The organism is candidate division KSB1 bacterium (assembly GCA_034506255.1).
Lineage (GTDB): Bacteria > Zhuqueibacterota > Zhuqueibacteria > Zhuqueibacterales > Zhuqueibacteraceae > Coneutiohabitans > Coneutiohabitans thermophilus.
In genome coordinates this window covers 576,037-623,468 of the sequence record JAPDPX010000001.1, presented here as the reverse complement: position 1 = coordinate 623,468, position 47,432 = coordinate 576,037, and the positions used below count along the sequence as shown (strand labels likewise).

Below are 47,432 nucleotides of genomic sequence, written 5' to 3'. Positions count from 1 at the left end.
GGCAACGGCACCTACAGCTTTGCAATACTCAACGCCACCACGGCCAACGGCTACTTCAGCAGCCGCGAAGGCAGCCAGCCACCCCAGCTTGTGATCGAGTACAGCCCTGGCTCCGGCAATGCTGCGCCTGTGGCCAACAATGACTCGGCCAGCACAACCGCAGGCACCGCTGTCACCATCAATGTGCTGGCCAATGATTCCGACAGCGATGGCACGCTCGATCCCGCTTCGGTCACCATCACCACCGCCGCTGCCAACGGCACCACCAGCGTCAACTCCAGCTCCGGTGCCGTCACCTACACCCCCAATCCCGGTTTCGCCGGCAGCGACAGTTTCGCCTACACCGTGAGGGACAATGCCGGCGCCACCTCCAATGCCGCCACTGTGAGCATCACTGTCAACCCCGGCAATGCTGCGCCCGTGGCCAACAATGACTCGGCCAGCACAACCGCAGGCACCGCTGTCACCATCAACGTGCTGGCCAATGATTCCGACAGCGATGGCACGCTCGATCCCGCTTCGGTCACCATCACCACCGCCGCTGCCAACGGCACCACCAGCGTCAACTCCAGCTCCGGTGCCGTCACCTACACCCCCAATCCCGGCTTCGCCGGCAGCGACAGTTTCGCCTACACTGTCAGGGACAATGCCGGCGCCACCTCCAATGCCGCCACTGTGAGCATCACCGTCTCAAACAGCACGATCTCATCTCTCACGTTCACGCCAATTGCGGATGCCTACACTTCAGCGGAAAATCCGGACAACAACTACGGCAGCGAAGCAGGCTTGCGTTTCCGCTACAGCAACTTGACTTTCATTAGCTATCTCAAGTTCGAGGTTGCCGGCATCACCGGCAGCGTACAAAGCGCGAAACTACGGGTGTATGTGACCACCGGCAGCAATGACAACGCCACGGTCTACTCCGCTTCCAACTACTATGTCGGCACAACCACGCCATGGACCGAGTCCGGCCTCACCTGGAACAATGCCGACCGTAACGGCGGCGCGCTCGCCACCCAGGGCCCGTTGAGCAAGGACGCCTGGTACGAATGGGACGTTACTGCTGCCGTGAGCGGCAACGGCACGGTGAGTCTCGCGATCCTGAACAACACGACGGCGCTGGGTGTGTGCAGCAGCCGGGAGGGCGCGAATCCGCCGCAACTGGTGGTTGAATTCGGCAGCAGCGCGCTGCCGCGGCCCAACAGCAACACCACCACACAAACCCTGGCGTCAATCACGGCCAACCGGCTGCCCGCTGACCTGCAATTGCTGGGCAATCATCCCAATCCGTTTTATTCACACACCACCATCACGTATGCCCTGCCGGAGGCGGCGCCGGTCAGCTTGATCATCTACAATCTCACCGGTCAGGTGGTGCGCAAACTGGTGGATGGCGTGCAGCCGGCCGGCTATCGACAAACAAGCTGGAATGGCCGGGACAAGTTCGGCAATGAAGTGCCGACCGGGGTTTATTTCATGCGGTTGCAAAGCGGCGACCAGGTGAGAGTGAAACGCATGATTCTGCAGCGGTGAAGGCGTATGGCGGGGTGAGCGGCAGAGGAAAATTCGGCGGGGGCGGCAAGCCAGTACGGTTGGCTGAAAACTGCGACGCCGTTGCCCGGCGAGTATCATCCGCTGTAATGATTGCGATGTGAAGTGAACGAGTCGCAAGCGACACGCGCTTGCGACAAGCCGAAAGGGAAAAGGCCGATGCGTGCAGCACCGGCCTTTTTATTTGCCGGGCCAGAGCCTGCAATGCACAGGTCCGGCCGTGGCAGGATCGGCTTGATCCATAAACGATGATTTCGGGCGGTCAACAAAAAAGCCGCCTCCGTTGCCGGAGGCGGCTTTTACAATCCCGGGGTGATCTCAGTTGAAGCTGTACCGCAAGCTGAACTGAATCCGGAAAACGTCGTTCTCTGTGGCGGTCGGCTCGTAGGTCTTGGAGATCAACGAAGTCCCGATATTGCGCAGGCGATACCGCGCCTTGCCTTCGGCATCGGCGCCGCGGGCAATCAACGGCTGGGTGGTGACCAGGCGCTGGCCTACGCCCCAGTTCTTGTTGATCAAATTGCCGACATTGAGCAAATCGACGCGGAATTGCAGGCCGTTGCGTTTGCCGCTGACATTGGTGAACAAATCCTGCGTAATGCTGAGGTCGGCACGATAAACCATCGGCAGGTGAATGGCACCGCGCTCGGCGTATTGCCCGCGATGTTTGCTGAGGTAGGGATCCTGTTGAATGAAGGCTTCCCAGGCCTCCTGCTGCTCGAGGACCGTGAAGGTTTTGCCCGAAGAGGTGAACTCTTCAAAATTCATCTCCGACTTGTCGCGCGGAATGTAGATCAAGTCGTTGCTGGTGCCGCCGTCGCCGTTCAAATCACCGCTGTAGGTGTAACTCGCGGAGCGGGAGGCAAAGGCGAAGGGATCAGCCGGCCAGTTGCGCGCACCTTCCCAGACCAGCGAGATGGTGGTGGCACCGAAATTGAAATATTCCCTCCGGTAGGAGGCGACCGCCAGGATGCGGTGGCCGGGAGAGTTGGCGGAGAAGGCCACACCGGGATTGTTGGGATCACCAGCGTGCTGATTGTTGTTCCACGAGCCAAAGGCAATGGAACCGGGATCAACCGTGTTCTTGGAAACGCCGTAGCTGTAGGCCAGCTTGCCGTACAGGCCGTCCTGCATCGCTCTCTCCACAGAAGCGGAAAAGTTCCAGGAGTAGCCTTCGTTTTGATTTTTCAGAACGATCGCGCTGGTAATGTTGCTGTTGATGCGGTTGCCGGCGGTCCAGCGCGGCCGCTGATCCGGGCCGTTGAATTTGGTATCTGCCGGCTTGAGATTGGCATTGATGTAGTAGATGCCATTGACATCGCGGTTGTAGAGAAATTCCGCGGTTCCAATCAGGCCGAACCACGGCAGCTTGCGATCCACCGCCAGGTTGCTGCGCCAAAGCTGCGGGAACTTGAACTTGGGATCGGTGAAGGCCAGTTCATAGCTGGCGGCCGGAGCACCGGTTGCCGGCTTTTTGTAATGATTCGGATCCGGATGGAACGGCCGGGCCGTGGTGTTGTCCAACTGCTCAAAGCCGGTCAGGATGCCATTGTTGCCGATTTGGTTGGAGATCCAAACGTAGGCCGGACGGCCGGTGAAAATACCCGTTCCGCCACGCACCTGGGTGGAACGATCGCCACTGACATCCCAGTTGAAGCCCAGGCGCGGGGACCACAGCAGGTTGCTGTCGGGCAGTTTGTCCGTGCTGTACTTGACGGTGTTGCCCTTCTCATCCCGGAAGCTGAGGCCGTCCACTTGCGGGTTTTTGAAGCCGGTGTCGCCGAAGAAAGGCACATCTACGCGCAAGCCGAGCGTCAGACGCAGATTCTTGTTGACCTGCCATTCATCCTGGCCGTACACGCCGGCGAACAGGACTTCCAGCGGCTGGATGGGTTTGGTCTGGCCCGGGATGTTCGTCCAGCGCACCTGAAAACGGCGCAGCGTCACCGGCGAGGTGGTGCGGTTCGGGTTGGCCAGATAATCGTTGGCATCCCTGTAAAAATCCTCCAACGAGTTGTACACATAGATGCTTTGCGAACCCGGGAAGAACACGTTTTCAGACTCGTAGCGCTCGCCACTCAGCCCGAAGGTGAAGTTGTGATCGCCGCGGTAGTAGGTGAAGTTGTTTTGTACCTGGAAGCTCCAGTAACGCAGCTCATTGTTGGGCGTGAACGGCTCAAAGCCGAAGGTGGTGTAAGTGGAGCCGTCTTTGAGAATGTCCACCATCGGGAAGAACGATCCCACGTACTTGCGGCTCTCATCGTTGTGGGTGTAACCGATGAGCAGATTGTTGGACATGTTGGGGCCCAGAATCGAGTTCCACTCGCCGACGATCGAGCGGATGTTCTCCAGGATCTTGTAGTTCGAATTCTGGAAATTCAGGGCGTTGGTATTGGTTCTGCGGTTGCCGAAACCCAACGAAGAGGAATTGGAGACCAGCACGTCGGTTTCCGAGTCGAGGTGATTGTAGCGCAAACTCAGCTTGTTGTGTTCATTGAGATTGAAGTCCACCTTGCCGATGAAACGCAGCGCCGGGGTCTTAAAGTCATATCCCTGATAGCCGCCGGTTTCATAGCCGAACTTTTCCTTCAAAAAGCTGCTGAGCTGGTTCAAATCCGAGGCCAGCACGCGCGTCTTGTTGCCGCCCACCGTCTCTCCCCCCAGGTTGGCGGTGAAATCGGTTCCCGGGCGGGTCAGCTCGTCATCTTCGAAGCTGCCGAAGAAAAAGAGCTTGTTCTTGATCAACGGACCACCCAGCCGCAAGCCGATTTGCTTGTAATCAAAAGTGCCGGGCTGATATTTCAGATCACCAGCCTTCGTCCCATAAAGGCCGTCATTGCGGAACTGATAATAGGCCGAACCGGAAAATTCGTTGGTTCCGCTCTTGGTCACGGTGTTGACACCTGCCCCGACAAAATTGCCCTGCCGCACATCATACGGCGCAATGTTGACCTGAATTTGTTCGATGGCATCCAGGGAGATCGGCGCCACGCCGGTGCGTTCGCCCGGGCTGCCGGCGAGGCCGAAAGAATTGTTGAAGTAGGAGCCATCGACGGTGATGTTGTTGAAACGATTGTCCTGGCCAACGAAGGAGTTGCCCGAGGCCTGTGGCGTCAGACGGGTGAAGTCACTGATGTTGCGCGTAATGGTGGGCAGCATCTGGATGGCCGCGCTGCTCACTGCGGTGGCTGCGCCCGTGCGCGAGGCGCTCAGAATGGCATCCCGCTCCGCCACCACGGTCACCTCGGCCGCCTGCAGGGCTTCTTCAACCAGGGTGAACGTCAAGCGGCGGTCTTCACCAAGGCCCAGAAAAATATTCTCGACACTTTCCTTGCGATAACCAATCAAACTGGCCGTGATCGTGTAGGGGCCGCCGACCCGCACACCGGGAATGTTAAAGCGGCCGTCCGCACGCGTGGCCGCGCCGAAGATCGTGCCACTCGGCGTGTGAACGGCCATCACGCTGCAACCCACCAGCGGCTGGCCATTCTGATCGACCACCACGCCGTTCAAAGCCGCAGTCGTCACGCCCTGGCCGTTTACCGAGCCGGTAAGCCCGGAAATCAACAGCAAGAGCAGAGCAGAGAGACTGAGAGCCCGCATGAATCTGTTGCGATGCATCCTGAAACCCTCCGTTTTAAGTTGATTGAACATTGATTGGTGGCTGCTTGCCGATACCGACGACAGATACTTCACCATTTCCGAAAGATACTCAGGTCAAGTTACGGCAGGGTTAGCCCATTCCTAGCAAAAGATGAACTCTGCCTCCACACCTCTGTGCTCCGCAAATGAAAAAGGCGTCAGCAGCGCAAGCTGGGACGCCCGGGATTCCGCGGATCGCACACAATTCACAATTATTGAAAGGAAAGCGGCGCACAAGCATTTTTCCTCTCCTCAGCCTGGACTCAAATAGCGGGGCGAATATGAAGAAATTAATTCGAAAAGGCAACATTTTTTTCAGCTATGACATTTTCGTAGGTCGGCGTGTCTGGCTATTTTTTGAGACACAAAATTTTGCGCGTCAATCGAATTCCATTCATGCTCACCTTCACAAAATAAACTCCCGGAGCCAGCGTCGCATTCTCTGCCCCCTTCTCACCCGCCCACCCGCCCGCCACCGGCTGCATGGCCATCTCTGCCACCTGCGCACCCAGCACATTGAAAAGCACAACGCGCGGCGGTTCGCCTCCGGGATCGCGACTTCGCACCAGAATGTGCAAGTGTGTGTCAAAAGGGTTGGGATGAACCTGCAAGTCGAACGCGACCGGAGGGGTGGGTGCCTGTCTTTGGGCGCTGACAGTCGCACCCTGGTAGAGATTGAGGCCGCCGTCGCCCTCCCCCACCAACAAATCAACCGCACCGTCGCCATTGAGATCAGCCAGCACCGGCCTGGTGTAGGCGCCAATCTCCAGGCCGGCGAATTGCGTGTCAATCAAAATGAAGGAATCGATCACGGCGGTGCCCTGATAGTGCAGCATCGCTCCCTGCAGCGTGCCGACGATCAAATCGAGGAAGCCGTCGCCATTCACATCATGCAGGGCGGGTGCGGCATAGTCACGCGGCAGCGGCGGCCGGAGCTTCTTGCGCAATTGCATCACCGGCCGGCGCGCGTCACCGGTGTTTTCAAAAATCGCCACGGCAGCAGCGGCATACTCGCCCAGGAACAAATCAACATCCCCATCGAAATCCGCATCGGCGAAACAGGGCGAGCTGTAGCTGCCGAGATCGATTCCCTGAAAAGCCGGATCCGTGAGCACGAACGCCGGCGCGTGCGGCGTGCCGGTGTTGCGGAACAAAACCAGATCGCTGCCGGTGGCGCTGCCGATCACCAGATCCAGGTCCCCGTCACCATCGAGATCGGCAAATGCCGGCGCGGACACGGCAGTGAGTTTGATGTTCTGAAAGGCGTCGGTTACCCGGCGGAACGCGGGCGCGGCGGCCGAGCCGGTGTTTTCAAAAAAATTCAAGCGGCCGTTGAGATCGCCCGCAAACAAATCCAGATCACCATCACCGTCGATGTCGGCCAGCGCCGGCGCGCTGTTGCTGCCCACATCGATTTGCGTGAGAAAATTGTCGCTGCTGTATCCGAGCTGCGGGGAAACAGCCGTACCGGTGTTTTGATAAAAGATGAAATTGTCGCGATTCTGGTTCTGGCAGGCCGCGAAAAAATCCACCGCGCCGTTGCCATCGATATCCGCGAAACGTGGGATGTTGTAACCCAGGGTGTGCACCGGCCGGCCGGCTGGGAAGGCACTGTCGGCAATCACGATACTGGCGTTGTGCGGCGTGCCCCGGTTGTGCAGATAATAAACGCCGGGATGAAAAAAGTCGCCATAGAACAGATCCTGATCGCCATCACCATCGAGATCGATGAAAGCGATGCCGTTGGCACCGTGCCGCGCAAGTGCCAGACCCGGTGCCGGCGCCGCCGTTCCGCCCGAGATGATGCGCAGATTCTGCCAGGTGCTGGTTTCAAAGCGGAACGCGGGCACGGCGGGAGTGCCGGCGTTCTGATAGAATTCGAGATACCCCAGAATATTGCCGCTGAAGAAATCGTAGTCGCTGTCCGCATCAATGTCCGCAAAGGCGGGCGCGCTGGTGTAATCGATGCGCATCTCCTCGCCGCTGACCTGCGTCACCGCCCCGCTTTCGAGAGTGAAACGCGCGACCTGCGCCGAACCGGTGTTGCGATAAAACGCCAGGCCGCCCTGGTTGTTGTCCTGGTAGAAATCGCAATCGCCATCGGCATCGATATCGACGAAATAAAACCAACTGCGGATCGTGAAATCGCCGTAGTGCCCGTGCGCCAGGCGAAATTGCCACCTCTGCCCGCTGCCGATGTTTTCGAGAAAAATCAGACGCTTTTCCGCCGGCGTGAAATAGAAAAGATCGCAATCGCGATCGGCGTCGATGTCCACGAATTGTGGCAGAAAAAAATCCAGGCCGCCGAGAAAGGGAAATGCCAGGAGCTGACCATTCTCCTCCACCGGCAGCACCACCACACGCTCGAACCGCTGCGCCCGGCCCGCTGACGGGCCACCCAGCAGCGAAAACACAAGCAAGACGGCGGACACGCAAAATGCCGGCGAAAACACAACCCCACCAAACCCGCGAACATGGACACGCATGAGCACACTCACACAAATCTTGTCACCCTTGCCTCTTGCCCCTTGCTTTACTTTACATCACAAGCACCACCTTCCCAATATTCCTTCTCTCTTCGATGTAGCGATGCGCCTGCGCAGCTTGCTCCAGGGGAAAAGTCTTGCCCACAAACGGCCGTATCCAACCTTCCTCCACACCCGCCAGGATTTTCTGCATCCAGCCGGTGACCTTCCCGACCTCGTGCCACATGTGGCCGAGATTGATGCCGAACACAGCCTTGTTGCTGTTCATCAACGCCACGGGATTGAACCACGGCATTTGGGTGATCAGCCTGAGCAAGCCCAGCACACCCACGCGCGCTTCCGCCGCGGTCGAAATACCGCACATACCCAGACGGCCGGTGGCGCGCAGGGCCTTGTAGCTTTTTTTCCAGTTTTTGCCACCCAACGGATCGAGGATCAACTCCACGCCGCGACCGCCGGTCAGGCGCTGCAGTTCCTTCTGCCAATCCTGCGTGTGGTAGTCGATGGGATGATCGCAGCCGCGCTGTTTGAGAAACTCATGCTTGGCTGCACCCGCGGTGCCATAAACGGTCGCGCCGATCTTTTTGGCGAAATCCAGCGCCGCCAATCCCACGCCGCCGCCGGCGTTGTGAATGAGAATGGCTTCGCCGGGCTGCAGTGCGCCCATCACCACCACCGCTTGATAGGCGGTGAGATAAGCCACCGGCAGCGCCGCAGCTTCCACACTGCTCAACCGGCCGGGCTTCGCAAAGGTCTGCCTGTGAGGCACACTCACCTTCTCGGCGTAACCGCCGAAGCGCGTCAGCGCAATCACCTCTCTGCCCACCTCGCTGGCAGCGACCCCCTCGCCCACGGCTGCGATGGTGCCGCACACTTCATAGCCCACCACGCAGGGCGGCTTGGGCGCGTCGGGATAAATACCCTTGCGCGCCATCAAATCCGCGAAATTGATGCCCGCGGCCTTGACCCGAATCACCACTTCGCCGGACTTGGGCTTGGGGTCACTGCTTTCCCTGACTTGGAGTACCTCAACGCCGCCGGGTTTGGTGATGAAAACTTGCTTCACGCGGACTCCCTGGAAATTTACTTTTGGACTCGTGTCACCTCAGTGCCTGCAAGCATAGGAAAGTAGCGCTAAAAAGCAAGCAGTGATTGCACAGCGGGGAGCAGTTCAGCCCGCAAGACCGACAACGGTTTGGCCGTTGCATGAAACTTCACGGGGGCGATGGCAAGCCACAGTTTGCCGCGGCGTGATGATTACCCCGCTCCAACACAGGGTTTTGGCGGAAGCTGAAGGACCCGCCGTCGCAGGCCACTACACACAATTATAGAGTATCGCAAGCCGCGGGAGGGCCGTGGCGAAATGGTGATTGTGGCGGGAGTTCACAGCAGCACTGGCGGCCGGCGAGAGAACAGCAGCAACGGCAAAAGCAATGAAAATTGCAGAACAACCTGGCGGGCAGGCGAACCATCTTCGCCCGAAAAAAAAAGCGCAGCTTGTCAAGCATCTCACTCTTGTTCATCCAGTCAACTTTCTCATGATTTATGCCCTTGGGAGGGCGGGGTCATGCTATTGCCAACTGAACACTGTGAAGCTGGGTGCGAGTATTGGCCCTTCCAGTCCAATCCGGCGTGCACTCTCGAGCATTTCCACAATCGCCCGCTCACGGCCGGGATGACCGATTGCCGCCAGGTTGGACTCGACGATGGCACCCAGGACCGGTCCGAACTGCGAAGGTGCCAGCGAGCGATTCCGATAGATTAACTCCTCCACTTCTGCCACGGCATCGGGAATGTAGGCGATAGCCTGCTGGGTCGCCCTTTGAACGCTGTCCTCGTCCGGCATGAGCCCCTCGATCTCATCGGGATTCGGGGTTACACCCTTGCGCGCGGCAAAAACCTGCTGCCGTGACAAAAACACCGCGAGCGCGGCGACCCGCTGCGTCTCCTGCGCATTTTTCAGATAACTGTCCCCAAAAGTGCGCCAGCGCATGCCGCGGGCGTTGCCGACTGCAAAGCCTTCCCGGTTCATCCGGTCATGAATATTCTTGAGCACCAGTTGCGGTAACTTGCCGGCAAGGGCCACAATGCCAACATAGATTTGCATTTCTGGATTCCGTGTCAGAGCGGGGTGTGTGCGCAAGTGAAGCGTAATAGCGGCGAGCACCTCGGACTTGTCAAAAAGATGGCCGGCGGCGTAGGCATCGGTCAGAAAGTGACCGGCCGCAGCATCGATGAGCAGAGCACGCTGAAACCGCTCCTCGCCTTGCTCGCGTCCGGCGGCGAGGGTTCGATTGCGGGCAGTTTGATCGGCGCGATCATCATGACCATCATTCGCACCGGTTGCCAGTTGAACGGCTGGGCGCCGTGGATTACTCAGGCGGTCACCGGTTGCGTTATCGTGATTGCAGTCGCGGTGGATCGCCTGCGGCACAGCGCGGCGAATTGAGGCTGCGCTGCTTGGTGAATTGCGGTGAAAAGAATTGTCGGCGTGCAAACTGCATCCCATCAGCCCCACCATCAAATAAACCGCGGAGACGCGGAGAAATGCTTTTCTGCAAGCAGAGAACTCTGCGCGCTGCGCGACGCAGCGGTGAGTTACGCTTTTTCTTTCATTTTATTCCTTCTTGGCCTCACTGTTTGACCTCGACCAGCAAATCGAAGCGCAGGCCGCTGGCGCCTTCGCCGCGGCCGGTCTGCTTGCGTGCACCCAGCCAGGTGAAGACTCTGCCGCCGAGCCAGCGTGTGCGCTGATAGGCCTGGCTCACCAGCGTGCCGGCGCGCGGCACTTCCTCCTCGTACACGAAGTAGGCGCGCGGCAATCCGTGGCGCAGCAATGTGGTGCGCGGCCGCACTTTCTCCGGTTCCGGCGGATTCGGATCACCGGGCAGAAGGCGCGGCAGAGCGGCGCGCTGCAATTGCATCTCCCGCACACTGCCCTCGACATGCACCGGGATGAAGGGAATCCAGTGTTCGGGCACCGTGTTCATCACTTGATAACGCATCGGCGCTGCCGGCGGATTCGGCGGAGCCGGCGGCGGACCGGCCAGTTGCTCCAGCCATTGCCGCAACTCGCGCGCTGCTTCGCCGCCGGGCTTGGACGCACCGGAGGGCAGCGTAATGCGACGCTCGATGCCCCACACCATGTTCGCCATCTCATCACGAATGAGGGCCACCTCCTCGAGTGCGGGCCCCTCCTGCACCTTCGGCACGGTCGGCAGCAATGCCAGGCGCGCCGGCGCCGGCGGCTGCTCAACCGTTGCAGGCGTAAGCGTGAACATGCCCCACTTTTCCCAATTGGTCGCCGGTTGCTCGAGCACCGGCTCGATCCAAAAACGCTCGCCAAACACATTGGTCAGCGCAATGCCCTTGACCTCACTCACCGTTCCGAGCGGAAGCGTGTAGGGCAGGACGAACCAGTCATTCGCATAGACCAGGCCGAATTCGAGCAGCAGCAGTTTGCCGAGATCGGTGGTGTCCGGCCGCACCTCGCCGAAATTGGTTTGCCGGTCTTCAAAGGCCCACCAGCGGGTGTTGGGCATGCCTTCGAACATGATGGCGGTGGGAATGAAGGTGTGCACTTCCCGCCTGGGTGGCTGCGGCGTTGCCGGCGGTTCGCCGAGTGACTGCTCAGCGGGGCGGCGCTCGAGCGCATACCAATCAAGCGTGCCCTGGTAATACTCCTCGGCGCGCATGACCAGTTCGTGCGCGTCTTGCGGAGCGGCGCAGCCGAATTGATATTCAAAGCGGCTGGGCTGCCAGGCGGTATCTGCGCCCTGCTTTGGTTGCAGGATCAGCGCGGCGAACCAACTCTGCAGCCGTTCGGCAAGCGCCGTGAGCTTGGGCTCGTCAGCGGCATTCGCGCCGATGCCGTCGTACACATTGTGCGTCGGATCGGCGAGATATTCGAGCAGGGCGATGCCATCCATGGCCCGTTCCGCCGCTGCGCCCGCGTACTGCCAACCCTCGAGATGCGCACACACCAAGGCATCGGCCTTTTGTGCAGGATCAGGCACCGGCACGGCATAGGCAGTGCGATAGGCGGCGCGATAGTCTTTGGAAAGGCCGCCGGGAGCTGCCGCCTCCCGCGCCAACAATTTCAGCCAGCGGCGCCCTACTGCCACACGCAAATCGAGCGAGAGATATTGGGCACCGGCGCGCAACGGAACCGGCCGGCGCTCCACCATGGCTTCAAGCGGCTTGTCTGACGCAAGGTCTTCGACCGTTGCGCTGCCTGCTTGATAACGATTGATGTTCGCGATCTCGACGCACGCGCGCGCCAGCACCGGGGAGCCGGCATCGTCGCCCCGAAATTCGCCCATTTGCCATTGCCGCGAAAGCATCCACAGCGCATCGCGCACTTCGGCACGCAGGGCGCGGTCGAAATTGTGCGTGCGCGGCCGGCCTTCGAGGCGGTTCCAGCGCGTGGCGGCAGGGTGCAGCCGCGCCAACACGGCCTCTGCCATGTTTGGTACAATGTAAGGCAAACTCATGATGGTTCACTCCTTCGGCCGCTCGGCGTAGAGCTGCAGGTTGCGCAGCAGATTGTTCGAAATCGAAATCTCCGGAAATGTGTAGGCGGACATGGTCGCCGGCAGGAACCAACTGTAGACGGTGTCGTCGAGGTGCACCGGCTCGAGCGCACGGCGCTTGGCAACATCCAGCGCCTCGTTCACCGCGGCGAGCAATTCCTCCCAGGACCAGGCGCCGTCGCGCACCGCCGGCAGAACGAGCAGCCATGATTGCGGCGGCTCGCAATTGGGACGGTCATAATGAAAGGCAATGCCGGTGGTCTGGTTGGGGGTTGGAATCACTTCCGTCCATTCATCCAGCAGCAGGCCGGCGAGCGGCTGGGTTTTGTCGAACGGCTCGGCAAAATGTGCGGTATAGAGCAGCCGGTCGCTGTTGATCTGGTGGCTTTCGGGAAACTCCAATGCCAGCCAGGGCTCGCCGGCTTGAAACGGCAATTGCAGCGGTGTCAGCTCGGCGGCCGGGGAGTCGGTCAGGGCTTCGCCGAGCAGCGCGGCATTCTCCCAATGGCGCATTTTATCACGCACGCGGGCAATGCCATGCAGCCAGTCATCCACGGGAAAGTCGCGGCCGCCGGTATCGATGAGATGTCGTGTCAAATCGCCCGAGAGGCTGTGCTGCCAGGCATTCGCCAACTCCTCGGCAGCCGCTTCCGGCAGCGTGATTTGGGGCACCATTTGGAAATCCTCCCCCAACAGAATCTTCCCCGCTTCTTGCAGCAATTTTACCCGTGACGCAGAGGCAGCAGCATCATGCTGCACCAACAGTGCCTCCACCTGTGCCAGGCGTTGCTGGGTGTCTTCTTTCAAACCGATCACCGCCTCGCGCAATTGCGTGCGAAAGCGGGCGATCTCTCCCTCCTCACTGGAGAAGTCGGGAGCTTCCGGATCGAATTCAGCGAGCGGCAATTCCGCCCTGGCAGCGTCGAGCAGGGCGGTGAGTGTGGCGCGCGGCTGATCGACCAGTTGCTGCAAAGCATCACGCTTGGCAATGAACGCCAGCCGCAGGTTGTTCAGAGCAGCACGATAAGCAACCGAATCCGGTGCGGGGCTGGTGAGCATGGTTTTGAGAATGACCTCCAGGGCTTGCAGGCGGGTGACCCGTTCGCTCTCGGTCAATCCCGCAGCCTGGGCATCGTATTCTGCCAGCGCCGCCTCGAAGCGCGCCAGGCGTGCGTTCCACGCATTGACGCGGTCGGAAATCTTTGCGGCCAACGCACTGTAGGTAGCGGCGCGCCATTCGAACACAAAGCCGGTACCGGTCTGCGGCAGGCGATACGCGGCGAAACGTGCCACGGTGGAAGCAAATTGTGTCAGCGCATCATCGATGGACACCCCGGCGTTTTGCAGCGCCGCCGCGAGACTGTCGAGTGCGGGCAGCAAGTTGTCGCGCAGGTCGTCGTGGCGGTCAGCCACGCGCGTCCGCGGCAGGGCGGCCGCGGCTTGTTGCTCCTGCGTCGCGTCGTTGGCGCGCATCAAATCCGCTGGTTGCAGCGGCCGCGAGGCCGTCACCAGCGGCCGCAGGCTGCGCAGCAACGCCTGCAATTCAAACCAGGTGATCTTGCCGTTCACACGTTCGGTATGGCGAAGGCGGATTTCACGATCGTGGCGCGGCGCATGATGCGCGTGCAAGTAGCGGAGAATTTGATCATCCAGGTCGCCGAGCGCCTGGTCCTTGCCGGCTTCGAGGCGATAAACCAGATCGATCGGCTGCAGCGCGAGCTGCTCTTGCGTGATGAAGACAGTTTGCTCGCTGTTGCTGGTGCGATCGGTGAATGTGACCTGGCAGCCCACCCGCGCCGGCACTGGCAGCCGGTCTGCCAGCCAGGCATTGACTGCAGGCTCGGCCGAGGCCAGCGGCGTCAACGCGATCGTGGGCCGCGGATTCGCCGGCGGTGCAGGAGAGAAATGAATCGCCGTGCGCAGCGTCAGGGCGATGCCGCTGCGCGGGGTTCGGATCACTTCCGGTTCGGGGGGATAGTTGCCCCGGGCAAAGGCCTCGAGCGTACCCGCTGAACGCTCATAGTTGCCGAGCACGGCCTGATGCACGCCCTCGGCCAGCACAAGATCAGCCACCGCGTCGTTGATGTCCCGAATATGCGCCAACGCCGCCGTGAGCGCGGCCTCCTGATTCGCAGCGCGGCGCGGCAGAGCCGTCACCCCGAACGGATACGTGAATGCGCGGGTGCGTTCGGCATGTTCCACCAACTTCCTGCCGTCGACGACGTTCATCGCTGCGATCGACTCGCGGGCTTCACCGGTCTCGGTGTTGGTTTTGGCAATTTGGTTGGCCGCAAGGGGAAAGGCCCGGCGCAAATGATAAATCAAATCGCGGACCTGCAGCGGGCCGTGGTCGTGGACGTGACGTTCGAACTGATAACCCAGCAGCGCGCCCAGCGACTGGCCGTTGCGCATGCCTTCGAGAATGCCGAGCGCCAGCCGCACTCGTCGCGAGGAGAGATTCACCGCGAGGCGGCCATCGTTGGCCAGATAGCCGTTGCGCAACACCGCGGCAGTGGTCGCATGGTTGAGCGAAGGCGCGTGGATCAGGCCGAGGTTGGTATTGTCGCGCACCAACGGCGGGGAGTCGCGCCGGTTCACAAGCTTGTCAAGCTCCGCCGGCAGAGTCACAGGAGTCAACACTTTGTTTTCCGGCCGCAGCGCTTCGAGCCAGCCGAAGGCGCCCAGGAAGATACCGGAAGGTTCCCGGCCCGCAACCGGTGCGCGCATGCTCTCGAGCTGCCAGGCGAGCAGTCCGGTTTTCCATGCGTCCAGCCGGTAGCTGCAGCAATCAAGATGTTCAGCGAAAATGCGCTCCAGGCGGGCGGTCGGCACCCCGGCCAGCCGTTCGAGCGCCTCGATTTGTTCGCGCAATTCTGGATCGGCCGTTTGGAGATTGCGCGCGATGTAATCGCCCAACAACACCTTGGGATCGCGGGTCACGCGCTCGTCAGGCCGAAAGAGCAGGTCGTAACGGCTTTCGCTGGTTTCCGCTCTTTCGCTGATATGAACAAACGCCGGCTCGCGCAGCATGCGTTGCAGATTTTGCGCTTCGCCGAGCGGTCTAATCAGCGCCTTCAACCTGACGCCGGTCTCGTGAAAACTCAATTGCAGCGCGTGGCGCAGCAGCAAATACAACAAAGCCGTGGGTTTCTTGTTGTCGTCAAAACCCTTTTCCTGCTGAATCGCCTCGATGCCCGCACGAGCGGCATCAATCAGCCATGCGATATAGTTCTTATCACCGGCATATTTGCGGATGGGCGCGGTTTCCGAGAGCGGCCGGTCGTCAATCACCGGCCCGGTGAGCGGTGTCTGGCGGGCTTTGAAGATTAGGTTGAGAAGGTCAGGCACCTCTTCTCCGGCATAGCCGAAGCTGCGCAGCAACGTGAGCGGCAGAATCGCAGGAAACAGGCCGAGGAGATTGAGCGCGACAGAGTAGTTCAAAAAAGCCAGCTCGTAGAACTTGTGGGCAACACTCTCGGCCTGCAGGGGATAATACTCGACCGAGGCCGGATGCAGGCCGAGCACATCCAGCAGGATTTGATGCGGATCACCGCCCGGCTTGCCGACATAGCTGAGCTGTGCGACCAGCGGTTTCCAATCATCGTCAATGCGTTTGAGGATCTGGTAGAGCCGTCCCGGGAATTCCGCGCCTGCGCGCGCGGCAAACCAGTTGATGCGGTCGAATGCTGTCACGGGCAGAACGCCGTAAGGTTGGTTGCCGATGCGCAACGCCGGCAGCGGTCCCCGGCCGCTGACGTAGCGCGTGAAAAACGAGCGTGTGGCAGCGATTTCCGGCGCGGAGAACACCGGCGCAAGCAAGGTCTTCATCATGTAGCCGAGCGTTCCGGACCACAGCACGATTTGCATCGCGCGCGCCTCGCTTTGATCCCGGCCGCCGGCATGGGGAATCTGTTGCACCAGCTCGTGGCGCACGCCCAGTAGATCGGCGAACCACTGGCCGTCGCGGCGCAGCAACGGATCATCTTCAAGCGTATACGCGGGAGTGCGCCGGAAAAAGAGGTCAAACGTCGCGTCGGGGTCATCGCGGAAGGAATAACCCGAGCCGGCCTGTTCGGTGTTGTTCGTGGGTGTGCCCTGGGTAATGAACTCCAGGCCGGTCCGGCTGTAGAGATGATGCTCGAGTAGTTGCTCGAGATGGCGGGTTGCCTGTTCCGGGGAATCGCCCAGGCGCACGCCGAGCACGATGACCCGTTCAAAACCCTCGCGCGCCTGTTCGGCATTGAGGTTGACGCGGAAGGCCATGCCTGCCGCGAGCGCCTGCTCGAAATCAAACATCCATGCCAATGGCTCCGGAATTTGCAGCGTATGGTCAACGGGTTTGAGCTGCTCTTCCGGCGGCGCGTTGGGATCAGGTCCGGCGATCAACGGCGTGCGAATCACATTGCCGATGGCGGTGAGCGGCGTGCCCGTGCGGCCATAGGCAACCAGCACAAAGCGCTCGGGCAGAAGATCGACCTGCGGCGCGCGCGACCAGGAAGTGCGGCGGGTCGCCATGCTGTCCAACGCCGCCATTTGCAGCACCACGACTTTCACCTGCACCTCCGGGCGCGTGCGTGGCGCTGCGGGTGTGTCGCTGAAGTTGAAGGGCCGGTAGTTTTGCGCAATGTCACGCGCCTGGTCCGCGCCTGTTGCGAGTTCGAGTTGAGCGAATGCCTGTTGCTGTGCCGCGAGATCGTCGCCGGCGATCCACATCGCGCGCCAGTAGTCGATCGCCGCCGTGGGCAACGGCCCTGAGGCGGTAATGATCAGGAGAATGTCGGTGGCATCATCCTTCTCCGGTTTGTCGCCGGGATTCAGCGGCTGGTAATGCCGGACGATCCAGCCGGCGCGACCGGAGCCGTGCGCAGCGACGAGTTCCCGCCACGCCGCGCGCTCCAGCGCTTCCTCCCCGCCGGCACGCCACACTGCTGCCCAAAAAGTCCGGCCGTTGCCCGCCTCCTGCTCGGTGAGCGAATCTTCGAAGGCATCGACCAGGCAGGTGTCGGGATAAACGCGCACCCAAAGCTGCGGCTGTCCCCGCACGCCGGTTTTGAAGCGCGTCTCCAGGCGCAGCGGAAAAAGCAGAATCGGATGCAGGTCGGGCCACTGCCGCAGATTTTCGCGCGGATCGGTGAAGACTTCGAAAGCTTTGAGCAATTCGGCTTCGCGGTCGCGCAATCCACCGAGTTCTTTTTGCAGGCGCGCGGCGCCCTCACGCGCGTTCTGCAGCGCACTTTCCAGGCGGGTGCGTTCTTCGCTGGGTCCGGCGGCTGCGCTGCGTGTGAACTCTGCGAGCGCGCGCTCCCGTTGCCGCACCGCTTCGCGGGCGAGCAAGGATTGGTTCCGCAGTTCGGTCAGCCTGCCGCGCAGCTCAGCCAGCGCGCTGCGGCGTTGTTCGAATTCAGCCATGATTTGGTCGTGCCTTCATGAGGATTGCTTCAACATCTCTGCGGCGTGCACGGCGACCAGCACCGGCACCTGATAAAGAATGTAAGCCACTTCAGCAGCATGGGTGTCGGCATGCCAGCGAAACCGGCTGTCTTCCTGATACTGCGGCCGGGCCTCGCTGCCGCTGCCCGGATCGGTCAACGTGATGCTCTTCTCACCGAGGCGCAGAAACCTGCTGTTGGCAAAATCGTTGAGCACGTCAGTCCAGGCGAGATCATTCCAGGTGTGGATTGTGGCCTGCGGTGCGGCCTGCGGCAAATCAAGACCAAAACGGGGCTCGCCTGGCCGTTCTTTAATCACGAAGAACCAGCCGGCATCTTCCTCGCCGTTCACGATCTGGCCGCCGCGCGCCTTTTCCGCAGTCAGGTCAAAGCCGAAGAAATAGATGTCCGGATCGATCCTGGCTTCGTAGAGCGGGGTCTTCACAATATCGCGCGGTGGATTTGCCTCCTGTGCCGGCGTGAGCGGCATCAGCCGGCGGGGCCGGGTTTTGTCGATTTTGCCGTCGCTGGTGCGCTCGAAGGCAGCACGATGCGCATAAATCACCGCGGTCGGGTACTTCTTCAACAATTCGCCGCGAATCACCAGCACCAGCTCTTCCTCCTTGTCGCCCTGCGCCTCGCGATGGTCATGATCGCCCAGTGCCGAGTTTCTGGACCAGCGATGCAACTCCGGAATGTCGCGCAGCCGTTCCCGCAGCGCTTCCGGATCGGCAGCCGCCTCGGCCAGAAAGCCGCGCACGTCCCAGAACTGCCGGAAGTAGCTGCCGCGCTGGTCCGTGGGATATTCCCGCCACAACAACTCGCGCGCAAATTCGTGATTCAGTCCCACCATGTATGACTCGATGAATTTCTGATTGGTCTCGAGCAACGTGATGGTGTTGTTTTGAATCAACTGCAGATTGGGGAGGAACATCTCGCTGGAGATGTTCTTCAGCGGCTCGTACATCGGCTGGTCGATTTCCGGATAAGCCATCACTTCGCCGAAGGACTCGACCAGTTGGCCGCGCAGGCGGGGTGGAATCACCAGCGTGGCCAGCGTGCGCCGCGGAATCGTGACCATGGGCTGAAGATTTTCGAGCATGCTCGAGGCCAGCCCGGGCAAATCGAGCGGCTGGCGCACGCGCACGGGAAGCTCGCGCTCGGCCACGTCCACGGTGTAGAGATTGCGCAGCGCGCCTTTGAAGCGCACCGCTTCCGCGCTGTCTCTGCCATTGGTATTTGGCGGCGGATCCTGGCCCGGCACGCCGATGCGAAAATCCGGACTTGCCGGCAGTTGATCAACACTCGCAGGTGTGCGGGTTTCCGGGTTGAGCGCTTCCGCGGCACGGCCGCGCTGCAGAATACCGTTGAGCCAGCGCGTCAGCCATATCGCGCCCGCAAACAAAGCCGCGCCAATTATACTCGCCACGGCTTTATTGACGAGCAACAGCACGAGGAAAATCAGCAAGGCGAGCGCGAGAGGCGCGAAGCGCAGCCAGGGCCGGCGCAGCAAAAGTGCCAGCCACTTCTCCGGCAGCTCGCGCGGCCCGAGATCTTCGGCGACCTTTTCGCCGGTCGGCAGCGCCGGCGCAACCACTTTCGGCGGTGCGGCAGACACTTCACCGCGATTGGCGCGCGCCAGCAGATTGCCGCGATGCCGGCCGGCGTCGAATCCCACCAGTTGCGCCACCCGGCCGCGCGGCCGCAGCGCCTGGCGCATGGCCTTGGACAGCAGCGTCACAGCCAGCGTGCTCTGTTGCACGTGATGATGCAGCGTGAAGCCCTGTGCGACCACGCGCCGTTGCACCGGTGTCACCAGCGCGACGAAACGCTCCGGCGTCGATTGGTTGATTGCCGTGAGTTCGCGGGCATGCCAGACTTGGCTGGTGAATTGCGCCATGTGCGCAAAGCGGATTTTCTGATTGGCCTCAAGCACGCGGCCGACCTGTTGCCAGGCCGCCTCCATATAGTTTTCTTGATTCTCCTGCACCACTGCGGTACCGAAGCCGGCGGCGGTGCGATGGCGCGGATCCAGATTCAATTCCTGCACCCACTTCGCTTTTGCCGGATCACCCTCTTCCGCGACCAGGCGCTGTGTCTCTGCATGCCAACGGCCGTAGAGTGGCGGCACGACCAGCGGGTCTTCATCTGTCTCCACCTCCGGACCGAGACCGCTGCCGGCATTGGCCTGCTCCGCACTTTTGTCGGTGTAGTCCCGTGCCAGATTGATCAGCGCCGCGAGCGCGACTTGGAAGGCATGGGGATAAGGTTTGCCCCACTGCTCATGCCGCTGATACTCTTGAAGGTCTTCCTCACTCAGTGTGGCGAGCGGCGGCCGCAACGCACCGCCCAGGCGCAGAATGCCGCCAAGCTCGGGAATGCCGGGGAGACTCGCGCCCGGCGACTGCACATCCATGTCGCGCCGGCCCACGCGCGGATCCACTGTGCGCGGCTGCAGCAGCCGCACCAAATACTCGAAATCGCCCACTGTGCCGGTACGAAAATACCAGCGATGATAGACGGGAAAGAAATCACCCTCCACCCTGCCGGAATAACTCTCCCAGGCGCTCTGGGTGGCAAATTGTGCCGTGTCGGGATCTTTCCCCAACCCCGCCAGCCGGCCGGTTTCAAAAGAGGGAATCAGAAAGGCATGATAAGCGGTATTGGGTTTCAGAATGCGCGGGCACAGCAAACGCGAATAGGCCAGGTCGCGGTTGGCGCGCACAGTCGCATCGAGTTGCGCCGCCAGCGACGTGGTGTCATTGGGATCGCCGGTCATGCCACCGTTGACGTGCACGTGGGCCCACGCCCAAAGCTGGTCCGCCGGTGGAAATTTCTGCGCGGCCTGCGCCACCTCGATGTAGGGCAGCGGCCGCCCGAGCCGGTTGTTGCCTTCATTGAATTCGCTTTCTTCCAGCACCACCAGCGCCAGCCAGGGCCGCAGCCGCAGTTGATTGGATGAAGGCCGGGCCGGCGTGTAGCGCCAGGGAAAATCTTCGTCATAGAATTCCACCAACGGCAGGTAGTTGCTTTCGAAGTTGGTGATATAATGACGCGGCTCGGTGCGCACGATCGCTTTGAGATCGATGCCGATGATGTCCCCGGGGCCATACAACTGCACGGCGCGCGGCACGGTGGCAGTGGCAGTGCCGCCGTTGAGTTGTTCCCCGTTGATTTGCAGGCGCACGTCGATGGAGGCACGCGCTTTCACCGCGGTGTCTTGATCCGCCTCGCGCAGGAAAATGCCCAGCCCCTGCCGCGCCCAGGGAAGAAATGAGTAAGAGGAGATTGGCGTGCTCATGCGGCTCGGTTCACCTCCGCTTCGGGAACGACGTGAATGACTTCCACAAGCTCGGGCGAGAAGCGCAGCAGGTTCGCCACCTGCGCCTGGGCTTCAGCAAAACTGCCGAAGCTGGCCTGTGTTTCATACGCCCGATTGTCGGCTTGAAATGCAACGGTATAGGCCTCGGCGGCGATCTCGACCCTGTCGGCAAAGGGCCGCAACTGCTTCTCGGCAGCGAGGGACACCGCGGCGCGCGTCACTGCCGCGCCACCCCGGAAGTGCGTGAACAGCCCGTCCCAAAATTTGAAGAAGCGCAGCCGCACGCGTTCAAAGGCGGTGTCGATGATAACGCTCTCGTAACGCACGTTGCGCTGCGCCAGCGGACCCGTGGCCCAGGGCTGGCCCGCGGCACCCAGTTCAACCCCGCTTTCCAGCGGCTCAAACGCCGGCGCCGACAGCTTGGCGGCATCGTCCATGTCGCGATACTGCGCCGCGGCAAACTTTTCCCGGGTGGCACCTTTGACCGCGAGGCCGCCGGTTGCCACCGCCACCGTCACCTTCTTCACATCGGACGGCTTTTGATTGCCGATCTTGTCGAGCGGCAGATTCAGCGGCGCAAAACGCTGGCTGATTTGCAGCGTGCCAACCGGATGCAACACCAGCACCCCGGCACTGCCCAAATCGCGCAGGCTCACAAACAACTGTCCCGCCGCCGGCAGCGTCGCGCGCCAGCTCTCGAGCTTCTCAAACTCGGCCTGGATCCGCGGCAGCACAGCGATCGGCGGCAGCGTCTCCGCGCGGCGCTCACCGAAGGTGACATCAACGTCCACTGAAATCGAGAAGAACAGCAAACTGATCTCGGCTGAGCCTTTCACATGCCAGGGTGTCGGTCCCTCGAGCGAGCCGCGCAAGTGCACGCCAAACACGCCGACGCCGAAAACCTTGACCGAGAATCCGGTCGAAACCACGACGATGAAGTAAAACGGCGAGAAGCGCAGCAGGGCATCAAAGCTGAAATAGCCCTCCACGCTCAGCGCATCAAAGCCAAAGAACATCTCGCTGCGGCAGCCGATCTGCACGGTGTTGGAAGTCACCGCAAAATAGGTTTCCGCCCGCACCCGCGCCCAGCTCTCGTTGATCAACGACAGCGAAAGCCGCGCCGGCGAGGGGAAGGGCAGCGGCGGCGCCGTGAAGCGCGGATGAAAACCGCCCACCGACAGGACGAAGTTGGGATTGTCGCTGTAGTCCAGCAGCAGCCCCATCTCGCCCTCGAGCGTGATGAACAGCACCCGCGACTCATAGAGCGTGGCGAAAAACCAAAGCCGGCGCTTGTCAAATTCCAATGCACCGAGGAAGGACACCTGCAGAATCAGCACCGCCTGCTCGTCAGTGGGCAGCGCCACACGCAGACGGCCGAGAATGACAACATTGCCCGGCATCTCGATAATGACGCCCAACGCCACGCTGATCAGCGTCGGCGTGCCCCAGCCAATCTTGGCCATGGGTCCGATCAGAAACGTACCCTGGTACGGCGGGAAAATGGTGCGCAGATCGCTCAGAATCTTCGGCGCGTTGGCGATGATGTTGGTGGGAAACAGAATGCTGTTCACCGCACCGGTGCGCACCCCCTGCGCCAGCGGCTCCAGCAGTGCCCGGCGATGCAGTCCCAGCAATCCACCCACCCCCAGCAGCGTGAAGCCAAAGCCGAGTTGGAAACCGGGATTGAATTCTGCCGTGATGATCACCAGCAGTGAAAAGCCCGGCTGGCCTCCCGGCAACTTCGTGTTGATCAGGCCAATGGCTTTGAGAGAAAGAAAGCCGCTGACCGTCAGCTCCAGCGCGCCGGCGTATTCGCCCTTTTCAAAATCAAGATAGAGATAGCCGCCGCCCTTGACCACGCCAGCATCAATGGCCAGGCCAATGCCATTGGGTGGTTTGAAGGCAAACGCCACTCCCGCCGGCCCAAGATTGCCGCCGCCGCGCGGAAATGTGAAGGTGGCAATCAAACCCAGCCGGTCGACCGAAGCGCGCAGCGGCCCCAGCGCCGCGGAAAAACCGCCGGACAACTCCACCGGAATTGAGCCATCACTGGCCAGACCAGCTTTCAAGTAGAGCGACAGGATTTCCAGCGGGCCGAGCGTGACGTGTGCGGGCAGGGCGATTTCGAGCGCAGCGCTGCCGACAAACGCCAAACCGCGACTCGGGCTCCAACTTGCCTCAACATCAAAGTTGGAGTCGAGATTCACGCCGGAGAGCAGCGAGCTGATGAATGAATCCCCGCCCTCCCCGCTGATCAGCATCCTGCCGCCATTCAGGGAAACGCGAAATTCCGGATCCAACACGGCGCGGCGGGACGCGGTGTCAAAGTGGGCGCGGAGCTGCCCTCCCAGCCCGGGGCTGCGCACTTCCAGACGGGAACCCTGCGCCGTGCCTAGCAGCAAAAACGGCGCGGCGGTGCGCGAGCGCTCAAGATGCATGGCCAGCAGGAAATCCACCGCACCGTTCGGCAAATCAAATTCGATATCGAACAGCGGCCGCAGCGTGGCGCCAAGATCAGCCGCGAGGCTGGCCTGGGTGGTCAGCTCAACTTGCCAGTCATCGGCACTGAAGGTCTCGGTGCGGGCAACTGAAAGGGGGAAACGCAGGGAGAGATCGACACCCGGCGGGCTGAAGCTGTTGTTGACCTCGGCATTGAAGGCAAAGGCTTCGAGCAGGGCCGGCGCACCGCCAGGTTGAATGATTTCCGCCGGCAGTTCGAACTTGCGCTCCAGCAGGTTGCGCAGCGCATTGAACAGCGCAAGGCCATCAAAGTCCGGCGCACCCCACTTGTACACCTCGCGCAACAGGCCGGCGGGATCGGTAAACAACTTCACCGCGCGATCGAAGCGGAACGTCTTGCGCGTGTAGGCACCATTAAGGGAACCAGCCGGCCCGCCGGCCTCGCGGACGATTTCAATGCCGCCGGTGGCAAGCAGCGGAATCGCGAGTTGCGGGAAACGCTGCTCGAGATATTCCACCAGCAGTTGGTTGAGCAGCCGCTCGACGAAGGCGCCGGCAAATGCCGCCAATTCCGCCCGCTGCGGTGCGGAAAGGCCGGGTGCGCTGGCGCTGAGATGTTGCAGCGCAGTCGCAACGGCCTGCGCAGCGTTCACCGAGGTCTTGATTTGTTCGAGCAGCGCCACACTGGTGGAGGCCACGCCCGCCGCATCATCCCGGCTGATCGCCGCGGTCAAATCGCGAATCAAATCAGTGAGGTTCGCCGCCGCGGTGGCGCTGGTGGACAATGCCGCCGCGAGTTCGTTCGCTCCGGCAATGCCATCCGGCAGCCGCAGACCAAGCCACTCCAATACCGAATCGGTTGACTCATCCTCGAGGCGGCGTGCCAGGGGTTCGAATACCCGCGCCAGTTCGGTTGCAAACAGTTCCAGAGTACCGGCGACATTACTCATGGTTGCTCCCCACGGCTGCCGCTGCGTGCGCTGCCAATGGTGCATTGAGCAAAAGGATCAACGCGGCACGCTGGCGCTGCAGGCTCTCCTGCAATTTGCGGCTGCCATAGCGCAGCAGCAGGTCACACCAGCGCTGGAAGAAATCGCGTTGCTGCCGGCTCAAAAGGGCGGCCGGCGCCTTAGCATCAAGGGCACCTTGCATGAGGCGCCAGAGCATGTGCGGACCTTCGCTGCGATGCCACAACGTCGCAACGCGGCGGTTGGTGTTGATCAGGCGCCGCACCTCGCTGAAGTGCCGGCTCACCGCTGCTGCCACCTCCAAGCCGTGCGGACACACACGCAGCCGGGCGCGCAATATGCGCAGCGTGGCCAAAAACTGCGGGCTGCCCCAGGCCCCGAGGTCTGCGCCAGCCGAAGCACCGTTGGATGGTACGTGGGCATGCCGCAAGCCGCTGCTGCCATTGAAACCGCCAGGCAGCAATGGCGAGGCCCCGCCGCCACCACCACCGCCGCCACCGCCAGCACTGCGCACGGAATTGATCGCCGCCTGCACGTCTAGTTTGCCAGCGCCCCAGGTGTCATCGCGGCCGCCAGCGGGCCGGTCGCGCGCGGTGGTCTGCAAATGATGCAAGATCTGCGCTTTGGTCAAAGTGGGATCTTCTTCCAGCAGCAGCGCCACGGCGCCAGCCACATGCGGGGCAGCCATGCTGGTGCCGGTCATGTCTTCATACAAACAGCAGCAAGCATCCGGGCAACAAGAGCAACAGTTGCCTGGGAGATTGGCGGCATCTGCCTTGGCCGAGGCGATCAACAAACCGGGTGCGGCAATATCCGGTTTCGGATTCGCGGCGGCATCGCGCGCCACCGGTCCGCGACTCGAGGAGGCCACGATGCCGGTCGAGGGCCAGCAGTCACAGCAGCCGGTGCGCGATTCGTGATTGGCAACGGAGATGGCCTCGCGGGCGGTCGCGGGAGTGCTGATGGTGGAATCGGAAGACGAACGGATTTTGCCGTCCGGAGGGTCGACCGCGGGCAGGAATTGCGGCGCATTGTCACCGCGCTCGATCCAACAATGAAAATGAACCGGCGTTGCGTTCGGGTTGGTGAGTCTGAGTTTCCAGTTTCCCGCAGGAATGTTTCCGGAAGCGGGCTTGTCGATCGTGATGAGGAAGTTGTTGTCGCGGCCATGCGGGCCGTTGATGGTGCCATCGATGGTCACCGTCACCCGGCGATTGCTGGAAGCCGTGGGATTGGCGATGAAAGAGCTGTCCGTGCCGTGAGTCACCACGCCGCTGCTGGTGCCGCCGGCGGCAATGACTTCCAGATTGAGTGTGCCGGCGCGATCATACCAAAGATCGAGATGAGCGTCATATTCGTGGCCCTCCCTCACTTCAAACTCGACCTCGCGCGTGGCATTGCCGGGCACGGTTCCCTTGACATGGCAGCGCGTATCAGCGAAGTTGCCCGCTGCCACCACCACGGCGCGTCCGGGACCTGCAGCCACTGCCGCATCGATCGCCCTTTCCACCGGCGTGGTGCCGTCATGCGGGCCGCGATTGACGCCCAGGCTGATATTGACCACCACCGGCTTGCCGGCAGCTTCGGGGTGATTGAAAATGTAATCCAATGCCGCAACCAGACGCACATTGGCACCGAGCGTGGCATGGGTGTAATCGTAGCGCGCCACAATAAGCTCGGCCCGCGGCGCAACGCCGACATAGGTGTAGGCACCATGACAGCAGGTCGCCGGAGCGCCGTCGCCGGCGGCAATGCCGGCCACATGGGTGCCGTGGCCGCTGGTCTCGCCGCGCGCGTTCTTGTCGAATGTCCGGATGGTTGCGGTGCCCCGCAAGCCCATGGAAAGCTGATCCTGTGTATATACCACGCCAATGCCACCCGGACCAGCCGTTTCGCCGGTTTTGGCCGTGAGCATCTGATCCCAAATGCCCAGGATCCGCGAAGTGCGGCCATCCCAATCCACAAAAACGCCGTGGCGCCAATCGATGCCGCTGTCGATAACGCCAATCACCACGCCCGCTCCCTTGCGCGAGGGCGAGCCGTTGTGAACGGCGGTGGCGCGAATTTCCGGCAGGCTGTAGTCGAGCAGAGGATAGTATGGTTGGGGACCTTCGGTGGCAACGACATGAGCGATCGCAGCAAGGTCCTCCAGGCGATCAACCGGGATCGAACCGGCAGCGATTTTGTAGCCTTCGCGGGGATGCTGCAGCAGACCAAAGGATTCGAAGCCGACAGCCGTGAGGTCGCTCAAATCGCCGGTAAACTCCACCAGCAGCTCGACTCGTTCCGTTTCTTCCCGCAGCAATGCCTTCGCCAGCGTGGCCGCCTTCTGCGTCTTCAAGGCTTGCACGCGCCGGCGCAGACCGGGATCCAGTTTGTTGATCATTACACCTCCGGCTTGCCCTCAGGGCCGCTTTGATTCGAATTGTCCTGCCTCTGCCGTGCCGTTGCGGAAGCCGGCAGTTGCAGCAGATTGTCCGGCTGCAACTGCGCCAGCGGCTGTGGGTGTTTGCTGCGCGCGAAATTGAAGAAGATCCGCAGCATTGCCCGCCGCCAAATGAGCGCAAGCGCGCCGGCGAGAGCGAGGATGAAAATCCAGGCCAGCATTCCCACGGACAGCGCCACGGCCACGCCCAACAACGGCAGAAGAATCGCACCAGCCACCAGCAGTACCAGACCGGCCAACAACAACACCATCAGCACCAGGCCGATTCGGACGGCGGGACTGACAGGTTTTTTCGTGGCAATCACAATGCGCACTGTCATGCAACAGGCTCAGGCAAAGAGATCTGCGTTTCGTGGTGATTTGAGGCGGTATAGGGTCGGCAGAATAGCGCACAAAAAGCCGGATGCGATTCTTGCCATGGGGTCCGGCCAATCATCCTTGCGAACTTGCCGACCGGCGCGTCCAACCTCCAACACGGAAGAATCGCGCCGGTGGCATTGTGCAGCATATGCGAAACGAAAGGCTGTGGGGAATGGACGGGCAATTGAGCGCGAGGAGCACAGCGCGAGCGTTCAGAGAAGAAACTGCCGCCGCATTCCGGACGGGTGTGGCGAAGCTAATATTTTTCCGATGGAATGCAAGAAAAATATCGCGGCTAGTTCGTGCAGAAGCAACCTGGCCACCCGGGCTACGTGACGCCGGTGTTGGGGGAATATTCTTCCGGCGCCATGCTGGTCTATGCAACGCTGGTGCAGACGCCGTCCACCACTTTTGGCGGCGCCATCAGCCCTGGCTTCTGTCCGGATTTGCCGCTCAGCAAACCACTATGCAAAGGCAGTGGTTTGGAATGGCAGTCCGGTCGCAAAGGCAAAGGCTTCAGCTTTCTGCCGGCTGCCAATCTTGAGGTCCCCTGGATCCCTTTGCAGGGAACCAGCGACCAAGTCTGCAATTCCGACTCTACGGCAAAATACGTCAAGCAAGTCAAACACGGTGAGCTTGTGATGCTGCCGAAAGAGAGTGATTCTCATCGGTTATTCTTTCGGCGCGGACGTGCTTCCTTTTGTCGTCAACCGGCTGCCGGACGAGTTGCGCGCCAAAGTGGAACTCATCGTCTTTCTCGGATCGAGCACAACTGCCCAGTTCGAGTTTCATCTCGCGAACTGGCGGGGGAGCACCGAGCAACGCACGCGCTTTATGGTGCAGCCGGAGATTGAAAAGTTGCGGAATATGAGAATGCTGTGTGTTTGCGGAGAGCAGGAAAAAGACAGCCTTTGTCAGAAGCCTGCGCCGGGACTGGCGAAAACCATGATACGAAAAGGCAGTCATCACTTGGACGGCAACTATGCGCCGGTAGCGGAGGAAAACTTAAAAGAGGTACAATAATGTGAGAGTCACCTTTCCATCGTTCGTGGAAATCGCGCTGCGCACAGCAGTGATCTACCTCATCATTATTTTGAAAAGCCTGCGCCTCACCGGCAAACGCGAGGTCGGCCAAATGATGCCGTTGGAGCTCGCCATGCTCATCCTGGTGGTGAATGCGGTGCAAAACGCCACACGAACAAGCCGTGGGCACGTACACGCGTGAGCGCGCTCACCAAAACCGTTTTAACCAACCGCATCACCCTCACTCGAACAGCCACGCTGTCTCCTTGCCCCCCTGTCCCCTGTCGGCAGAGCGGCGTAAAGGACTGAAGAACAAGTTGGTGGGCGAATGGGCCAGCTCCGCAGAATGAAACCAAATCGCATCAATCCTGCTTATCGTGTCAATCCTGTCCAATTTTCCCAGGGCTTGGCTTGCGCCGTCGCGTCGGAAGGCCTGTGGGACTGGTAGCGCTGCGCCTGGGCTTACGGCGAGCGGGTTGCACTGTCATCGCTTTCGCTGAAGCTTTGCGCACCGATACCGTTCTTGGGGATGTCCCGGCCTGCCGAGATTTGGCTGATTCAGCGAGATCTTTGTAAGCAGCCTCCAAAACACCCACTCGTTCAGCCACCGCCAATATCGTCGTTTGCTGTTCCTTCACCACGCTGGTCAGCACACCAATGATGTCCATCAGGCTGATCATTGTTCGGTCGGCGCTGGCGGCAATCGCGGGCACCTCCTCAGCGATGAACCCAACATGGCATCTCTGCTCTCGCTCACCCCTAAAAACAAACTTTACCGGCCTGAGGTTTGTCAATATCTCCACTGCCTCCTGGCTGGAAAGATCGTTGATGTGCTCTTTGTTGACCAAGGATGAAGTCTGGTAGACACCAAACAAATCGATAGAGGCCATCGGGGCCTGACTATTGCCGGTATGAAAATGAATGACATTGCCGGAATGCAGCCTCAAATTGTAGGCAGTGTGTCGCGTGCCAACCGTTTCATAGGGAAAAGGAAAGCCGATATCACCGGGCGGATCCATGCCGATGGCGATGCCGTTCACGATCGCGCCTGCGGGTACGTGCACGCGTGCAGCGGGGGCAGCCGTGCCGATGCCAACGTTGCCGTCATTGCGCACCGCCAGAAGACTATTTTGCGCCGCGTTGTTGATAAGCAGCGCCAACTTGGACGCATCACTCGTCTCCCCCTGGATTCTTACGGTTTCTTGATTATTTTGGCGGGTGCCAAAGCCAAAATGGCCGTCGCCATCGATTCGCAATCGCTCTTTTCCTTTTGTTGCCATAGCGATGCTATTGGCATCAGGATAGTAAAAAACGGTTTTCAGAAGTTTTTCAAATTCAGCCATTGGAGTAGTCCTTTCGTAGCGAGCCTATTACTGCAGCCGCAACACGGTCACGGCCGGCGGTTCCGGCAAATTGAGACGGCTGAAATGCAACGCGACCTCAACCCACTCCGGCAACGGGCTGGCGGCGGCATAGAGCAGCCACCCCTCCGCGAAAACCGGAATGTCAGGCACCGTGCAAACCGTCTCTTTTTTTTCTGCGGCCCATTGTGCATATCCGGCAAAACGGCCATAGCCTTCTACTTCACCAATTGGACTCACACGGAATCCCAGCGCACGCAACGAATCCAGCGGCAGAGGCCGGAGTTGTCTCAATTGTTCGGCGCTGGGCATTTCCTGGGTCACAAAAAAGATGATCGCCGCCGACGGCTCGTCTGCCGGCCGGGAGAGATCGAGTTGCTGCAAAATCGGGAACACCGACTCCACGCCGGCAATTTTCAACACGTGGGTGGGCGGCATAGCCAGCGGCAAGCGCAAGGGCCCGACAATGGGATAGTAGTTCTTGTCGCAGCTTAGTCCCAACAATGGCAGCAGAACCGCCACCAGCAGAATTCTGCCTGATGCCGGTATTCGAATGCGTTTTGTCATAGCGTTTCCTTGTCAGAGCTTGCCGGCGCGCAGTTCCACAATGAACGGATCGTATGCGGTCGTGGGCCGGCCGGAGGTGAGCGCGAGATAGAAATCGCGCGCAATATCGCCTTGCTGCTCGCGATTGAAGTCGCGCAAATGCTTGCCTGCTGCGAAAGCCGCCAGCAGGCCGGCCTCGCCGCCATAGCCGTAGCCGCCGGTGGCTTGCGCATGCAGCGCTTCACCCATGTACTGGCTGCCGACGTGTTCGTATTGCGAGACGTGAGTCAGCTCATGAATCAGCCAGGCCATGTCGCTGTTGCCGGGCGCAGTTTTGATCTTCTGGTTGAAATTGATGGTGTGGAAAGTCGTGACTCCCATGCCGCCGCCGCCACTGAACAAGGAGCCGAGCCATGCGATCAACGAATACTCATCAATGCGCACCTGCCAGTAACTGATACTGCTGCCGAAGACTTTCTTTGCCTCGGCGATTTCGGTGGAAGACAGCGTGCGCGTGTTGAACTTGATGATCTGCCAAAGCAAATCCATGATCTCACCGATGCCGATCACATCCAGCAGTTTGGTGATCAGCCTGCCGAGCCAAGCGGCGCCGGAGAGAAAGCCGTTCCAAATCCACTGCGCGAAACTCTTGATCCCGCGCACGGTTTTGATGCCGTGCCACAGCCATTTGACGATGCCCACCGCTCCGCTGCCGAGATGTTCGATGATCCGCCAAAGTCGCAGCGGCGCTTTCGTGAAAAGATCCCACACCCAAGCGCCGCCGGCCTTGAGCACATTCCCGCCCCATTGGCCCACGGCTTTTGCGCCCTCCCAAATTGCACCGCCTACAGCTTTCGCGCCTTCGCCAATGGCTTTGCCGCCTTTCTTGATTCCCTCCCAAAGACTGCCGAAGAACCCACGTTGCACCATCGGCCTGCCGGTTTTCTGGATGTCAATTCCCTTGCGGTGCAGCGTTGCCATTTGGCCGTCTTGCTGAACGACGTGGGTCAGCTCATGCGCCAGCAATTGCTTCCCGGTTTGGGTTTCTGGCGCATATTGCCCCGCCCCAAACACCATGTCGCGTCCGACTGTGTAGGCTAGCGCGTTTACTGTCCGCGCTGATTCCGCCGCGCGTGCATCCGTATGCACCCGTACCTGGCTGAAATCATATCCAAAACGTGGTTCAAAAAATGCACGCAGAGATGGCGACAAGGGCTGACCACCGCCGTGGAGTGCATTGATGTATCTTTCAACAGATGGGGATATCGCCGGCGTTCTGCCAGAGGTCTCCTTCGCCTGGATGGTTTCTTCTTCATCATCCCCTTCCAGCTTTACTGCCATCTGCCGCTGAATAAGGGGCGTAATCCACGAGGCCAGTGGTTTTCTCTGCACCGTCTTTTCTTCTTCGGCACATTTGGGACAGAGACCCTTCCCGCTGGCGCATTCCGCACACTTTCGTTGCACCATCACAGACGCCTTTTCCCGCTGTCTCCCTCTCCCCCACTCTCCCTCTCTCGAAACCAGCGGCTCCGGCATGCGCATCACCTGCTCTGCGACCCGGTCTGCTTCCTGTTCGTACTCGTCCCCCGGCTCATTGACTTGGAGCCTGGCTTGAAGAATGCGACCCATGGCTCGGTTGCCAATCATCGAATGAAGTTGCAACTGCGACGGACCCGAGTCATAAGCCGGCGATTGCGGCTGGCGCAGGGGAAAAGCGCTCGTGCGCTCCCTGGCCTCCGATGCCTTCGTTTGACTTGCGTGCTGGCGTGCCATGAAATTTCAACTCCTGATAAAAAACAGCGGCGCGCAGTTTTGTTCAAGCGCTTGGGCGCGGCCTTTGGGTTTTCAAAAATTGCACTGTTTCACGTCCACAGGGGGCGTTGGAGAGAGGGCATTTGAAAAAACAATCCTGCTCACCGGGATTTTGTAGCACAAGCTGCCAGCTTGCCTTCGGTGGCAGCCTGGAAGCTGCACTGTGATTTACCCGTTTCGTTTCACGCCTCCGGACTTCTTTTTCGCCTGGGTCTGGCTTCGGCTTCTCTACCTTCTTCCTCCGACGCTTCTCGCAATCGCGGCGGCTGGCTGCTCTCTTCCCTCGCAACCGCTGCAGCAGTTCTGCTCACCTCCGCAACGGTGAGAATTTTCTCTGCTCGGGCAAACGAACAGTCTGGATTGATCACGATCACATCGCGCTCCCCCGGCGCGGCCTCTGTCGCCACATTCACGCGGAGGCTGAATCCATTCGGCCAGTCAGTGGCACGGGCAAAGGAATTCTTGATTACAGAAATGCCCTTGCCCAGCATGACCCTCAGGCCCTCTTGAAACCCCTCCCCTTTAAAAGTCAAGGTGACATTCGTTTGGCCTTGACTGATCGGCGCGGGCGTGACGCTCGTTATGCTGACGCCTCCGGCACATTGCCAATGAAAACCGCCGAGCGCTGCAACCAATCGCCGCGGCGTACAATTATCAATCAATGCGGGCCGGCCGTTCTCATCCAACTCAATGCACGCCAGCACCACCCACGGCTGCGATGGGCAGGGCCGGCAGGCCGGATTGTGAGTGTGGGGAGCCATAAAAAGCTCATTCCAAGCCGGCGGTGTCTCGCTCGCCGCCCTGATCTGCGCGTATTCGGTTTCAGTCAGCACGCGGATCTCGTAGCCATCCCGCCAGCGCAAAAATTCACAGCGGCTTTCGTCGCAGCCACAGCCCACCGGCTGCACGCGCAGCGGCCGCACTGCCATTTCTTTGTACTTGACGGCGACGTAATATTTCGCGCCGGGATCCCGCTCCATCCAGACTTCGCTGCACCAGGGATCGCGGCTCATGCCGCAAGGATCAGCCGCTGTGCCGGTTACGCCGCTTTGCCGCAGATCGAACTCATGCTCGCACGCAATGATGATCTCATCGCCGTATGGCCCCAGCACGTACCCCGGACAAACCCGCACTTTCCAGGGCTCGATGCCACCGTTGCCGTTTGTCGTTGGCACCGGCCCGACCAGCGCGCCGCAGACCACGCCCCAGCCATGCAGCAGGCGATTGTGCATCCGCATGCGGTTGCGAAAATAGTCCTGCTCCATAATCATGTCTTCGGGCGTGATCAACTGCCGGGGGAAGTAACGCGGACGCTCCACAGCCGGAGTGTCACACAGCATGTCTTTTATTTGGTCTCTCATTTTCGTCATCCTTGAAATAAGGCGTTATGCTTGAGACGTAAAGCGTATTGCGTAACGCAGACATCTTGTCTGCAAACCAATGCAGGCAGGATGCCTGCGCTGCAAAATCTTCGCGGTCATGGGCCAATCATCACTTCCCGCGCCGGCCTTGAAGCAGTTCTTCCGCCAATCCCAGAATCAGCTCGTACAGCAAATCGTTTGAATAAACGATCGGGCGATGTTCAGCATGCACATCTTCGGAATGACAAATGCCATCGGGCGGAATAAAAATGTCGCCCAACGGAATGCAGGACTCCGGCGGGGGAGGATCGCATTGCCGGGTGATCCAATTTGCCAACGAAGTGAATCGAATGCGGTGGGCCGCGATGAGATCGTGCAGGGAACATTCGTGGGGCGGTTCCGGCACCCGTCCGGGTCGCGCGAGCAGCTCGTAACGTTCGCGAATGGTATCCGGGGCGCAGGGTCCGGTCTCATCACATTCGGCCGCGAGCACCGGCGTTGGGTCGCTGTCGCATTCGTGATAAGCCAGACAGAGATGGATCCATTCCTCCTCGCCCTGCGGTGCGCCGGGCAGTCGTTCACAAGGAATGGGATGCGAAGGCCGGGGCACCACGATCTCGCGCCCCCATTTATCAATCGCGACGCCGGGCTGCACGATAATGTGATCGCGCTCGTCGGTCAGAACCAGATCCAACCCACAGATCACGCCGTAGCCGGTGATCAGGCGATTGAGCAGCGCGCGCTTGCCATTGAAATACTTCTGCTCCATTGTGAAGTGGCGCGCGTCGAGCAGCTTGCCGTAAAAATAATGGTTGCGTACGGGGGTATGCAACGCCCCCATGAGCTGGCCATTGTCATCATGGTGAGCCATAAATGATTCTCCTTCAGTTCAAAATATTTTCAAAACCAGGTTGAGTAATCGTCAATACACTCGTGTGCTCACGCCAATTTGGCTGCGCTCGCCAATGCGGCCGGCCGGAATGCCGCTCAGTGAACTTCTCTTGCGCAACTCTTCGTTCAGCCGCAAGACTTCCGGCGGACCGGCGACAACAGTATCGATGCCGACGCGGGATTGCAAGCCAACTCGCATGCGCGGTTCAATGACGCACAGATGATAGTCGCTGTGCGCCGGCTTTTCCCGGCCGATGAGACTGCGAACCTTTTCCTCCTTTTCCGCCGTGTTGACTTCGCCACGGTAAACGTGCACGGCAAACTGGTGGGCGACCGATTCAAACAGGGGCGCGCCAAATTCTTCGTTGGTGATCAGATGCGATTGATCCAACGTTGCCGTTGTTCCCACGACCGCGCCTTGGGCATGCGCCGAGGCCAGCATGGTATCAAATCCCAACGTGGAAGTTTCGCCGAGCGACCAAACGTGCAGATGGAGGATCGGCTCGAGAATATGAGTTCGAATGCCGGCAAAACTCTCCAGACTTTGGCGCAGCCCCCTGGCCGTGCCGCGCCAGCCACAAGCCGCGAAGGCCTCGGCGATCGTGCGCCGGGCAAGCGCCTCGGACCAGTTCTCATCGATTTCCAGCGCCAGCCAGCCGGCCAGCCAGGGAAGAAATCCCCGCGGCGCTGCATACGGATCGAAAAGCGCCGGCAGCTCCCGGATTTTCCTTTCTCCCTCCTCAAAGAAGCTCTCGAACAGAGACAGCGCCGCGCTCAAGAAAGCCCGCCCGGCCTCGTCGTTCTGATAGATCGCCGGCAGATGGTGCAAGTAGGTCTCGTGATCGTAACTCACTTGCATCTGCGACAGGCGCGGCGAGCCGGTGCCGTCGCCGCTCAGGCGCGCGCCCAGGTAGAGATGGCGGGCCTTGGGCTCTTGAATGAGCAGATCGAGTACATCAATCGGCCGTTCGTGCTGCGGGGTGAAAAGTGTGGCCGGATCTTCTCCGGGCTCGGATTTTTCGGTCATGAGGTAAAACTGAATATGCGATTCTGCCGGCAGAGGCGCGGCCCACGTCTGGAGTCGATGCCAGACGACCTCGTATTGGCCAACCTCCAGAGGTCCGCTCCAAAAATCGCCGGCGGTTAGATATCCCGCCTCACCGGCAAGCCACACCGGATGCCGGGCCTCGCCGGTATGCACAAGAAGATTCCCGCGATGATCTGCTGTCAACGCTGCCACCGGGCCATGAAATCCCACGGCCGCGCCAACCTCCGAGCCATCAAGATCATATTGCACGACCCCCAGACGGCCGTTGTCTCCGAGATAGATCGCGGAGGCAGTGACTACCATTGCCAGCGGCCTCTCCGCATTTTGCAAAGTCACTGCATGAATGAAGGCTCCTGAAATATCGAACTCGAGCACCTGAGCCTCTTCGACCGGCGCAAGTTTATGGTCGAGAACAAAAACCGTCTCGGCATGTCCGCTTTTTGCGACGGCAAGCGCCACGGGATTCGTAAGCCTCCCGCTGCTCTCCACGGCTGTCCAAAATTCTGCTTCCACCTGTCCGAAGCGATTGAATTTTTGCAGCAGTTTTCCTTTGCGGCTGAGCACGTAGATATTGCCTTTCACATCACCGGCCAGGGCGATGGGTTCATCGCAAAGGCCCGGCTGCGGCTCGCCGGTGTCGCCGCGATCGCCCCAAATGTCGAGCATCTGCAACGAAGAAAGATCGAAAATTTGTACGCGATGGTTGCCGGTATCCGCCACCATCAAGGCGTGGCGCTTTTGGTGGATGAACAAACCTCGCGGCGCGCGGAATTGTGTCGGCAGAAATCCCTCGCTGCCCAGACAACGAACGACTTGTGGTATCCCTTTTTCATCACAGGGATCCACCCGCCAGATTTGATGGTTCTCCGAGTCACTGAGAAAAATGGTTCCATCAGCAGCAGCGGCGATGCCTGCTGGTAGATCCGGCGGCAGCAAGCTCGCAAGGTTTTCAGGCAGAACGCGAATGGCTCGGGGTACGGCGCGCAGTTGCAGCTCGCCCTGCGGGTTGATTTCCACGTTGTTGAGGTGAAAGCCGGGCCAGCGGTTGTCGCGATTCAGATAGAAGAAATTGTTTTTGTCATTTCCGTTCATTTTAGCCCTCGATGCCCATCCAGACAATGTGCCAATCGGAAAAAAGCGCCTGATTGATATCTACTTTTGATTCATCCTTCGCCAGGGATTGTGCCAAGAGCAGGACATTGACGACAAAACTTTTGGGCTGCGGGTCAACAATATTGACGAGGCCATCGATCACAATTTCAACGACAGATGAGGTCCCAAATTCGCCCGCCGGCACGGTCACTCGTTTTTTCCTCGGCCCCAAGATATGTGCCGAATAGCAAGGGGTGGTGACAAAGCCTGCGGCATCGGTTTCAATCTTTGCACTCAAGTCGCGCGGAATGATGGTTGGCTGGACAAGGGAGCCTGCCCAATTATCACTAAGTTTCCAGGCCGTGGGATCAACCACGCCACATGCAATGTACGGCTGCTTGGCCGGCCGGGCGCTGCGGCGCTGCACAACGGAAAGGTCCTTGTTCAACTGGCAATTCAGCACTTCGGCTCGCGCCAGCACGATCTTCATGCCGGTGAGAACGTCTTGTTTGAGTCTCACATCCACGGGCTGGCCGTTGCCATCCAACTTCACCCAGCAAAAAATGGGCTGTTCGCGCAAACGAACCACACCCCGCGGCAGGCAAATTCCCTCCCGTGTCTCGGCCTCTTCCAAATCCGAGTCGGCAGGATAGGAGACGGTGAGAGCAAAAAAGACCGGCGCGCCATCGTCCTCACCGGCCACCGGCGGAATTTGTTGAACCCAGCTCTCGGTCAGTACGATCTCCCGGCCGAGTGCATCGATAACATAACCCGGCATGATCGTGACTTCACGAGCGCCTTTCTTGCCGATGACCGCAAAGCCGCTGCCGATGCCCGGCTGATGCAGGCTTTGATTGTGCAGCCAGCGCATCTCCCGGTTGAAAGCTTCCACTCCCTGCAAGTCCGAGGCAAAGAACCGCTGGCCGTTGAAGAATTGCAGCCGCTCGAGAAAACGGGTCTGTCCAGGAATTTCCATGGCGTCACCTATTTGCAAACTTTTTCATCATGTATGAATTCCGGCTGAATCCCCAGCCAGCAGACAAAGAGTTTTTGCCGCTGCGCAAAGGCCAAAAACTCGGTGTCAAAATTTTCCTTCGTCGTCTTTCTTCTCGTTAAACTCGGGATATCGAGATGTGGCATCCAAAGACGAAAAGTGAAACCCTTGATGGAGGCCGCATCGATATGCGCAAAAGGAGCTGGAAAGAACTCTCCGCGAATCTGATCCCACAGTGGCCCTTGCAGCCAGGCAAAGTAACAGGGTACTTGTGTAAAGCCGGCCGCAGAGGTATCGATCTCGGCCTCAAACCCCAGCTTGATTGGCTGCCCGGTTCTATCTTGAATGCTCCATAGTTTCCACGGCGTATTTCCGGGAATGGTGGCGCCACGGGCGATACAAGGTCGGGCGAGCGGTTTGGAAAGCGCCGGGGTAAATTCGGGATCGAGGGAAGGGAGTTTGCCAGAATAATTCACGCGCGCCAAGGGAACGCCGTCCCGGACCTCCACGGCATGCGAGGGCTTCCACACCAATTCCGCTTGCGCTTGCAATGACGAAAATTCAGGCCCGATCCAGGCACTGGCGATTTCATTTCTCTTGGGAAATTGCGCGGCATCTTTATATCGGATGAGCAGGGTCATGGCGTTTTCATCTTCCGGCGGCATGGCCGGAACCGGAACTTCCTGCGTGCTCCGCAGAATCAATTCCCTTCCGAAGCAGTCATAAGCCACCCCGCAGGTGACACGAACGGCGGTCATTACATTATTGGCGTCGAGCACGGAGGATGTTTGCAGCCCCAAGCTCAGGCCAAAGGCGTTGTGCACGGCGCGGTTGTGCCACCAGCGTCGTTGCGCTTCGATGGCAAGCTGGTCGTTGAGGTCACGGCTGCGCAGCGTCTGGCCTTGCCAATAGCGCACCCGTTGCAATTCCGTTGCACAAAGATCAGACATTGATTTGCTCCAGTTACAACCAATCGTTGCACGATCTCCGGCGGGGGCCAATACTTCCGCGGAAGCTGCCCACCACTTCGATTTGATGCTGGCCGGCCTCCACCAAGCCGAATGGGCCCAGGCAAATATTGCCGCATTGCGGCTCGCCGTCTGCGGCAATCAGCTCCAACGAAAGCACATGATCCACGCCTTCGGTTTCGTCAATCACCTGCAACACTTCCGAACGATAGACCTCCCGGCCAAAAGGCCAACCGTTACCATCGGGGCCGCCCTCGAGCGGATGAAAAAAAAGATTCAGCGCGGCGATGATCTTTTGCCGGAGCTCGGATATGTTTATTCCCACACAGGCCCGGACCTGTGCACGCACGGCAATTTTCAGATACTGTGGCCCGACCACCTCCACGCGCGTTCCGATCACCCGGCGCCGGTTGAGATAAGCTGCCACGGTCTGCCGAAGCTCCCGGCTGGGCATCGGCCGCGCACGCGGCAGATAGGGCAAAACGATGAGCGTGATTATGCCCGGCGCCTTGCAACACGGAAAATTGGGATGAATATTCGGGCGAGCCGAAACGCGCGCCAATTGCACCCCGGGCGTTTCTTTGGCCAAGGTTTCATAATCCGCCAACGTTACGGCCCGCTGCGGCTTTTGCAGCCATTCCAGGGCGCGACCTGCCGCCTGTGTGACGGTCTCGGCGGCAGCGCCGCCCGCAGCCGCAAGCGGATTGGTGACGACGAGTTCTCTTTTCGCCCGGTCAAAATCATTCTTCAATAAGGCGCGATTATGGACTGAATCAACCAATTTGACAATCGTTTTCTTTGGAAGATTTCCAGCTTCTGCCCGCGTGGCGCGATACGTGACGAAAACGGGAACGTCTTTTGGCAACACCCGTCCCTTTTCGCCATCACCGAAGGTCACCAGCCCTTGGGTCGCATCAAGAAGGAAGTGCGGATCGCTGCGGCTCGAGGCATCGAAGTCAGGGCGAAGAGTCCAGATGCGCCATCCCTCCTGCTCGAGAGTGAACAAGCCGAAGCCGGATTCCTGCACGGGCTTCTCAGATAAAGTGAATTGTTGCTGCGGCGTTCCGGCGCCGTAGCCGAGCAATTCTGCCGCGATGCTCAGTTCTCCGGTTTGTGTGACGGATGCCTTTTTGTATTCCAGCACCATGAAGGTGGGCAACGTTTCATTATCCCTCACGAAGGCGAGCTGAGAGATTTCTCCTTGCGCGTTGAATTGTAAAAGCAAGCCCACGCTCTCCCCGGGCGCCGGTTCCAGTCCTTCTGCCGCAACTGCCCTGGCAATCGTCCATTTCACTACGCCGACAGGAGTGGCCTGCTCGACTTCAACGCCATTCAATGTGATATTTTGCATGATTGGCGGCGCCTCGTAAGCGCCAGCCACAAAACGACAACGCAGGTAATAAAAATCGGATTTGGATTTCTTCCCCATTGCAACCGGAATCTTGACGAGCACGCGGCCATTCAATGTAAACGCCCGCGTGTCATCTTCGACCTCACCGGCTGTCGGATCCAAACGCTGCCATTCTTCCTGTTCATTGAAGAATTCCCAGACCGTATAAACCGAATGATGTGGCGGCGTTTCTTCAGTTTGCTCTTTAAGAGAAAGGGGCAATGGCGGCTGACATTTATCAGGCAATCTTGGTGGAGCACAGGCCTTTTTGCGCGCTCTGATTTCCGCGATCAGCCGCTGGCGTTCTTCGATCCCGGAGCGGGAATGAGAAAACGTGAAAAACAGGCTTACCGGCACTCCCGGCGGCAACGAGCGGCAAAAACCCAAATACAGCGTGGCGCCGGGCCTGGGGTTGTCACCGAAAATCTCAATTGGCTCTCCAAGCTGCAAACGAGAAGACAGATCACGAAATCCCTTTTCGTCCGCGACCTGAATGGCAAGCAATTGATTTGATATAACGTCAAGTGCGGCCAAATTTCGGAAAAGAGTCCGCTGTCCGAAAGCGTCATTTCCTGCAAACATGAGGCCGGCTGGCAAGTGCAGAGTGGTGTTCGTGTCCGGCTAGGCAAAACGCAGCACCGAGTGCGCCGGGCGTGGCGGTTCGGGCCGGCGGCCAATGAGCGCCAGGAACTTGCGCCGGTGCGCTTCCGGAATGCGGTTGAGCTGGTAGATATCCATCTCTGCGATCCAGGCGAGAAGCTCGATCAACGTGATTCCCGGATCGTGGATATTGTGATCGGTCCATTCCGGCGCATAAAGCGGGATCAAGGCCCGGCCTTCTTCGACCAGATCAATCCAGCGACGATCATCGAGATTTGGCAGTGGTAAAGGCATCTCTATCTCACAAGGGTCTAAACAAGATTTTCAGGCAAGCTGAAAACTTGAGTCCCACAAACGGGACAGCATCGGATTTGATGCTAAAGCATTACACTCCGGTTCAGATGGCTGAACTCATACCTTATTTAATGATTTTGCCCCAAATCGTTTTGCCTTTAAATCCGTTGGCAGCGTTTATCCGTTGGACATAAAAACTCACAATTTTTTCCAACTTTTGCTGCGCAATGACCTACCGTAGTTTTGGATCATGTTAACTTGATTCTGATCTCGCCGGCGACCACGATGCGATCTTCCGGCACTTTGAGGCTTTCCCCTTGCGGCGCTCCGTTCCACAAGAGGGTCAATTCCTTCACAAAGTCAACGCCCTCCACCCGTTCCAAAACCGCGGCGACGTCCGAGAGAAAAACATCCCGGCCCAGTTCCCAGCCATTGCCTTCGGGACCGCCGTGCAAGGGATGGAGAAAATTTTCCAAGGCGGCGCGGGCCCGGTCTTCCACCGCACCGGCTTCAGCAGGAGCAAGCGGGATGATGGTGACTTGAACGTCGATCGGAAAATACTCCGGCCCGGTGATATAAATCCGGTTGGCCGCAGCCAAATCCGCCGCCGCGTGCGCTGCGATGAACTTTCGCACCTGCTCCCGCAAACCAAAAGAGGGCTGGGGCCGTGGCTCCCGGCTTTGGGGAATAATCAACACCGTCACCCAACCCGGCCGTTTGCGGCCGTTGGCATCGGTTGTCGGAATCGCACGAGCCACGGCCACCGCGGGAGAAGCTTCTTTGGCCATGGTTTCGTAATCACGCGCTGAAAGTGCACGTCCGCGATGGCGCAACGTCTGCGGCCCGCGGTGGCTGAACCGTTCCAGGGTTTCCGCATCGGCGCCTCCTTCGGCAGGCGAGGGATTGAAAACCGTCTCAAGTCCGCCGATGGCGCCCTGCATTTGGGTGATGCTCCTGGCTGCCACGTTGCCGGCAAGCCCGCCCCCGGAGCGATACTGTTTCGCCAAAATCGCTGCTCCCAACGGTGGAATCTTTCCCCGCCCGCCATCGCCGAAGAGCAGCCGGCCGCGGGCGCGTTCCAAAACGTAGTGGCGATCATCGGGGCCGGAGAGAAAAAGATGGCGCCGGCTTTCCCAGCGCACCCAAACTTCAGTGACCTTCTTGTTGCGGTCGCGCCGCAAGCGCAAATCACCTTTTTCGATATCGGTCTGTGCTCCTTCGCTGCCCAGGCGGTCTTCCAGCTCTTGAACGATGCGGGCATTGCCGCCGAAAAGCTCCATGGCCACCATTCGCCATTCGACATTGGCGCGCGCGCCCGCCAGCTCACGCACCTCGATGCGTTCTCCCTCCAAAATCGGAATCTGGCGAAAAGCAAAAACCTGATTGGGCTGTCCGTTGCTGGCGCCCAGAGGTTCGTCGGTGATGGTTTGCCGCTGCGCTGCCCAAACCGCATTGGGAAAAATGTTATTCACCATCGGCTCGCCGGGCGGCCCATCCTCTTTGAGCCGGGCGCGCAGCCAATGCAAGGACGCGTTGAAACGGGCCAGGGGCTGGCTGTCTTCAGCGGCAATGAAGGAGACCATGCCCGGAATGCGCAAGTAACGGGTTTCATCCTCGACCGGCAAATTGCGCCATGAGCTGCCGTTCCAATATTCCCACAACAGCGCCGGGCCCTGCGACTCTTCGCGTTGTTCAAGAATGTCAAAAAAGAGATTGAGACGATCGACCGGCAATTTTTTGTCGAAACCCAGGTAGAGGGCTGGAGTGACATCGCTCACCGGTTTGAACGGTTGAAACGTTCTTCCCGGCAAACTCGCTTCTGCGGTACGATCTTCGTATTGAAAATCATTGTAGGTCAAAACCTGCTCCGGATGAAATGGGCCGTATTGCCAGGTGTAGCCGAGAGGAAAGACAACTAACGCCGGTGGCTGGCTGATGACATAAGTGAAGGTGTTGCTGTTGAAGGTTAAGGTCTGCTTAAATCCAAAACCCCCACTCACCAGCCGGACCCGCATCCACCGGGCTTCTTCATCGTTGACCGTGGTTTTCTCCAGATCCGGCGGAATCTGCAGCTCGATCACATCCGTTTTGCTGAAATCCAAAGGCGACTTCTGAGTTGGAACGCTCGGATTATTGGAATAAATCAATAGCGCGAGCCATTCGCGCCCGTTCCAATATTCCCAGGAGACCGTGTGGGCAAGAAGCGTTGCTCCGGTTATCGCCTGATCATCTTGCGGTGTCCTGGTGGGAATGATAGCGATTCGCACCCTCGCCCCTGGCTTGTTGAAAATTTCCTCGTTATGGAAATAGAACGTTGAACCCGGCTGAGGCTGCAAACCCAAGGGATGGAACGGTTTCGATACATCCAGCGCCTCCGCATCGGCAAAAGCTTTGTCCGGGCTGAGGCCAAGGATGTTCAAGGTGAGATTGAGCTCGAGGTCTAGACCATTATCAACAAATTGCTGCCTGACAGACGCGAGCAGGTTGGAAAATGGAATTTCGATCTCGTATGTCTTTCCGGGTGCAACATTAGGAAACGTATAATTTCCGTTTTGATTGGTCGTGGCAGTGACTTGCGTGAAATTAGGGTCATCGGGACTGGTTAGCCTTACCTCAACGCCCGCTAGTGGCTGCCCGGCTTCATTGATCACGACACCCGATATTTGTCTCGCAGCACCACTAGATGACGCGACATATTGAACCAAAGGTGTCAAGGAAGCTTTGAGCGACTGATCGATGACATTGCTCAATCGTACAGCTTCCACCTCGGGGAGGACTTTGACCGGATCCGGCGGCAGGGGTTCCGTCAACCGTCCGCGAATCCAAAAAGCTTCAATGCCATTCACCGCAGTTTTAGCGGTCTCGGCGCAATCGGTTTCCAGACGGAAGCGGCCGCTGCGGGTCAAGCCGTTGGTGCCATCCAGTTTTTGCTGCCTGACCTCCATGCAGGTCGGATGCATGGCTTTGAATCCGCGCCAGATCTGGCCGTCCCAGTATTCCCAAAGAATATCGAGAGGCTCGGTGCTGAGTTGGGTCAGCTCGAACTCCACGTCGAGATTCACTTTTCCGGCCAGCGCCAGGAGAACATTGTGCGCAAGGTAGATGATATGAGGCGTGTCTTGCAATCGCAATTTCTTGAACGGCTGAAAGGATTTGCCTGCCAAAAAATCCGCACTGTGGTTGATATACTGATCTCTCCCCGGCCACAGACTGATGACTTCAGTTATCCGCGCCGCTGCCAATCCCGCCGCCCGCTCGGTCTCGAAAATAATTTGCTGGGTACTTTCCAGTGGTGGCGGAGAGACCAGTCGTGTTCCCGCCGGAACCCGGCCATCACTTGCCTGCGCTGACAACTGAAAAACCATCGGCGCGCGCGCGGCCTGAGCGGGAATGAGGTCAATTCCCACCCCATCCAAAAACGCCAGCTTGTTTTTTCCCGGCGCCTGGTTCAAGCGCTGAAGGATGGCCTCCAGATAGCGGGCAAAAATCCACAGCAGCGCAACGTCGGCTCCTTTCTCCGGTGGTTCCCACTCTGGCAGGTAGCCCGGCCGTCGCGCCAGGATTTCTTTCACAATCTGCAAAGCGTCGCGGGAGTCGAGCAGTTGTCGGATTGACGGCTTCACGCGGCTGCTCCCTCTTCAAGATAAAATGGGTAAACGAGATTATGACGGACATTGGTGGCGCGTACGCGATAGTGCACATCGATGAGCAATTTGTGACGCTGTGCCGCATCGGAGGTCACTTTCACTTCTTCCACGTCGATGCGGGGCTCCCAGTCGATCAGCGCCTCTGCCACGCGGGTTTTGATCAGCGCCATGGTGGTGGTATTCACCGGCTCGAAGACGAAGGCGTTCAGGCCGGCGCCGAAGTCCGGGCGCATCACGCGCTCGCCGGGATTGGTTCCCAAAATGATGCGAATCGCCTGGCGGATGTCTTCTTCGTAAACCGCCTCCGCAATGGTTCCATCAGCCTCCAATTTTGGCGGAAAGGCCCAGCCGACGCCGAGGAAGGCTTTCGCCGGATCTGGTTGCAGACCATTCATCTTGACTAACCTCCAATAATAACCATTGGAAAACCCGCGGCGATGTTGTTTGGCCCGCCCCCGCCCTCGGTGATCGTGTCGCCCTGCCTGGCCGCAGGCAAATTGTTGATGAAGACGCTCGTACTGCCCTTGACCACAACGCCGCCCACATGCGGCACCGTGCCAGAGAACAAGGGACACACATGAACGTCTGCGGTTGCCCTCCATGCAGGCTGCCCGCCAATCAGTACATTGGGGCTTCCCCCTGGCCCCGAAGGACTCAACGGCGTTCCGTGACTGGTCATATCGCCGACTCGAGCTGCTGCTGGCATAATGCTTCTCCTAATTTATCTTCACGATCTTGCCCTGAATGCTGGTCGCCACTTTGCCATTGATATCAACTTTTGCCGCCTCCAGCTTGATCATCCCCTTCGCCTTCAGCTCGAGGCTCAGCGCCGCTTCAATGGTAATTGTGCCTGCCGTATTCAAAGTAACCTTCGCCGCGCCACCCAAAGTTGAGATTTCAATTTTCTCCGGAGCGATGGCGATCTTCTGCTTCGTGCTGCTGGTAATGGTGATGGTTTGCAGCGCGTCGTCAAATTCGACTTCGTGCCCCAGGCCGCCGGCCAGGCCGGTTTTGATCTTTCGCTTGACCAGCAAATCCGTCGGACTGGCGACCGGGGGGCTGTCGCGGGTACTCCAACTGCCGCCGACGATTTGGGCATCGTTGGGATCATCGTTGACAAAGTTGACCACCACTTCATCATCCGGCTGCGGGATATACATGATGCCCCGACTCGATCCGGCTCCCGACGAGGCCACGCGCGCCCAAACTTCTTCACCCAGGGAAGGAATGCGCACCAACACTTTCCCCTGCCGCAGCAAATCACAGTTGTTGATCACGACACCGGAAACAACCGACGGTCTTCTGCGCTCTTCTTCCCGCCGGGTGCCGGCTTCAAACAAGGTGATGGGCATCTTTATTTTCTCCCTTTGCGATATGAACAATCACGACAAAGTCTGTCCCTGCACCCGCACCAAACCGGAAATCCCTTTGGGCACTGGAATGGAGCCAAACCAGATTTCTTTGCGAACCTCAAAACTGGTTTTGTAACCGCTGCCATCAAATGAATGGATGGCCGAGGTGATTCGATAGAAACCGCTGAACTGGTGGCCCAAGCCTTCGAGATTGATGACTTCACCCGCCTTGATTTTGGGATTGCCGATCGTGCTGCCGCTGCCGGTGAGCCGGTTATTTAGTCGTGGCAGCAGCTCGCTGAGAATCTTTCGGGGAGCCAGCGCCGGCCCCCCCGCGTCGATCTTAAGAATGCTCTGGGCTTGTCCGCCAAGCAATTCCTGCAAGCTGCCGAGGCCGGGAAAGATCATGAGCTCAAAAGCCGCGCGATCAAAATTCCACGACAGGACGATCACCAGCTCCAACTTGATGCTCGGCAGCCAAACGCGCGTCGACACTCCTGCCACTTGCCCCACGGTGCTGAGCCGTGGCGTGAAGTCCATCAGGGATCCGCCCCGCTTCAGCGTCACCAAGGGCGAGTACTCCGGCAGCATAAATTTAAATCGCAGCATGTGCCCTCTGGGCTCCAAGGTATGATCGATGTACATCTCCCAGCCATTCTCTTTGGCAATTTTGCTGAGAAAATCAAAATCACTTTCGCCTTGTTGCAAACGAACAGCCCTTTTGGCCTCGAGGGGATCGATGGCATAGGCAATCAACAACGTCAAAAAGGATAACGCTGAGCCCACCGGGTCGAGAACTGGGACCAACAAATTCGTGCCCGCGACCAACGCTGCCACTGCAGGATCCGGGAGTGGAAAATTGCCAATGCAAGGAAGTCTCAGCATAAAAGCTCGATCTTTGGTGGCGGTGGTCAGCCTCTGCAAAAAATCATGAGCAGCAATCTTGATCGTCGGCATGCCGTTGCTCGGAAAAGAGGGCTCAACGCCGGTAATCTCACCGACGAAAACTTCCTCCAATGGATCCGGCGCATAGCCGATGGATAACGAAAACGAATTGTCCGCCTGCAGGAGCGGATGATCCAGCCAGCGCAAGTCCGGGTTGGCAAACGTTACCTCCACGCGATCGGCGCCTTCGATGCCGTCGGTGTAGCTCACGCTCATCACCGAAGCGCGCAGCGCCGCCGGAAGATTCGCGCCGTCGATCCGAATGTTGAACTCCGGCGCATAGTGCGGATACCGTGCCATCTCAGCGCATCACCTCCCCGCTTTCCGGATCAATAAACGGAAGTGCCGGGATTCGCAGCGGCTGCCCCACCGCGAGGAAGCGAGGATCGGAAATACCATTCGCGATGGCAAGGGGGCGCCACATTTGCGGATTTTCGTAAAACTTGCCGGCAATGCCGCTCAGGGTTTCCCCCTGGGTCACAATGTGCACTTTGCTGAAATCGGCCGAGCGGCGGCTGACTCTTTTGGCTTCGCGCTCAAGATCGACATATTCATTGAACGTGACAGTCAAGCGGGCGCGCACCGGCCGGCCATCGTCCCAGAACAGGATGAATTTCTGCGTCGCCTTCGCCAACACACAGCGAAATTGCAAAGACGCCCAGGAAAATCTCAGCACCGGCGGAGCATGCAGCTCCGGATCGATCTCCATCAGCTTGATGAAGCGGTTGGTGATGTCCCGCACGTCCGGCTTGGGCAAGGTGGCATTATCATACGTGTCAAAGAACAACTCCATGTCCAGCGTGCGCAGGTTGCCGTTGACAAATTGCAACAAAGGCGATGAAAGCCCGGGAATCGTTTGCGAAGCAAAGTTATTATCCTGGTTGAGGGTGTATTCCTCCGGATTGAAGAGGA

Annotated in this window: 29 protein-coding genes (1 of these 29 running past the window's edge); 3 read left to right on the top strand and 26 right to left on the bottom strand. The window is 59.4% G+C overall.

What is annotated here, in order from left to right:
* The coding region (locus ONB52_02560; GenBank protein ID MDZ7415024.1) for a tandem-95 repeat protein at nucleotides 1–1,533 on the top strand (1,533 nt) is incomplete at its 5' end.
* Between the two features lie 336 nt (nucleotides 1,534–1,869).
* Here the strand turns inward: ONB52_02560 and ONB52_02555 are convergent.
* The 10 genes from ONB52_02555 to ONB52_02510 form a co-directional block, all read right to left on the bottom strand.
* Complete coding sequence (locus tag ONB52_02555) at nucleotides 1,870–5,172, bottom strand: carboxypeptidase regulatory-like domain-containing protein (GenBank protein MDZ7415023.1); 3,303 nt, start codon at nucleotides 5,170–5,172, stop codon at nucleotides 1,870–1,872.
* 371 nt (nucleotides 5,173–5,543) lie between these two features.
* Nucleotides 5,544–7,625, bottom strand: a complete 2,082-nt coding sequence (locus ONB52_02550) for a T9SS type A sorting domain-containing protein (protein ID MDZ7415022.1) — start codon at nucleotides 7,623–7,625, stop codon at nucleotides 5,544–5,546.
* Between the two features lie 106 nt (nucleotides 7,626–7,731).
* Nucleotides 7,732–8,745 (bottom strand): medium chain dehydrogenase/reductase family protein, encoded by a 1,014-nt coding sequence (locus tag ONB52_02545; protein MDZ7415021.1) that lies wholly within the window; start codon nucleotides 8,743–8,745, stop codon nucleotides 7,732–7,734.
* A gap of 504 nt (nucleotides 8,746–9,249) precedes the next feature.
* On the bottom strand, nucleotides 9,250–10,176 hold the full coding sequence (locus tag ONB52_02540; protein MDZ7415020.1) for a hypothetical protein: 927 nt from the start codon (nucleotides 10,174–10,176) through the stop codon (nucleotides 9,250–9,252).
* A 136-nt stretch (nucleotides 10,177–10,312) separates the two neighbouring features.
* Nucleotides 10,313–12,172, bottom strand: coding sequence for a hypothetical protein (locus ONB52_02535; GenBank protein MDZ7415019.1), 1,860 nt, complete (start codon nucleotides 12,170–12,172; stop codon nucleotides 10,313–10,315).
* Between the two features lie 6 nt (nucleotides 12,173–12,178).
* Nucleotides 12,179–17,620, bottom strand: a complete 5,442-nt coding sequence (locus ONB52_02530; protein ID MDZ7415018.1) for a hypothetical protein — start codon at nucleotides 17,618–17,620, stop codon at nucleotides 12,179–12,181.
* Nucleotides 17,621–17,635: 15 nt separating this feature from the next.
* Complete coding sequence (locus tag ONB52_02525; GenBank protein ID MDZ7415017.1) at nucleotides 17,636–20,941, bottom strand: hypothetical protein; 3,306 nt, start codon at nucleotides 20,939–20,941, stop codon at nucleotides 17,636–17,638.
* Nucleotides 20,938–24,372 (bottom strand): hypothetical protein, encoded by a 3,435-nt coding sequence (locus tag ONB52_02520; GenBank protein ID MDZ7415016.1) that lies wholly within the window; start codon nucleotides 24,370–24,372, stop codon nucleotides 20,938–20,940. Before ONB52_02520 ends, ONB52_02525 begins: the two co-directional genes overlap by 4 nt.
* Nucleotides 24,365–26,776 carry a S8 family peptidase gene (locus ONB52_02515; protein MDZ7415015.1) on the bottom strand — a complete coding sequence of 804 codons (2,412 nt, stop codon included), beginning with the start codon at nucleotides 26,774–26,776 and terminating at the stop codon, nucleotides 24,365–24,367. The genes ONB52_02520 and ONB52_02515 overlap by 8 nt, the downstream gene beginning before the upstream one ends.
* Nucleotides 26,776–27,156, bottom strand: a complete 381-nt coding sequence (locus tag ONB52_02510; protein MDZ7415014.1) for a hypothetical protein — start codon at nucleotides 27,154–27,156, stop codon at nucleotides 26,776–26,778. The genes ONB52_02515 and ONB52_02510 overlap by 1 nt, the downstream gene beginning before the upstream one ends.
* Nucleotides 27,157–27,853: 697 nt before the next feature.
* Between ONB52_02510 and ONB52_02505 the strand changes: the two genes are divergently transcribed.
* Entirely contained in the window at nucleotides 27,854–28,219 is a 366-nt protein-coding gene (locus ONB52_02505; GenBank protein ID MDZ7415013.1) for a virulence factor, read from the top strand.
* Nucleotide 28,220: 1 nt separating this feature from the next.
* The gene (locus ONB52_02500) at nucleotides 28,221–28,421 is read left to right on the top strand and encodes a hypothetical protein (protein MDZ7415012.1); all 201 of its coding nucleotides are present in this window, start codon (nucleotides 28,221–28,223) and stop codon (nucleotides 28,419–28,421) included.
* 178 nt (nucleotides 28,422–28,599) lie between these two features.
* On the opposite strand, the gene ONB52_02495 is transcribed toward ONB52_02500, so the two are convergent.
* From ONB52_02495 to ONB52_02420, 16 genes are all read right to left on the bottom strand, one after another.
* A complete protein-coding gene (locus ONB52_02495; protein MDZ7415011.1) occupies nucleotides 28,600–29,562 on the bottom strand; it encodes a tail fiber domain-containing protein in 963 nt (320 codons plus the stop codon).
* Between the two features lie 27 nt (nucleotides 29,563–29,589).
* Nucleotides 29,590–30,147, bottom strand: a complete 558-nt coding sequence (locus ONB52_02490) for a hypothetical protein (GenBank protein MDZ7415010.1) — start codon at nucleotides 30,145–30,147, stop codon at nucleotides 29,590–29,592.
* A gap of 12 nt (nucleotides 30,148–30,159) precedes the next feature.
* Nucleotides 30,160–31,107, bottom strand: coding sequence for a hypothetical protein (locus tag ONB52_02485; GenBank protein MDZ7415009.1), 948 nt, complete (start codon nucleotides 31,105–31,107; stop codon nucleotides 30,160–30,162).
* A 1,013-nt stretch (nucleotides 31,108–32,120) separates the two neighbouring features.
* Nucleotides 32,121–33,299, bottom strand: a complete 1,179-nt coding sequence (locus tag ONB52_02480; protein ID MDZ7415008.1) for a hypothetical protein — start codon at nucleotides 33,297–33,299, stop codon at nucleotides 32,121–32,123.
* Between the two features lie 130 nt (nucleotides 33,300–33,429).
* Entirely contained in the window at nucleotides 33,430–34,170 is a 741-nt protein-coding gene (locus ONB52_02475; GenBank protein MDZ7415007.1) for a hypothetical protein, read from the bottom strand.
* A 51-nt stretch (nucleotides 34,171–34,221) separates the two neighbouring features.
* The gene (locus ONB52_02470) at nucleotides 34,222–36,330 is read right to left on the bottom strand and encodes a phage tail protein I (GenBank protein ID MDZ7415006.1); all 2,109 of its coding nucleotides are present in this window, start codon (nucleotides 36,328–36,330) and stop codon (nucleotides 34,222–34,224) included.
* A gap of 1 nt (nucleotide 36,331) precedes the next feature.
* Nucleotides 36,332–37,222 carry a hypothetical protein gene (locus ONB52_02465; GenBank protein ID MDZ7415005.1) on the bottom strand — a complete coding sequence of 297 codons (891 nt, stop codon included), beginning with the start codon at nucleotides 37,220–37,222 and terminating at the stop codon, nucleotides 36,332–36,334.
* A gap of 92 nt (nucleotides 37,223–37,314) precedes the next feature.
* The gene (locus ONB52_02460) at nucleotides 37,315–38,274 is read right to left on the bottom strand and encodes a hypothetical protein (protein ID MDZ7415004.1); all 960 of its coding nucleotides are present in this window, start codon (nucleotides 38,272–38,274) and stop codon (nucleotides 37,315–37,317) included.
* 13 nt (nucleotides 38,275–38,287) lie between these two features.
* Nucleotides 38,288–40,264, bottom strand: coding sequence for a putative baseplate assembly protein (locus ONB52_02455; GenBank protein ID MDZ7415003.1), 1,977 nt, complete (start codon nucleotides 40,262–40,264; stop codon nucleotides 38,288–38,290).
* Between the two features lie 39 nt (nucleotides 40,265–40,303).
* The gene (locus ONB52_02450) at nucleotides 40,304–40,576 is read right to left on the bottom strand and encodes a hypothetical protein (GenBank protein MDZ7415002.1); all 273 of its coding nucleotides are present in this window, start codon (nucleotides 40,574–40,576) and stop codon (nucleotides 40,304–40,306) included.
* A 248-nt stretch (nucleotides 40,577–40,824) separates the two neighbouring features.
* Nucleotides 40,825–44,199, bottom strand: coding sequence for a putative baseplate assembly protein (locus ONB52_02445; protein MDZ7415001.1), 3,375 nt, complete (start codon nucleotides 44,197–44,199; stop codon nucleotides 40,825–40,827).
* Nucleotides 44,196–44,618: a GPW/gp25 family protein gene (locus ONB52_02440; protein ID MDZ7415000.1), complete on the bottom strand. Its 423-nt coding sequence runs from the start codon at nucleotides 44,616–44,618 to the stop codon at nucleotides 44,196–44,198. The genes ONB52_02445 and ONB52_02440 overlap by 4 nt, the downstream gene beginning before the upstream one ends.
* A gap of 5 nt (nucleotides 44,619–44,623) precedes the next feature.
* On the bottom strand, nucleotides 44,624–44,929 hold the full coding sequence (locus tag ONB52_02435) for a PAAR domain-containing protein (GenBank protein ID MDZ7414999.1): 306 nt from the start codon (nucleotides 44,927–44,929) through the stop codon (nucleotides 44,624–44,626).
* A 10-nt stretch (nucleotides 44,930–44,939) separates the two neighbouring features.
* The gene (locus ONB52_02430; protein ID MDZ7414998.1) at nucleotides 44,940–45,575 is read right to left on the bottom strand and encodes a phage baseplate assembly protein V; all 636 of its coding nucleotides are present in this window, start codon (nucleotides 45,573–45,575) and stop codon (nucleotides 44,940–44,942) included.
* Between the two features lie 30 nt (nucleotides 45,576–45,605).
* The gene (locus ONB52_02425) at nucleotides 45,606–46,736 is read right to left on the bottom strand and encodes a hypothetical protein (GenBank protein ID MDZ7414997.1); all 1,131 of its coding nucleotides are present in this window, start codon (nucleotides 46,734–46,736) and stop codon (nucleotides 45,606–45,608) included.
* A gap of 85 nt (nucleotides 46,737–46,821) precedes the next feature.
* A protein-coding gene (locus tag ONB52_02420) for a LysM peptidoglycan-binding domain-containing protein (protein ID MDZ7414996.1) crosses the window boundary here: on the bottom strand, nucleotides 46,822–47,432 show its 3' portion. Its footprint extends 58 nt past the window's final position; only the last 611 of its 669 coding nucleotides appear in the window; the start codon falls outside the window, past its right edge; the stop codon is at nucleotides 46,822–46,824.

What these genes read in the sequence shown, in the direction of transcription:
- ONB52_02440 (MDZ7415000.1), bottom strand. Translation starts at nt 44,618, where the DNA reads ATGAATGGTCTGCAACCAGATCCGGCGAAAGCCTTCCTCGGCGTCGGC.
- ONB52_02430 (MDZ7414998.1), bottom strand. Translation starts at nt 45,575, where the DNA reads ATGCCCATCACCTTGTTTGAAGCCGGCACCCGGCGGGAAGAAGAGCGC.
- ONB52_02485 (MDZ7415009.1), bottom strand. Translation starts at nt 31,107, where the DNA reads ATGGCAACGCTGCACCGCAAGGGAATTGACATCCAGAAAACCGGCAGG.
- ONB52_02460 (MDZ7415004.1), bottom strand. Translation starts at nt 38,274, where the DNA reads ATGTCTGATCTTTGTGCAACGGAATTGCAACGGGTGCGCTATTGGCAA.
- ONB52_02520 (MDZ7415016.1), bottom strand. Translation starts at nt 24,372, where the DNA reads ATGAGTAATGTCGCCGGTACTCTGGAACTGTTTGCAACCGAACTGGCG.
- ONB52_02530 (MDZ7415018.1), bottom strand. Translation starts at nt 17,620, where the DNA reads ATGGCTGAATTCGAACAACGCCGCAGCGCGCTGGCTGAGCTGCGCGGC.
- ONB52_02470 (MDZ7415006.1), bottom strand. Translation starts at nt 36,330, where the DNA reads ATGAACGGAAATGACAAAAACAATTTCTTCTATCTGAATCGCGACAAC.
- ONB52_02480 (MDZ7415008.1), bottom strand. Translation starts at nt 33,299, where the DNA reads ATGAGAGACCAAATAAAAGACATGCTGTGTGACACTCCGGCTGTGGAG.
- ONB52_02495 (MDZ7415011.1), bottom strand. Translation starts at nt 29,562, where the DNA reads ATGGCTGAATTTGAAAAACTTCTGAAAACCGTTTTTTACTATCCTGAT.
- ONB52_02475 (MDZ7415007.1), bottom strand. Translation starts at nt 34,170, where the DNA reads ATGGCTCACCATGATGACAATGGCCAGCTCATGGGGGCGTTGCATACC.
- ONB52_02555 (MDZ7415023.1), bottom strand. Translation starts at nt 5,172, where the DNA reads ATGCATCGCAACAGATTCATGCGGGCTCTCAGTCTCTCTGCTCTGCTC.
- ONB52_02515 (MDZ7415015.1), bottom strand. Translation starts at nt 26,776, where the DNA reads ATGATCAACAAACTGGATCCCGGTCTGCGCCGGCGCGTGCAAGCCTTG.
- ONB52_02435 (MDZ7414999.1), bottom strand. Translation starts at nt 44,929, where the DNA reads ATGCCAGCAGCAGCTCGAGTCGGCGATATGACCAGTCACGGAACGCCG.
- ONB52_02525 (MDZ7415017.1), bottom strand. Translation starts at nt 20,941, where the DNA reads ATGAGCACGCCAATCTCCTCTTACTCATTTCTTCCCTGGGCGCGGCAG.
- ONB52_02425 (MDZ7414997.1), bottom strand. Translation starts at nt 46,736, where the DNA reads ATGAGCGTGAGCTACACCGACGGCATCGAAGGCGCCGATCGCGTGGAG.
- ONB52_02510 (MDZ7415014.1), bottom strand. Translation starts at nt 27,156, where the DNA reads ATGACAGTGCGCATTGTGATTGCCACGAAAAAACCTGTCAGTCCCGCC.
- ONB52_02455 (MDZ7415003.1), bottom strand. Translation starts at nt 40,264, where the DNA reads ATGTTTGCAGGAAATGACGCTTTCGGACAGCGGACTCTTTTCCGAAAT.
- ONB52_02490 (MDZ7415010.1), bottom strand. Translation starts at nt 30,147, where the DNA reads ATGACAAAACGCATTCGAATACCGGCATCAGGCAGAATTCTGCTGGTG.
- ONB52_02535 (MDZ7415019.1), bottom strand. Translation starts at nt 12,172, where the DNA reads ATGAGTTTGCCTTACATTGTACCAAACATGGCAGAGGCCGTGTTGGCG.
- ONB52_02450 (MDZ7415002.1), bottom strand. Translation starts at nt 40,576, where the DNA reads ATGCCTTTACCACTGCCAAATCTCGATGATCGTCGCTGGATTGATCTG.